Source organism: Rhodococcus sp. 14-2483-1-1, assembly GCF_002259335.1.
In the GTDB taxonomy this organism is placed as follows: Bacteria; Actinomycetota; Actinomycetes; order Mycobacteriales; family Mycobacteriaceae; genus Rhodococcoides.
This window is the reverse complement of the sequence record NZ_NPFX01000014.1, coordinates 461374-517566: the sequence shown is the minus strand read 5'-3', so window position 1 is coordinate 517566 and position 56193 is coordinate 461374. Positions and strand designations below refer to the sequence as shown.

Sequence of the window (56193 nt, the reverse complement as noted above, 5' to 3'; positions counted from 1 at the left end):
AGGCCGATGCGTCGAACAAGGCAGTCGAAGACTCGGTCGCGGCGCTGCAGGAGTCGTTCAAGAACTTCAATCTCGCCAAGGTCATCGCAGCAACCAGGGCCGCAGCTGCCACCGCAGCGAAGTCACTCGCACTGCACGTCGAAGCGCAGACCGCAGCAGCAGTAGCGGCAATGGCCGAGCAGAACGCCAAGAACCTCGAAGCAGCAGCAGAGGCCGCCGCCGGCGAGGACACCGCATCGGAGCAGGCAGCAGCCGAGGCCCGCGACAAGGCCGACGCAGCCAAGACCGATTCCGACGCCAAGGCGGCGGCAGCAGCCGCCGCTCAGGCAGCACTCGACGAAGCGCCGTCCGACGCCGACATCGCAGCCCTGCAGGCCGAGGCCGACAAAGCCGCGCAGGCACTGACGGATGCCAACGCTGCCGCAGCAGCAGCCGATGCCGATCTGCAGACCAAGACCGACGCAGCCGCTGCTGCCAAGGTCAAGGCCACGGACGCCGCAACCGCGCTTACCGCCGCACAGGCCGAGGCGACGACAGCCAAGGCGAACTCCGACGCCAAGGCCAAGGCCGAGGCCGACCTCAAGGCCGAAGCAGCCGAATTGGCCGCCAGCGGACCGAAGTTCAGTTGGACCATCAACCTCGGAAGTGTTGTCCGCGAAGATGTTCCGGTCACCGAGGTCGACGAGAACACCGTCGTCGTCGACAAGACCGGCGTCTCGCTGGTCGGCGTCAAGAACGAGGACGGATCGTTCACCGTCGCGGATTACTTCACCACCGACGAGAACGGTGTCGTCAGCGTTGCCGGCGATCTGCCGCCGGTCGATCTCGCACTCGGCGACTCCTCGAACGAGGCGTCGGGCGGATCGGACAGCTCGTCCAACACCCCGGTGATTCTCGCCGGAGTGGGCGTGGTCGTAGTAGCGGCAGCGGGTGGAGCGTTCTACCTGCGTCGCCGCAACTCTTCCGATGCCACCTCGTAGTACCCGCTGGCTGTGGACGGCGATCCTGACCTTCGTTCTACTCGTATCAGGTTGTGCGAGTGACGAAGTCGGGATCGCCGCACCCGATCGCTCGCCGGTGCAGTCACAGATTTCGGTGGCTGCGCCTGCGGGCGACGTCGCTCCTGCCCAGCCCGAGTACATCGAGCTCCGATCTTCGGACGGCACCACCTATCTGAGCAGCCCCATCCACCCCGATCCGCTCTACCGCGGCGGCGAGAGCGGCCAGGTGCTGAACCCAGTGGACGAACTACCGGCCTGGTGGGCCGAGAGCGGCATGCCGGGTACCTCGACCGAGCAGACGGTAGTGGTTGCCGGACACAACTATTCGAAGCGGGACGCTCCGTTCAAGGCGTTGCGGGTGGTGACCCCTGGCGACACGGTCGTGCTGCGTACGGCAAGCGGCACTCTGGAGTACGCCGTCGAATCGGTCGGTCCCCTGCCGAAGGGATCCCTGTTGGCCGACAACGAACTCAGGCGTTCGGTACCGGGACGATTGATCCTGGCCAACTGCGACGTCCAGGGCGGCGAACCGACCGACGACAACTTTGTGGTCGTCGCGCAATTGGTTCGCTAGCAAGCCGATTCGGGCCGGGGTTACAGGCCGAGGTCTGCCAAGCCGAGCAGGGATCGATATTCGAGCCCCTCTGCAGCAATGACCTCGTCCGCCCCGGTCGCCCGGTCCACCACCGTGGCCACCCCGACGACCGTCGCGCCCGCGTCCCGCAGAGCTTTGACGGCAGTGAGCGGTGAGTTACCGGTCGTTGTCGTATCTTCCACTACCAGAACGCGTTTGCCGACGATGTCCGGTCCCTCGATCTGACGCTGCATGCCGTGCGCCTTCGCAGCCTTGCGTACCACGAACGCGTCGATCGGACGACCCTGGGCATGCATGATCGACATCGCCACCGGATCTGCGCCCATGGTCAGCCCGCCGACCGACACGAAATCCCAATCGGAAACCAAGTCACGCATCAGCGAGCCGATCAACGCGCCCGCCCGATGATGCAGCGTCGCCCGACGCAGATCCACGTAATAATCGGCTTCCTTGCCGGAGGACAACGTGACCTTCCCGTGCACCACGGCAAGCTCTTTCACCAAGTCGGCCAGTTCCTGCCGGTCCGAATTCGCGGCACTCTCGGCCATGTCGGGGTTCCTCTCGTCGCACCACGGATCTTCGAAGGTCGCTACGAACTTACCCACAACAAAGCGGGTCGTTCCTGGCGGCTCGCCACTCCGGCCGCTCCGCCCCTACGCTGCGACCTGGTCCGACAACTGCTCGTCGAGTACGTCCCTCGTCTCCACGAACGGTTCGGGCGCCGTCAGGGAACGAGACTTGGCGACGATGGACGACGGGAAGGTGCCGATCGCCTGCGACAGTCGGTAGGCGGTGTCGTTGTACACCCGCACCGCCCCCGCGATTCGGCGTTCGGTCACGGCCAGCTCCCCGGCCGGTCCTTGAAACGCCCAGTTGCCCAACACGTTCCGGCCCGCGTCCGCCTCGGCGAGAACGGCGTGAAAGGCGGCGGACAACGCATTCTCGGCAGCCGCCTGTGCCGCCGGTCCCAGGTCGCGATCACGCACGGCTCTGGACCACGAGCGAGCACCGCCGAGCTGGCGCACTGCATCGGCGGACAACCCGGAAGCGTCTGCGGCCTCGATGAACGGCACCAATTGCTGGTGCCGCCGCTCGAGCTCCACGTCGACCAGCCGCAGACTCTGCTCGGTCTGCTCGCTGTACCGACCCAGCCGACGCACCGTGCTCGCGACGTAACCGACCAGCAACAGGACTACGACAACCACGATGGCCACAACCACAAAAACCGTCACGAGGTACGAATTTAGCCGCGTCTGCGCTCCCGAGCCCGTAAACACGCCCGAAAGAAATCAGGGCTGATTGCGCCGACGCTCCGAATCGAACGGAATCGGACGCGACGCAGGCGGACGCGGTACCGGGCGCGACGGATTCGCCGAACGTACGGCCTGCGGACCCGCCGCATCGGGCCTGGGTGGACGCGGCCTGCGACCCGGTTCCTGAGGACGCGGCTCGTGGTCGCGGGGTTCCTGAGGACGGGGTTCCTGAGGACGGGGCTCCTGAGGGCGGGATGTCTCGGGACGCGCTACCTGGGGACGAGCCGCCTGGGGAGGTCGAACCCGCGGCTCGGACCTGGTGGGCTCGGCAACTCGCGGCTGCGGCTGGGCTTGCTGGGGGCGAGCTTCCTTGACCAACGGCCGGCCCGGATCGCCTCGATCACGGCCGGGCTCGCCTGGGCGTGCACCGTAGACCGCGCTACCACGCACGGGGGGAAGCACGTGCAGCATGCCGGACAGTCGTGCGACTGCGTCGATGGCCGCATCCCAATCGCGGCCCGAGCTGCCCAGCGGCAGCGATCCGAGCGTCCAGTCCTTCTCGCTCCACAGCAACTGAAGATTTTCGGGAACAGATTCGGTGAAAGCGGCCATTCGCTGATCGCAGACCCGGCGAGCGATATCGACATCGGTGGCGAACACCACGCGCGGACCGATGGACCCGAGCAGTTCCATGTCCTCGTCGCGCGGCGGTGGCGTCGAGCGAGGCCGTAGGTCTATGTCGACATCTGAACCGACCGAGCGCTGCACGGCCACGATGGTGCCCGTTTCCTCGACGTCGAAGAGAACGAACTCCTCACCCCGTCGAACACCGGTCACCACACCGAGAGCGACGTCGAACTCGGGCTTGGACAGGGCCGCACGGGAGAACCGGGTGACCAGTTCTTCATCGTGCGGTCGGTACTCGTATCCCTGCGCCTTGGCCCACATCTGCCGCAGCCGCCCGGATTGATCTCGCTTGGACCTGTCGATGTAGAGCAGGGCCACTGCACCTACCAGTGCAATCGCCGCCAGGCCGAACCACATTGCCGTCATCGCGAACCACCTTAATCGACATCCACACCGTCTCCGCCCACCACCGCCGGGTCCTGTGAACGATCCCTACGACAATGCTGGTTGCTAACCGCCGAGATTCGGGGTCTCGATGATGACGTTCGCGCGAATGGTCCCGTCCTCGACGGCTTCTCCCTGCACCACGACGAAAGCGCCGACCTTCAGCGACGCCACATCGGTGCCGGACAACGAGATTATCTGGGTTTGCGGCGTGGTCTGCACCGTGACCGGCGCACCATCGAGTCCGTCGATCGTCAGACTCGAACCATCGTTGGCGCTGATCGTTCCCACCGACGAACCGAGCTGACCGAGGATCTCCGGAATTCCACCGGGGATCAGCTCCGGCGTGGTCGTCGCACCCGATTCCGTGGGACGCGGCGTGGTCGTGGGCGTACTCGACGGCGAGGGCCGAATGGACGTCGACGGCGCAGCAGCCGTGGTGCTCGAGTCGTCCGATCCACCGCTCAGGAAGGAAATTCCGAAAACTACGACGATCGCGAGGACGACGAGACCGATCAGGGCCAGAACCCAGGGGCGAGGACCCTTGCCACCCGAATCGGCGGCGGGTTCCTCGGCGGGTGGCCCGCCGAACTGCTGGGGTTGGCCGAACTGCTGGGGTTGGCCGAACTGCTGAGTCTCGTAACCCGGGGCCTGGCCGTACTGCGGTTGGCCGTACTGCTGAGTCTGGCCGTACTGCGGTTGGCCGTACTGCGGTTGGCCGTACTGCTGGGTCTGGCCGTAGGCCTGATTTGCTGCTGCCTGTTGATCGGGGTCGTACGGCGGCAGCGCCTGCGTGGGCTGATACCCCGGCGGATACGCCTGTGGGTCTTGGTTCTGCTGGGCCGGGTTCTGCTGGGCCGGGTCCTGATACCCCGGGTTCTGGTACCCCGGACTTCCGTACGCCTGAGTCGGATACGCCTGAGTCGGATACGCCTCGGTGGGATGAGCGTCGTCGGGTCGGTTGCGCTCGGCCGCATCCTGGTCGCGCTCCCGCGGTGACCGTGGGTCGTCCGGATTCGTCATTCCACGAGGGTACCTACCCGGCAGAACGCAGGTGGCGACACAGAACGGGCCCGCACGAGCAGTGCTCGTGCGGGCCCGTCTCGCAGACCTGCTAACCCAGGATGAGGCGTTCGCCGTCCGGGCTTGCATTGACCGACACCACGTCGCCGTCGTGGACGTCCCCGGCGAGCAGCAGCTTCGCCAGTTGATCGCCGATGGCCTGCTGGATCAGTCGCCGCAGCGGCCGAGCGCCGTAGAGCGGGTCGTAGCCTCTGGCCGCGAGCCACATCTTCGCCGGCGAAGACACCTCGAGCGTCAGACGACGAGCGGCAAGACGCTTGGTGAGGAAGCCGAGCTGGATGTCGACGATCGACTCGAGCTGGTCCTCGGACAAGGCGTCGAACACCACGACGTCGTCGAGTCGGTTGACGAACTCGGGCTTGAACGAGCGTCGCACAGCCTCCATGACCTGCTCCTTGGTACCGCCGGCACCGAGGTTCGAGGTGAGGATCAGGATCGTGTTGCGGAAGTCGACGGTCCGGCCCTGGCCGTCGGTGAGGCGGCCTTCGTCCAACACTGCGAGCAGGATGTCGAACACATCGGGGTGCGCTTTTTCGACCTCGTCGAAGAGCACCACGGTGTACGGCCGCCTGCGCACCGCCTCGGTCAGCTGTCCGCCGGCCTCGTAGCCCACGTAGCCCGGAGGTGCCCCGACCAGGCGAGCGACGGCATGCTTCTCGCTGTACTCGCTCATGTCGATCCGCACCATCGCGCGTTCGTCGTCGAAGAGGAACTCCGCCAACGCTTTCGCGAGCTCGGTCTTACCCACGCCGGTGGGACCGAGGAACAGGAACGATCCCGTCGGACGATTGGGGTCGGCCACTCCTGCGCGCGCTCGACGGACGGCATCGGACACCGCCTGCACCGCATCCTTCTGTCCGACGACTCGCTTGCCGAGTTCGTCTTCCATGCGGAGCAGTTTGGCGGTCTCGCCTTCGAGCATCCGGCCAGCCGGGATTCCGGTCCAGGCCGCCACCACGTCGGCGACGTCGTCCGGCCCCACCTCCTCCTTGAGCATCACGTCACCCTGCGCGGGTGACGCCTCGGTCTTGACGGCGAGTTCCTTCTCGAGCGTCGGGATGCGTCCGTATCGAAGCTCGGCTGCCTTGCCGAGATCGCCGTCGCGTTCGGCGCGGTCGGATTCGCCACGCAGATTCTCGAGCTCTTCCTTGAGCACTCGCACCGAGTCGATGGCGTTCTTCTCGTTCTGCCAACGGGTGCTGAGCCCGGCCAGCTTCTCCTGCAGGTCGGCGAGTTCCTGACGCAGCTTGTCCAGGCGAGCCTTCGACGCGTCGTCGGTCTCCTTGGCCAGCGCCATCTCCTCGATCTCGAGGCGACGCACGGCGCGTTCGACCTCGTCGATCTCGACGGGCCGCGAGTCGATCTCCATGCGCAGCCGCGACGCGGCCTCGTCGACGAGGTCGATCGCCTTGTCGGGCAGGAACCTGGCCGTGATGTACCGGTCACTCAGGGTTGCCGCGGCGACCAGGGCAGAGTCCGTGATCCGGACACCGTGGTGCACCTCGTAGCGCTCCTTGAGCCCGCGCAGGATGCCGACGGTGTCCTCGACCGACGGTTCACCGACGTAGACCTGCTGAAAGCGGCGTTCGAGGGCGGCGTCCTTCTCGATGTACTTGCGGTACTCCTCGAGGGTCGTCGCACCGACGAGACGCAGTTCGCCGCGGGCGAGCATCGGCTTGATCATGTTGCCCGCGTCCATGGCGGATTCGCCGGTTGCGCCGGCTCCGACAATGGTGTGCAGCTCATCGATGAACGTGATGACCTGGCCTGCGGAGTTCTTGATGTCGTCGAGCACGGCCTTGAGCCGCTCCTCGAACTCACCGCGGAACTTCGCGCCCGCGACCATCGAACCCAGATCTAGCGAGACGACGGTCTTGCCGCGCAGGCTTTCCGGTACATCGCCGGCGATGACGCGCTGCGCGAGTCCTTCGACGATGGCCGTCTTGCCGACGCCGGGTTCGCCGATGAGCACCGGGTTGTTCTTGGTGCGGCGCGAAAGAACCTGCACGACGCGCCTGATCTCGGTATCGCGACCGATGACGGGATCGAGCTTGCCTTCTCGGGCCAGCGCGGTCAGGTCGGTGCTGTACTTCTCCAGCGCCTGATAGGTGTTCTCCGGATCCGCGCTGGTCACCCGAGCGCTGCCCCGTACGGCCTGGAAGGCGTCGCGCAAATCGTTGGGTCCGGCTCCGTGGCCGGTCAGGAGCTTGGCGACGTCGGAGTCACCAGTCGCGAGCCCGACCATCAGATGCTCGGTGGAGACGAACTCGTCGTCGAGTTCGGTGGCCAGGTGCTGCGCTGCGGTGATCGCGGCGAGGGTTTCACGGCCGAGTTGCGGAGTGGTGGTCGAGCCGGATGCCGAGGGCAGGCGGTCGACGAGGTTCTGCGCTTCTCGACGCACCGTTGCAGGGTCGACGCCGACGGCCTTCAGCAGTGGAGTGGCGATGCCGTCGGTCTGATCGAGCAACGCCACCAACAAATGTGCCGGACGGATATCCGGGTTGCCGGCCGCGGATGCGGCCTGCAGAGCAGCAGAAAGCGCTGCCTGCGACTTCGTGGTGGGAGTGAAACTGTCCACCGGTCACCTTCTTTCTCGGATCGGTTCTTGCGTGTCGCTGGGTACAACCATAGACAAGTTGAGTCTGTTCCGCTCAACCTTGGATTTCTCGAGCGCCCTCTCGCGCGAAAGTCTCGATCGGTCTACTTTGGTGACGGTCGACAGTGGCTGTGTCATCGGCGGCGAACTCGGTGGCGAATCGGTGGGGTGGAGGTTGATCGATGCTCGACGCACGAACGATCTCCCTGGTCCGCACCGGTTTCAAAGCCGTCGTCGCGTCGCCGGACGGCCCTGCCCGACTCTCCAGGTCCTTCTACGCACACCTCTTCGCCGAGTACCCGGACTTCCGATCCCTGTTTCCCGCCTCGATGGATTCACTTCGCGAACACTTCGTACTGGCGCTCGGCTACGTCTTCGAGCATCTCGACGACACCGACCGCGTCGAGCCTTTCCTCGAGCAACTCGGCCGAGACCACCGCAAGCACGGCATCTCAGGCGCGCACTTCCGCGCGGGTAGCTCGGCTCTGATCAGCGCGTTCCGCACGTTCGCCGGCACCGAGATGTGGACCGACGAGGTGGAGACGGCCTGGCACGACGCACTCACCGTGGTCAGCAACGCGATGGCCGCCGCCGCAGACAACGACGAACTGCCGCCGTATTGGAGTGCCACCGTCGTCGAACACCAACGGCTCCTCGACGACCTTGCGGTGGTGCGATTGAAGACCGACGGCGAGATCCCGTACTTCCCCGGGCAGTACGTGAGTGTGCAGATCCCGCAACGCCCCAAGCTGTGGCGATACCTGTCCCCGGCCATTCCGAGCAACCCGTACGGCGAGATCGAGTTCCATGTTCGACGCGTATCCGGCGGCTGGGTATCTCCCGCCATGGTCACCGAGACTCGGGTCGGTGATCGCTGGTCCATCAGTCCACCACTGGGCGGGATGCACGTCGATCGCGCGATCCACGAGGACGTGTTGATGATCGCGGGAGGCACGGGCCTGGCTCCGTTGCGTGCTCAGGTCATGGAGATGGCTCAGCGCAGCAACAATCCGCGGGTGCATCTGTTCGTCAGCGGTACGTATCCGTGCGATCTCTACGATCTGGACACCCTGTGGCAGTTGTCGCTGTCCAATCCATGGCTGACGGTGGTCCCGGTAACCGAGGAGCTGGAAGATCCGTGGTGGTACTCCGGCCCGGCGCGCGAGCTGCCGTGGGGAATGCACCATCGACTGCACGGTGCGGTGGGAAAGGTCGTCACCCGATTCGGCTCGTGGGCCGATCGCCAGATTCAGATCTGCGGGTCGCCGTCGATGGTGCGCACCACGCTGTACGCACTACGCAAGGTCGGTACCCCGATGGAGCACGTTCAGCACGATCCATTCTGATTGTGCCGCAACACTTTTCAGCTGGACAACGATTTCGGCGGCATGTCCTCGACAATCCCGCCGACCACCAGACGTGGAGTCCAGGCCTCGGTGACGAGTCGGCCGTCTCCGGTGATGATGGCATCGGGATCGGGATCGATGAGGATGGGGTATCCGGTATCCGGGGTAACTCCGACGTTCTGCACCAGCAGACCGTTCTCGATGGTGTAGTGCACGTGCACCGGCTGCAGATCACCGTCGAACGCCCACGGACGGCCGATGAAGATCACGGCGATGCCGACCTCGTCCAGTACCGACACCGAGCCATCGTGCTCGAGCCGCAGACTCCACAACGGCGGCATCGACGTCGCGAACTCGAATCTGTGCGGTGCCTGCGGGGCGAGAAGATGGATCATCAGCAGCGCGCCCTCGTGCGGATCTCGCTGCGGCACAATGACTTCGTACGATCCGCACTCGTAGAACCTGGATCCGAACGGCCCGGGAATGCCCGTGCCGAGATCGCCCGCGATGGCAAGTTCGAGCCGAATGCAGCCGGAGCCGTTCTCGGCTCGAAGAGTGATTCCCTCGGAAGGATGCGGCGGGGGCGACTCGTCCCGCGGAGCGTAGGACAGAACCGCGCGCAGCAGTGGTTCGACCACCTCCGCGTCACCGTCGCGTGAATCGAACGTTCGTCGTCGACGATCGGCCATCTCCACCCCCTTCGCCTGGCAATCCAGTGTGCCACCGAGGTGCCGATCGTGCGACGAATTCTGCTCGAAAACCATCTGTTCGATCGAGACGGTCCACTATGGAAGCACGCTGGACCCACCGGCGTGCCCGCAAGATCAGGAAACCGATCAGTACTATCTTCGGCTAAGTTTCTGCAGGTCAGCCATGGTCCAGCGGAACCATGGCACCGGCTACTATCAACCGGTTCGGTCCTCGGCGGATCGATCTGCCCGGTGGGCAGCGGCCGTGTCAGGAAGGCAAACACATCCCCGATGTCCGCTGATTTCGCCGCACGTCTGAACCATCTGTTCTCTACGATCCACCCTGCGGGACGCAAGCCACACACCAACGCGGAGGTGGCCGACGCTCTCGCCCTGCGCGGGCACCAGATCTCCAAGCCGTACATCTCGCAACTGCGGTCGGGCCAACGCGCCAACCCGTCCGCCGACACCGTGACGGCACTGGCTGCCTTCTTCAAGGTCAAGCCCGATTACTTCTTCGACAACATCTACGCAGCCAAGGTCGATCACGACCTCGAATTGCTGGGCCGACTGCAGGGATACGGCCTACGCCGCCTGTCTGCCCGCGCGTTCGACCTGTCCGAGGAATCTCAGAACCTACTCAGCTCGATGGCCGAGAAACTGCGCGTGAGCGAGGGACTGCCGGCGGTGCCACCGGACAGCACCCGTTAGGACGCACGCGCATTCAGGCACCCGCCTTGGCGGCAATCCTCGCCTGCACTTCGGGACGCCGCAGCGGCGGCACCGTGGGAGGTGGCTGACGCCGGTCCGGCAGTGCATCGAGGAGCCGATGCGTCGTTGCTGTCACCTCGGCGACGGCCAGCTCGAAGGCGTCGCGCGTGGCGTCGGACGTCTTCTGTACGCCACTGATCTTGCGGACGTACTGTCGCGCGGCAGCTTCGACTTCCTCGTCGGTTGCGTGTGGTTCCAACCCTCGAAGGGTGGTGATGTTTCGGCACATGTGTCGACGATAACCCCGCAGCTCACACCTCGAGAAGACCCGACAGCGCGCGAAGGCACAGCTCACGAACCTGCTCACGATCGAGGGTTCTGCGCTCCACCCAATCCAGACACACCGCTCGCACGAACGCGATCCAGCCGCGCAGCGCTGTTCGCACCATCTCGTCGTCGGCGAATGCCGGGGGCAGCGCAGCAAGGATCCGCTCCTGCTGAACAGCGAACTCTCGCGTGAGGATGTCGTTGATCCGATGGTCGCCGAGCAACGCGCCCCGGTTGACGGCACGGAGGCCGTGCGCGTGTTCGTCGGAGTAGGCGATGTAGGCGTCGAGACCGGCTGCGACCTGCTCGAGGACGGGCAGCGAGGTGTCCGGCGCGGTGACGTCGAGGTTGCGCTCGGATTCGGTGCGCACGATCTCGACGAAGAACTCCCGCTTGGACGGGAAGTAGTGGTACATCAACCCACGGGACACTCCCGCGAGATCGGCGACCTCCTCGATCCACACATCCTCGTACGGCCGCTCGGCGAACAATGCAGAACCGATCTCGAGTAACTGCGCGCGACGCTGCGCCGGCGTCATGCGCTTACGGGGTGTGGTCATGGGCTTCGGATCTTACTTGACACGAGTTCAACAGTGAGTACGGTCACTATTAAACATCAGTTCAACAGCATGCGGTTCGTCAACGAGGGAGCGGCAATGTCGACACAGTTCGCGGTGCGAAACGGCTCGCTACCGCATCCTCCCTACCGACTCCCCGTACTCGGCGATGTCGTGGGCGTCGATCCCCGCACCCCGATTCAGGACTCCACCGTCTTGGCCGGCCGACTCGGCCCGATGTTCGAGCGCGAAATTCTCGGGCGGCGCTTCGTCTTCGCCTCCGGTGCCGACGTGGTGGGCGAGCTGTGCGACGAAAAACGCTTCGAGAAGTTCCTGCCCCCTGGAGTCGAGAATCTACGGGATATCGGGGCGGACGGATTGTTCACCGCCTATAACCACGAGCCGAATTGGCAACGCGCCCATGACCTTCTGCGTCCGGCCTTCACTGCGGGCGCCATGCGCGGGTACCACGAGATCATGGTCGACGTCGCAGACGACCTGATCGAGCACTGGGAGGGCCGCTCTCGTAGCGGTGCCGAAACCGACGTCTCTTCGGACATGACAAAACTGACACTCGAGACCATCGGACGCACCGGCTTCAGTTACAGCTTCGGCTCGTTCGCGCGCGCCGAGCCGCATCCCTTCGTGGCCGCCATGGTCGGCGCACTGACCTACAACCAGCGGCGGTCGCTGCTGTCGATCCCTGCGTTCGCAAAGCCCTTGTTCGCCAAGTCCGATCGCAGATACGCACACAACAAGCAGTACTTGGCCGACGTCCTCGCCGATGTCGTCAGAACCCGCCGCCGATCGAACGAGGACTTCAGCGACCTGCTGCAGATCATGATGGATGCGGCGAAAGACGCCGACAATCCGAATGCGCTGAGCGAGGCCAACATCGGATACCAGATCCTGACGTTCCTGATCGCCGGCCACGAGACCACCTCGGGTGCACTGTCTTTCGCGCTGTACTACTTGGCGAACCACCCCGAGGTGTTCGAGCGCGCCCGCGCCGAGGTCGACGAGGTCTGGGGCACGGGCAAACCCCAGTTCGGTCAGGTTCCCAAACTGCGGTACGTCCGCCGAGTCCTCGACGAATCGCTACGCCTGTGGCCGACGGTTCCCGCGTTCGGACGCGGCGCGCGGGCAGACACCGTCATCGGCGACGACTACCGCATGGCGGCCGGCGACTGGGCAGTCGTTCTGGTGACGGCCTTGCACCGCGATCCGGTGTGGGGTGACCGTCCGAGCGATTTCGATCCCGACAATTTTCTACCCGATCGCATCAAGGCACGCCCCGCGCACGTGTACAAACCATTCGGTACCGGCGAACGCGCCTGTATCGGAAGACAATTCGCTATCCACGAAGCGGTTCTGGTTCTCGGGACCATCCTGCAGCGCTTCGATCTGCAGGCCGACCCGTCGTACCGTCTGAAGGTCCAGGAGCGACTGACCATGATGCCCGAGGGTTTTCGGGTTCGGCCCACAGTTCGCACGTAGTCAGTCCGGTAGGAGGGGGACCGAAATTCCCGGGTCTCGGCCGAGCAGTACCCCACGCGTCAACGACGTGGAGCCGAACTTCTTGTGCACCCCGTCGAGCGCACGGTCGAGAGCCGATGCCTCCGGGGGCTTGCGCACCTGCGGTGCGTCGAACTGCAGTTCCAGTTGCTCCGCGCCGCCCTTGTCGATGCTCGAGACGGTGACACCGACGAGGGTGATGCCCTTCTCCGTGATCATCGGTGCCGCGTCGTGCAGCAATTCCAGCGCGGCGTCGAGAATATCTCGGGTGTCGGCGGTTGCGCGATCGAGTGTGTGCGATCTGGTAGCGCGGGTGAAGTCGGCAAAACGCAAGCGCAACATGACAGTTCGACCGGTTCGCTCCGCTGCGCGCATACGGTGTGTGACGCGATCGACGAGCCCGATCAACGATGCCTCCACCTCGGCTGCGTCGTGCCTGCCGCGTCCGAGTGCCCGCTGTGCGCCGATGGAACTACGCGACTTGCCGGGCTGGACGCGTCGGGGATCACGGCCCATGGCCAGCGCATACAGATGCGCGCCCGCACCCTTGCCCAGCACCGAGGCCAACGACCGCTCGCCGTAGGCCGCGATGTCGCCGACGGTCCTGATGTCGAGAACGTGCAACTTCTCGGCGGTCACTTTCCCTACGCCCCAGAGTCTTTCGATGTTCAGCGGGTGCAGGAACTCGAGTTCGCCGCCGGGCGGTACGAGCAGCAGACCGTCCGGCTTCGCGAACGCACTGGCGACCTTCGCCAGGAACTTGGTGGTGGCGATCCCGACGGTGATGGGCAGCCCCACCTGCTCGGCCACCTCCTGCCGCAGACGCTGTCCGATCTCCGTTGCACTGCCCGCGATCTTCTGTAACCCACCGACGTCGAGAAAAGCCTCGTCGATGGAGATGCCCTCCACCAGTGGGGTGGTGTCGTGAAAGACGTCGAACACGTCCTTGCTCGCCTGCGAGTACGCCTCCATGCGCGGCGGCACCACGATGGCTTGGGGGCACACGGCCCTGGCCTGACCGCCACTCATTGCGGTGCGCACCCCGAACGCTTTTGCCTCGTAGCTGGCGGCGAGCACCACTCCCCCGCCGACGATGACCGGCTTACCGCGCAGCCGGGGATCGTCACGTTGCTCCACCGAGGCATAGAAGGAGTCCAGGTCGGCGTGCATGATGCTCGCCACGGGTCTGCCGGTGGACTCCACGAATCCATGCTCGCACAGGCCACCGACACAGACGGCCGGGTCAATCGCAGACGTGCTGCTCCGCGGCCTGCACTATCGGCTCGGCCCAGGGCTCGCCGGTCCCTTTCTCGTAGGTGGCCCCCAGAGAATCGGTCACCTCCGCGACGGCCTCCTCCTCGGACAATCCTTGCTGGGCGCGGGTCTCGCAGAACCCGGGTATGTAGATGCCAAGCGCGAACACCTCGTTGACGGTCGTGCCGATGCCCTGCCCGTAGAGGTCGTCGAACAGTTCGCTCATCCCCGGAGTCTCGAGGAATCCGTCCCGGGCCTCCTGCACGTCGCGGGAGATGCCGGTGCCGGTCTCGGCAGAGGTCATCTCGTAACTGCAGCCGGTCACCGAGCTCAGCACCGCCAGGCACACGGCAGCACCGACGGATTTCCATGTCACTCGCCGCTTCACAGGACCATCTCCGCAACAACGTAGGCCAGCGCCGCGACAGCGGCCGCCGCGGGCAGCGTGGTCACCCACGCGGCGAACATGTTGGCCGCCGTCCCCCAGCGCACGGCCGTCGTGCGCTTGGTCGCCCCGACGCCCATGATCGCCGACGAGATGACGTGCGTCGTCGACACCGGCGCGCCCAGCCCGATCGAGGCCACATACAGAACCGCGGACGCGGTCGCCTCCGCCGCGAAGCCCTGCGGTGGGTCGAGTTCGATGATCTTTCGGCCGAGGGTGCGCATGATCCGCATCCCACCGGTTGCCGTTCCGACCGCCAGCACCGTCGCGGTGAGGAAGTAACACCACAGAGGAATCGTGTAGTCGGCCTGATTGCCGGACACGACCAGAGCCAGAACCACGATGCCCATCGTCTTCGCCGCGTCCTGCATTCCGTGCCCGAACGCCATGGCGGCCGCCGAGCAGGTCTGTGCTCGCCGGAAGCCACGGCTGGTGGCGCTGGGAGACGATCGCCTGAACAGCCACAGAATAGCCACCATCGCGGCGCTTCCGAGCACGAATCCGACTGCAGGAGAAACGATCATCGGCACGATCACCTTGGTCGCGACTCCTCCCCACAGTACGGTCATTCCGCCGGCGAGCGCAGCTCCCACCATGCCGCCGACCAAGGCGTGCGAGGACGAGGACGGCAGCCCGTACCACCACGTGATCAGATTCCAGACGATGGCACCGACCAGAGCGCACCCGACCACCAGCAACGCGTCGGATCCGACGTCGAGAGCGATGATCCCCTCCCCCACCGTCGAGGCCACCTTTGCGCCGAAGAAGGAACCGAGCAGATTTCCCACCGCGGCCATGACGAGCGCCGTCCGAAGCGTGAGCGCGCGGGTGGACACCGACGTCGCGATGGCATTGGCCGAATCGTGGAAACCGTTGGTGAAGGTGAACGCCATCGCAAGGGTGATGACCAGAACGAGTGCTACCACCGCGCACTCACGTCTCTTTCAGCACGATGGATTCGATGACGTGTGCGACCTTCTCGAAAGCGTCTGCGGCATCTTCGAGTTCGTCGCCCACGCCCTTGAGCTTCATCACCGTCAATGCGTCGAAGCGTCCGTCGAACAGATCCGCGAGAAACGTTCGATAGGCATGGTCGGCCCGGTTCTCGAGCTCGTTGATCTCGATCCAGTAGCGCTCGAGATCCTTCATCGACGCCAGCCTCGGCATGGCATCCGCGGTGACCTTCGCCGATCGATCGAGGATGTCGATCATCTCGTGCATGTGCGGGGTGAGTTCTTCGATCCGGTAGAGCGAGAGCAGATGTGTCGCAGCTTCCATGTGGTCCATCACGTCGTCGAGGCTCGAACCGAGGACGTAGATGTCGGTGCGATCGAACGGGGTGATGAAACTGGAGTTCAGAGTGCGGAACAGTTCGTGGGTGACGCTGTCGGCGTCGTGCTCGAGATCCACCATGCGAGCCGCGACACGGTCGAATTCGGGTGCCGGTTCGAGCAATTCGGTCAAAGTCTTGGCTCCGGTGGCCAGCAGCTGAGCCGAGGAGTCGAACAGGTCGTAGAACAGAACGGACTTGGGTTTGAAGCGTGCGAACATCTTTCGTCTCCTGGTGGGTGCAGCAGCTACCGACGAACGTCGGCGTAGGGCTCGAGCAGATCCGACGGCACGCGATGATCGGCATCGGCGGGCAGGACGAGTTCGGGTGCACCGGCCCGTGACCGCGGTGCCATTCCGAACGCTTCGACGGACTGGCAGTACTTCGAGACCCGGATGACGGACATGTTCATTCGCGCCGTCATGTCGGTCACCCAGTACGGAACTCGCTCGTTGGCCTTGATCTCCAGGATCGCGAGCTTGGGCGGAATGATGAAGCGGTTCTCGGCACCGGAATCGAACCGGAAATCGCGATCCCGGCCGTGCACCTTGTGATCGATCGTCACCCGCAGACCGAGGTCGGCCTCGCGGCCGACGTAGGCCTCGCGCAGATAGCCTGTAGTGACCATCGGACGCAGGTCGAGATTGGCGATCAACGTGCTGACCTCGTTGACGAACGGGCGTTGGCTCGGATCGCACTCGATCTCCTGCCGGGCATTGAGCCATCGCTGAGAAACGTCGTAGGGCAACGAGATTCGACGCTTCTGGGTGACCCTGTTGACGCGTTGCTTGATCTCGATCTGAACCGGTGTGTCGTCCGTGCATTCGGACGGTGCCCCGTACAGCCGCACCCGCACCTTGCGTCTGAACTTCAGGCCCTCGATCTTCTCCCAGTAGAACCGCAGGTCGGTGGTGTCGTAGTACAGGGACGTGACCGGGTAACCGCCCTTGGGTGAGAACGGATCGGTGTCCATCCGCGCCGTCAGCTCGTCACGGACCTGAGCGACGTCGGCTTCGGCGACGAAGTACTTGATCTCGTAACGATTGAACGAGTGCAGCTTGCTGGCGGTCTGCTGATAGCCGGTGGGCTCGGTCGTCAGATCCTCCGGCGTGCTGCCCTGCTTCTCCAGAGCCGCCTTCGGTCGGAATTTCTCGAACAGATTCATGGAGCGATCCTTCCTTCGGTGGGTGTGCATGCTCGGGCGATGCCGCGTTCAGTTCGGCGCCGCGAACACGATCGGGGGTAGTTCGGTAGCTCCGTCGGCCTCGGACGCGAGCAGAAGTTCACCCGCGTCGGTGAAGGCGACGGCCTCGCCCTGCGGTTGATCGGGGCCCTCGAAAACACCGGTGGGAGCGCCCGAGAATGCCGCGGCCACATCGCCGTCGGCGATATCGAAGACGAACAGATCCTTCTTCGTTCGCAGTGCCCCCACGGTCGCATCGGCATCCACGGCTGCCCCGGTGATCGGTCTGCTCGATCCGTCGGCCGCGGTTGCAGACACCGTTCCGCTGTGGACGAGATCGATGGCGTGCACGCCGGCGGTAACGGATTCGGCGCTGCTGTAGATCGATGCGGCTGTACTGCCGGAGACCTTGGTGATCAACACCGGTTGCCCGGTGGGCGTCAGAGCGAACGCCTCGACGTCGTGTGCGCCGTCCGGGTAACGCAGAGAGACGGAGGTGCGCCGATCGGACCGAACGTCGACGCCGATCAGCGTGACGTTCTCGCGTTCGCTGTTGTTGTCACCGGTGTCGGCGAGCCACACGATCCCCGCACTGTCGACGGCGATGTCTTCGACGTCGACCGTCTCGGCTCCGACGTCGACCCACCTCGTCACCTCGCAGGCACGGCCCAGCACCGCCAACCTGTCGTCGCTGCCGCGGTCTCCGATCGCATAACCGGTATCGCCCGTCCACGCAAGACCCGACAACTCGGACAGTCCCGAGTCGGTGGGGGTGCACCAGGTTTCGAATCCCCCGGACCGGGATTCCGATGCTGTGGGTTCTGATGCTGTCGGTTCTGATGCCGCGCACGACGCGAGCATCGAGGCACCGACCCCGCATGCAGCGACGATCACGCCCACTCGCCGTCGCCGAGTGTTCACCTGACTGTCGCCTGCCCGCCACGCGATCGAGCGTCGGCGGTCACCGCTCGGGAGCAGCATCAGCTCATGAACGGTCGAACTTCTGTTCCCGAGTTGCTGGTCGCCACCGGCACTGCGCGCACACTGTCGCAGGCCGCCTCCTTCGTGATGGAGGGAATGGTCCTGATCAACGGGATGCCGCTGCGCGACCCCCGCCGCGAAGTCTCGGCGGCAGACACCCTGACGCTGCGCTGACCGCCTGATCATCACGACGATCCCGTCACGACAGGATCGTCGGCGAGTGCATCGGTGCGAATCTGCAGCCGTGACGTCAACTCCGCGGCGTCTGTGTCGATCTCCTCCTGGGTGAGCCCGGCCGAAGTGGGAACGGACGCGGCGACCTGGTCGACGATATCGAGAACTCGGCCACTGGCCCACAGCTCGTCGTAGATCGTGCGGTACGCAGTGTCGTACTCGTCGGTGAATTCCGTCGAGTCCAAGAACATGTCCTTGAGCGAATTACCCAGCATCGGGCCACCTTCGGGCATGCCGCCGCCTTCCGGGATCTCCATTCCCTCCGGTGGTGTGAAGCCCTCCGGCATCTGTGGCATGCCGCCCCCACCGGCCCCTCCGCCACCGGGCATCATCGACACTTCGTCGTGCGCCCCGGCGGTGGAATCGGACTTCAGCGCCAGATTGAGATCCCACGACACGACGGAGAACTTCTTCGTGCTCAGGTCGTAGTAGAGGTAGAAGTTCTTTCCCGGGCCGCCCATGTCGTCGCCGTTGCCCAGCAGGTTCTGCAGCGCAAGATAATTCGCCAGCGAGTCGACATCGACATAGTCGGCCAGATGCGCGTCGAACTCGGCCTGATCGGCACCGTCGAGCCACTTCAACAGCGTGATGATCGGTTGCAGATCCGCCGTGCCGAGGGCGTTGATCTGGGTGAATTGCTCGGCGTAGGTGGTCTGATCGTCACCCTGATACGTGAAACTCGCATTCGCGCCGGTCTTGTACAACACCCCGTCGCCGTCGTGTAGGGAATTGGCGTAGTCGTCGTCGGGTGCGACGACCACCAGTCGCGTCGTTTCGGCGGAGTCGTTCACCGAGTACGTGGTGTAGGTGAAGTCCTGGGTCGCCTGGCCTGACGCCTCGGTGATCGCAAGCGAGACCGACTCGTTCAACGCCGGAGTGTACGGCCGCAGAGAGAGCGTGGTGTGCCCCTGATACGCACGGCCCTCGGAGTACTCCGCGAAGTCGATCAGAAACGGAAGATCCTCGGGCGCATCGAAACTGAGCGGTTCACCGAAGATATCCATCCCAGCTCCCCCGGGCATTCCCCCGCCCTCGGGCAAGGCACCACCTTCAGGCACGGCACCACCCTCGGGCATGGCCGCACCATCCGGCATTGTTGCGCCCTCCGGCATGGCCGCACCCTCCGCAGGTGCTGCACCGTCCGCGCCGGCGTTACCGCCACCGCGTCCCGGCATCGTGCCGTCGTCGTTGCTCAGCGTGCTCAGCGTCGAGTTGCCCTTCAACCGAATACCGACGTCCGAGATCAGGGTGCCGTCGATCGTGATGTCTGCGGGTACCGATTCCTTGACGCCCTCGTTCTGGAAGGAGTCTTTCAGGGTCTGGTAGTCGCCGGCGTCGATATCCACTGAAATCGAATGCGACACAGCGGGGTCGAACAGATCGACCGTGCCCTGGACGTTCTCGGTGATCTCGGATGCGATGACGGTGGCATCGCCGGTGATGTAGGGGCGAATCCGGGTCGACCCGAACACGGTCGCCATCACCACGACGAACACCAGCAGTGTGGCAGCAATTTTCCAGTGCTGCCGCACCGTCCGAGGCACTCGGTGGACGAGCCTCCTTCGCAGGGTTGTCGGGGCCGAGGGGAAGTTCGCGTTCGGGTCGGTCACGATCAGATGTCCGTCTGGTCGTATCCGGTGAGTACCGAGACCCGTTGCCCGGTATTGACTTCGCTGAGCGCCGCGATCAACTCACCGGGTTTCTTACCGGATCTGAGTTGGGCCGTGAAGTAGAGCTCGGTCAACGCACCCGAGCGCACCGATTCGGTACTGACCAGCTCGAACTCCTTGCAGTACTTGATCAGTACGTCCTCGACGAGATCGGTGTAGTCGGCGTCGGGCGGAACCTGCACCTTGACGACCTGACGCTGCACATCGAGTTTGAACCAGTTGAACTTGCTCATCACCACCATGACCAGGCAGATGGCAAACGTGGCCGCAATCGCCAACACGTAGAAGCGCGTTCCTGTGGCCATACCGATCGCCATCACGAGGAAGATGAAGCCGACGTCGCGAGTTTCCTTGATGGCGTTACGGAATCGGACGACGGACAGCGCACCGACGAGCGCGAACGCCCGGGCCACGTTCGATCCGACGACCAGCATGATCAGGCTGATGACCATTCCCACCGTGACGAGGGTTTGGACGTAGGACTGGCTGTACGAGACGTTCTTGTGGGTGAGTCGGTATACCCAGCCGATGATGGCCGACAGGACGAACGACAGTGTCAGCGACACCACGATGTCGAACGTCGAGAACGTTCCGCTCAGGTCTTGAATGTTGAAATTCATCGCATTCCGATCGAGTTGAGTCGAATTCCGCACTGGTTACCGGAGAGCGCGTGACCCACGCGCCGACATAAGGACCAGTGCTGTTTACCGTTTGTTCGGATGCCGTTAACCCTAGAGACAATCTGGACGGAAATTCCACCTCAGAAGCTGGCAGTTTCCTGCCAATTCAGCCGTCGATTTCCTGGCAGCGATCAACTTTCGAACGGACGAGATCCGGCGTTCCATTCGAACGTCGGCTGGTTTTTGGTACTCGTATTACGTTGTGGAACAGCTTTTTACGATTACTCGCCGAGCAATCGAATCACTCGGTCGTCGACCGAAGAGACGGAAGAATTACCTCGTCGATTATTCGCGTCCGGTATTCGGAGTCCAAGGGCTTGGCATCGGTCAGCGGACCCGTCATGATCGCACTGAAAACCATGTATTGCAGAAAGTCCGCCGACCGCGGTCTGCTCGACAATTCACCCCGATCCACCGCGCGCATGACGACAGATTCGAGAAACCGAGCTTCGGGCTCGAGAAATGTCCTCCGCACGGCGGCGGCCAGTTGTTCGTCCACCATCACCGCATGATGGATGGCTGCGGCGAATCGCGTGTCGTGATCCGCTCCCTCGGACACCCGGCGCATCAGTTCCACCAGATCGCTCCGAAGATCGCCCGTGTCGATGTCGACGAACGGCGGCGGTCCAACCGACTCGATCGCCGCTACGACCATGTCCGCTTTGCTCGACCATCGTCGATACAGGGTCGCTTTACTGCACTGCGCCTTCTCGGCAACGAGGTCCATCGACAACGAGTCGTAGCCGACGTCCCCGAGACAGAGGAGCACTGCGGCGAGGAACTCACCCTCACGCTCGGCACTGATCCTCGACCGACGCTGGGAGTCGACGTTCAACTGCACCACTCCCCCCTGTCGAATCGAAACAGTTTCGTACCGTTAGCGATACTAGGGACGAAACGGACATTTGCCAAGCGCCGCCGATCTCAGGTGACCCAGATCACGCTGGTGTGACATTGTTGATGTCGTCGGATCGGCGTGAACGGCTGGAGAGAATCGTGACGGCCTGGTGGCGGTGGTACGCAGCCCTCGGCGTACTCGGCTGCGTCGCCTACTTCGCAGTTCCCAGCATCGCCGCGGCACAGTCGATCTTCGTGCTCGTCGGTGCGTCCGCTGTTGCGGCCACCGTGATCGGCACCAGGATGCACCGGCCGACCAATCGCACTGCGTGGTTGACCATCGCGCTGGGCACCGGGCTCTGGGTCGTCGGCGACATCGTGTTCGAGTGGATCGACGTCACGAGGGGCAGCGTTCCCGAACCCTCGCTCGCCGACGCGTTCTATCTGGTGGCCTACCCGATCTACGGGTTCGGCCTGTTTCTACTCGTCCGACACAAATGGCGAGCGAGCGAGCGCGGTCACGTCGCCAACAGCGCCATCGTCATGGTCGCGTTCGGATTGCTCACCTGGGTGTTCGCTGTGCAGCCGACGCTCGGCAACGACGGCATTTCGGGGACAGCCGGCCTGGTCGACGTGGCGTACCCCGCCATGGACATCTTTCTACTCGGGTTGCTGGCCCACTTCGTCGGCTCACGGCAATGGCGCACTCTGTCCTACCGGTTGCTGACGGCGGCAGTATTGCTGCTGGTCGTCACCGATATCATCAACAATTTCTCGATCGTTTCGGAGCCGTCGTCGGAGCGCTCACTGATCGACGTCGGGTGGACCATGTCGTACGTCCTCATCGGCGTCGCGGCCCTGCATCCGTCCATGCGGCGAATAACGAGCCCGAACATCGAACCCGAAGCACACCTGATGGCGTCGTTCACCACCCCTACGGTCGTCGTCTTGACCGCTGCCACCCTGACGGCTCCGACGGTCATGTTCATCGAGGTGATTCGCGACGAGCCGATCGCGCAATGGGGCTGGGCAGTTCTGCTCTGTGCATCGGCGTTGGTGATTCTGGTGATATACCGCATCACCGATCTGCTGCGCTTGCTCCACACGCAAACCGTGCGGCTCCGCGCCGCCGCCGACACCGACCACCTCACCGGTCTCGCCAACCTCCGCGCCCTGGAACACAGAATTTGGCAGAACGCGGGCGACACAACCTTGCTGACTGTCGACATCGACCGATTCAAAGAAATCAACGACACGTTCGGACGCGGCCTGGGCGATCAGGTTCTCGTGGCGGTCGCCGACAGACTGCGGGGTGTCGTCGACGATTCGATCATGTTGGCGCGCTTGGCAGGTGACGAGTTCGCACTGTGCGGGACGGCGGATTCGATGAACCCGACCGCGCTGGCTCACGAGATTCAGCGCCGGTTCGCCGCACCGTTCGATGTGGGCACCATGACGCTGCTGATCGAGGCGAGTGTGGGGGTGGCGTTCAGCCTTCCCATCGCCGAGGGCGAGGACGAGGCCACCCCGGATCGCCTGGTGCAGCGTGCCGATCTCGCCGTGCAGGCCGCGAAGGCGACGCAGTCGCGCGTCGCGTTCTACGACCGGTCCATGGACCGCGACACGAGCGCGCAACTGATCATGCTCGGCGAGTTGACCACCGCACTCGAATCCGACCAGCTGGAACTGCTGTATCAACCCCAGGTCGATCTCGAGTCGATGACTGTCGTCGGCGTGGAGGCATTGCTGCGGTGGCATCATCCGAACGGGATGCTGCTTGCACCCAGCGCATTTCTACCCACCGCCGAACGGACCGGGCTGATCCGGCCGCTGACGAGCTACGTGCTCACCCGTGCGCTCGCCCAACGCAGCCTCTGGGCAATGGACGGACTGGATCTACAGATGGCCGTCAACATCTCGACCCGCAACCTGTTCGACGACACCCTGATCGCGCAGGTACGCACCGCGTTGAGGGAATTCCACTGCCCTGCAGAACGATTGACACTGGAAGTGACAGAGACCTCGGCCATGACCGATCCTGTGGGTGCAACCGAGATGCTGTCGATTCTGCATGCGATGGGCGTACAGGTCGCCATCGACGACTACGGCACGGGCTACAGTTCGCTCGCCTACATCGAACGGTTACCTGTGCAGGAGCTCAAGATGGATCGAGCCTTCGTCGGCGGGATGGCCCACGATCCCGCGCACGCCGCGATCGTACGATCGACCGTCGAGCTCGCCCGTACGCTGGGGTTGTCGGTGACTGCAGAGGGCGTGGAGGACGAGATGACGATGACCGCGCTACGCGAACTGCGATGCGGGCGTGCCCAGGGGTACCACCTCGGCAGACCCACCTCATCGGATCTACTGCCCGCCCTCGTCGCCGAACTGAACACTCGCTTGAAAACTGTTACAGGAGAACGGATACCATGACCGAGGCAGCCCTGTCGGTGTACGCTGCGATTCGATCTCGACGCGATGTCCGTGCCGAGTTCGACGGAACCGTCGTCGACGACGACACGCTGCGCCGCATCCTCGGTGCCGCGCATCAGGCCCCGAGCGTCGGCAACACCCAGCCCTGGGACTTCGTCGTGGTCCGCAAGCCCGACACTTTGAGCGCATTCGCCGCCCACGTCGCGGGCTGCCGACAGGACTTCGCCGACAAGCTCGATGCCGAACGCCGAAAGACGTTCGACCCCATTCGGATCGAGGGGATCGAAACAAGCGGGACCGGAGTGGTGGTCACCTACGATCCGAACCGTGGAGGACGGCACGTCCTGGGCCGCGACACCGTCGACGACACCGGATTGTTCTCTGCTGTGCTCGCGATCGAGAACCTCTGGCTGGCAGCGATTGCCGAGAACGTCGGCGTCGGCTGGGTCTCGTTCTACGACGAGGCGTACCTCACCGAGTTGCTCGATATCCCCGCTCCGGTCCGTCCCATCGCTTGGCTGTGCGTCGGCCCGGTCGAGTCGTTCCAGGAGGTGCCGGATCTGGAGCGTTTCGGTTGGCGCTCTCGGCGTCCCCTCGACGACGCCCTGCACTTCGAGCAGTACCGCCGATGAGGGCGCGCCTGGTTGCGGTGGCAACAGTCTGTGTGCTGGTGGCCGGATGCTCCGCCGCCGAATCCCCTACCGAACCGTCCACTCCGGCAACGACTCCGGCGGCCGAGCCCGCACAGGCTCCGGATTCGGCCGACCCGATCGGCACCGTCGTCGCGCTACCGGGCGCTCCCGAAGGTGTTGTGGTCGGGACATCCGGGATCGCTGCCGCAGCGGTCCGAGAGCCCGACGGTGTGGTGTTGTTCGACGCGGCGACAGGTGTCGTGCGGCAAATGGTCCAGACGACCGGAGCACCACGGCATCTCTCGCTCGCCGGCCCCGACGGCCCGGTGCTGGCACCACTCGAAGGCAGCGACGAGCTGGTCGAGGTCTCACTCGACGACGGTACGATCCTGTCGACCGCCACCGGTGTGGGCCGTCAGCCGCACGATGCCGTCTCGACCTCCGACGGCACGATCGTGGCCACCAACGAAATGGGTGGCGGAGTGATCTTCCTGCGCGACGGCTCGGTGCTGTCGGAGCTACCGCCGGGCCCCGTCCAACCCGGTGGAGTCGCAGCTCTCGGGCCGTACGCAGCCGTAGCGGACGTTCAGGGCAACGGCGTGTGGGTCTACGAAGGCGCGGCACAACGCGAGGTGGCGCAGGCCCCGATCGGCGTCAAGCTCACGCACGCTGTGACGGTGAACGAGACGACGGCCGGATTCGCCGACACCGACGGCGGAGCAGTCCTGCTCACATCGGTCGACGCCGCCGGGGCCATTCGTCAGATCGCGTCGATCGACGCACCCGGCAACCCGTACGGGCTCGCTGTGGACCCCGACCGTCAGCTGCTGTTCGTGACGTTGACCGCGTCGAACCTCCTGCGGGTGGTCGACGTGTCGGATCCCACTGCTCCGCGAATTCTGGGTGACGTCCCGACGGTGATACAGGCCAATTCCGTCGCGGTCGATCCGCGCACCGGGAACGTGCTGGTGACCGGCAGCGACCCCGGTGCGGCGAGTTCGATTCAGATCATCGCCCGCGCCGAATTGCCCGCGGAGTGAGTAGTCACCAGCCGTAGGAGCCCGGAATTCCCTTGAACGGGCCGACGACGTCGTCGGTGATCCAGCCCTCGTAGAAACCGCCTTCCTGGGGCCGGACCGCTTCTCCATCGATTTCGCACTGGAGACGGCTCGGCGAGAACGCCAGGTAGCCCGCGATCGCGGCGAACCGCGGCGTGGGGTTCTCGTAACTCCATCCGGCTGCCTCTGCGACGGCATCTCCGCCGTGGACGTCCCAGTACGTTGCCGCGCCCTTCCACTCGCAGTGCGTCGAGCGTGCCGACGACGGGGTCAACGCGCCCGGAACGACGTCAGCCGGCGAGATGTACCAGGTGGGCGGATGGCTCGTCTCGAGTACGCGGTAGGCGGCGGTGGTGCGGGCGACCACCTCTCCTCCGAGTCGAACGACGAGTGAACGGTTCGAGGACTCGAGGCTCGGCGGACGGGGGTAATCCCAGACGGATTCCTGGCCGGGCTTCGGCTTCTCCGGAACTACGGATTTCGGCAATTGTGGACTCATCCTTCGATGGTGCCACCGGGTGTCACGGGGCGTCGACGGGATAGAGATCGTCCACCCGTTCTTCGTCGAGAATCCAGCGATCGACTTCGTCGAGAGGTTCGACCGTGCGCACCGATGCCATCGCTGATTCAGGCACGGGCTGCTCGATGCGGACCGGCTTCTCGGCGCGCTCTGTCGGCCCGGGTGCCGGTATCTCGGGTGTGGGGAGTTCGGACGCAGGTGTCACGGGTTCGGCTCGCGGGACGAAAGCCCACTCGTCGGTTGCAGGTTTTTCGTCGTCGGCGATGTCCACGGTCTTCGGCAGTTCCGCCGGTACCCGAACGAGGATGCCGAGTCCGTGGGTTGCAGCCAACAGACTCACCGGGGCGACGGTCGCGATGGCCGCCGACAGAGCGGGATGCAGTGTGCCAGCGTCGGAGATGAAGGCGTGCATGGCATTTGCGCCGATACTGACCAGGGCCGCGGTGATCAACACACCCCAGAAGAAGCGTCGGCCACTGCGTTGATCCTCGAACTGGGCGAGCGCGATCACGGAGATGGTCGCTTGGAGAATGGTGCCGTCGACGATCACCGGCCACAGCCATGACAGCGAGCGCGGGACGCCTGCCATCGTGGCGAGATCCCACAGTGCGGCGAAACTCAGCACGAACGACGCAATTCCGATGACGGTGGTGATGACGACCGCACTGACGAGCGTCGCACGCAGGACCTTGTTCATGGGTCGTCATGAAACACGAGACCACCGACAAGTTTCGGTACAGCAGAATCAAGCGGTTCGGACGGCTCCGCGGTAGAAGTCGGCGCGATCGTGTGCAGACATTCCGCCCCACACGCCGTAGGGCTCGTTCGCCTCGAGGGCGTGCTGACGGCATTGTTCGAGGACCGGGCAGCGACCGCAGACCTGCTTGGCGGCCTTTTCTCGCGAGGAGCGGGCGCGGCCCCGTTCACCCTCGGGGTGGAAGAACACGGACGAGTCCAGTCCACGACACAGGCCGTCGAGTTGCCAGTCCCACACATCTGCGTTGGGGACGGGAAGTTGGACCGGCCTGGCGGGTGCGCCTCGCACCATGAGCTGTCTCCTCACTGAAAAGTGAACAAGCTCACCTTCCCTCATTCGTCGTACTTTTACAAGCTCCTTCGTTCATTCGTAGTACTTAAAAGCAAGCACGCTTGCTTGAAACCCGACCATCAATGACTCTCCGACATCCCTGCCCGCTTTTCGAGCTCGACGAGGACCTGTTCGGCGATCTTCGTCGGAGGCGGGCCGATGTCGACGACGATGGCGTTCTCGTCCTCACCGAGCGGCTCGAGTGTCGAGATCTGGGTGTCGAGCAACGAGGACGGCATGAAGTGGTCCATCCGGGCATTGAGGCGCCCGCTGATCCGATCCTTGGTTCCGGCCAGATGAACGAAGATCACCTCCGCACCCTCCCTCGACGCGGCACTGAGCACGTCCCGATACGACCGCTTGAGCGCCGAGCACGTCACGATCCCGGATCGGCCCGTAGTGGTGTGGTCGGTGATCCACTCCGCGATCACGTCGAGCCACGGCCACCTGTCCTCGTCGGTCAACGGCTGCCCCGACGCCATCTTCGCCACGTTGGCGTCCGGGTGCAGGTCGTCGCCCTCCTGTAGGTCCCATTTCAACGCCCCGGCGAGGATGCCCGCCACCGTGGACTTGCCCGATCCGGACACTCCCATCACCACGAGAACCGGATGATGCGCTCTGCCTGTCGTCTGCGATGCCATCCCTCGATACTGCTGCATCGAGCTCGTTCGGATCGGACAGACGCGAGAAACCGGGCCACCCGTGGGACGATCGATCGGACATGACCGAGACCAGCGATTTCCGCCAACTGCACGATTCGGTGCTCGACGAGCTCGGTCGCGACATCGTCAGCGGCGCGATCCCGGGCGGAACCCGAATCTCGGCCGACGACGTCGCCGTGCGGTTCACCGTCTCGCGGACGGTCGTACGGGAAGTGGTCCGGGTTCTCGAGTCGCTGGGGTTGCTCACCGTGCGGCGGCGCGTCGGGATCACCGTGCAGGGTTCCGAGAATTGGAACTCGCTGGATCCGGTGGTGATCCGCTGGCAGCTGGCCGGGCCCGCTCGCGCCGAACAACTACTACTGCTCAGCGAATTGCGTTCGGGCATAGAGCCTTTGGCAGCCAAACTGGCAGCTCACCGAGCGACGCCCGAGCAGTGCGGCGCATTGACAGCCGCCGTCATCGGGATGTCGTCGACGTCCCGCGCAGCCGACTCCGAGGCGTATCTCGAACACGATTGCAGCTTTCATCGGACGCTGCTCGCCGCGTCGGGCAATCCGATGTTGCGGTCGATGTCCGACATCGTGGTCGAGGTGCTCGCCGGACGCACCCGGCACGCCCTGATGTCGAGGCAGGCAGACCCGGAGGCGATCCGCCTGCACGGGGTGGTCGCCTCGTCGATCCAGTCCGGCGACGCCGACGCCGCACAGCGAGCCATGTTGGCCATCGTCACCAAGTCCGCCGCATCGATGTCGGCAGCCTCGGGTGTGACGCCGTCGCCCGGTCTGGTGCCCGACCAGCAGTGATACACCGAGCGCACAAAGCCAGGTACGCCGAGGCGGGGTTCATCGCCTAGATTCGACGGGTGACTGCTCTCGAATTGCCGCTCGAACTACGCCGCGCACTCGTTGGAGTAGCTCGGACTCCGCGTCTGCTCGTCGCGTCCGATTACGACGGCACCATGGCACCGATCGTCTCCGACCCCCAGAAGGCGTTCCCACATCCCGAGTCGGTGAGCGCCATGCGCGGGCTCGCCTCACTGGCCGGCACCAATGCCGCCGTCATCTCCGGGCGCGCCCTCCGCGATCTCGCGATCCTCTCTCGGCTGCCGTCCGAGGTGCAGCTGGTGGGCAGTCACGGCAGCGAGTTCGACGCCGGGTTCGTCAACGCCATCGACGACGACGCCAAGAAGCTCCTCACCGTCATCACCGGCGAACTGCAGGCCATCGCCGACGCCCATCCCGGCGTCAGTATCGAAACCAAGCCGGCCAGCGTCGCGCTGCACGTGCGCAACGCAGAGACCGCCGCCGGTGACGAGGCGCTCGCGGCCGTGCGTTCCGGCGCGGCAGCACGCGACGGCGTCCAGGTCACCGAGGGCAAGTCCGTCATCGAGTTGGCCGTCATCGTCACCGACAAGGGCGTCGCGCTCGACATCCTTCGCCATCAGGAAGCAGCCACTGCTGCAGTCTTTTTCGGCGACGACGTCACCGACGAGAAGGCCTTCAGCCACCTGCACGGCCCCGATATCGGGGTCAAGATCGGGCCGGGCGACAGCCTCGCGGAGTTCCGTATCGACAGCACCGAACAGGTCGCGCTCGCCCTGGCGTTCCTGTTGGAAGAGCGTCGGCAGTGGCTCTCGGGTGCAGACGCCCCGCGCATCGAGCGCCTGACGATGCTGGCCAGCCCCAATGCCGTTGCGCTGCTGACCCCCGACGCCGATGTCACCTGGCTGTGTCACCCCGAGCCCGATTCGGCAGCGGTGTTCGCACATCTGCTCGGCGGCGATCAGGCCGGTCACTTCAGTGTCGGACCCACCCGTGCATCGTTGCCGCTGAGCCAGCAGTACGTGGACGGCACCATGACGGTGCAGACCAAGTGGGCCAGCCTGCAGGTCACCGACTACCTGCCACACGACATCGGCCAGGGCCAGACCGCGTTGACCCGCGTCATCACCGGCAAAGCCACCGCCGTGGTGACGTTCGCGCCGCGTCCGGAATTCGGAAAAGCGTGGGCATCACTGGAACCCGACGCCGACGGCCTGCGCATTCTGGGCACGGCCGACCCGATGGTGCTGCGTAGCCCCGGCGTCACCTGGAACATCGTCTCCGACGGGTCTCAGCAGACAGCGCATGCAGAGGTCGATCCCTCGAACGGGCCGATCGTTCTCGAATTGCGGCTCGGCACAGACGATCTGAGCGAGCACCCCTGGGCCGAGGTCGAGCGTCGTCGCGCATCGGAGGCCTACTGGAAGGACTGGGCCGACGGCCTGGACCTGCCGCCGCTCAAGCGCGATCTGATGAAGCGATCGGCACTGACTCTGCGCGGCCTGGTGCACGCCGAGTCCGGTTCGATCATGGCGGCCGCCACCACTTCACTGCCCGAAGATATCGGCGGAGTGCGTAACTGGGACTACCGCTACTGCTGGTTGCGTGACGCTGCACTCACCGCGACCGCACTGGTGGACGTGGGATCGGTGGCCGAGGCCGAGAACTACCTGTCCTGGATCCACGGAGTACTGGAATCGGTGTCCGGCCCCGAGCGTCTACACCCGCTGTACACGATCTGGGGCCTGGGACTTCCACCCGAGGCCGTCATCGACGAGCTCCCCGGCTACGCCGGTTCACGTCCGGTGCGCGTGGGAAATGCTGCCAACCAACAGGTTCAGCTGGACGTCTTCGGCCCCATCGTCGAATTGGTGTCCGCCCTCGCACACGCACGTAAGGCCGCAGGTTCGGAGAACGGCCTCTCCGACGACGACTGGGAACTCGTCTGCGCCATGGTCGAAGCCGTCGAGCGACGTTGGTTCGAGCCCGATCACGGCATCTGGGAGATCCGCGACAATCCCCGCCACCACGTCTACTCGAAGGTGATGGGGTGGATCACCGTCGATCGCGCCATCGGTCTGGCCGAAACCTTCGGTCGCACAGCCGAATCGAGCTGGGCACCACTGCGCGAGACCATCCGCGAGGAAGTGCTCGCCAATGGCTGGAACGACGAGGTGCAGTCCTTCACCGCCGCCTACGACGGCACCGACCTCGACGCCGCAACGTTGTACATCGGCCTGTCCGGGCTGATCGATCCGGCCGACCCCCGCTTCGCCGCCACCGTCACCGCCACCGAGGCCGAACTGCGAAGTGGATCGACCGTCTACCGCTACCGCCACGACGACGGACTCCCCGGCGGCGAGGGCGGATTCCACCTCTGCGCCGCCTGGCTCGTCGAGGCATACCTGTTGGTGGGACAGCGCGCCGAAGCCGAGGCCTTGTTCGCCCAACTGGTCAGTGCCGCAGGCCCCACCGGACTGCTCAGTGAGGAATACGACCCCATCGCCGAACGATCGCTCGGCAACCATCCTCAGGCCTACAGTCACCTGGGTCTGCTGCGTTGCGCGCGATTGCTCAGCGCTCAGCCTGCCTGACCCCCGCCCCCGCTCCGCGTCAATGGACCACTGCATACGTCTAACCCGTGCAATGGTTCATTCACCCACTGGGGTCCGCTGCGTCAATGGCGCGTTGCACACGTCTGAGCCGTGCAGTGGTCCATTGACGCGAACTGGGAGGGCAGGTGGGGGCGGGCGAGAAGGCAAGCGGGCGAGGGCAGAGGTCAGGCGATAGCGGGCGGTTGCTCCGGCGGAGGTCCCGCGGTTCGTCCGCGGAAGAGTTCGGTCGGCAGGGTTTCGGCGGCGACGATGCCCGAGTGCGAGGACGAGAGCACCAATTTCCCGGCTCGACGGCCTTTTTCCTCGGCGTCCTGGCGCACGGTGGTGAGGTTCTCGCGGATGGCGTCGGAGATGCCGTCGAATCCGGTCACCGAGAGTTGGCCCGGCACATCGATTCCGGAGACCCTCGCGAAGTTGAGTGCACCGAGCGCGATGACGTCGGTGGTGCAGAGCAACGCCGTGGTTTCGCGATTGGCTTGCAGTGCTTGGGCCGCGGCGGAGTGGCCGGAGCGAACGGTGTGGTCGAAGCGCTCTACGACGGTGAGGGTGTCGGGATCGAGTCCGGCATCGATCATCGCGGCCTGCACTCCGGCGATGCGTTCGCGTTGGACGTGGAAGTGACTGTCCGCCAGCCGCCCCGGGGGTACGACGCCATCGCGGCGGTCGCGTCCGAGCCGCATGCACAGCACGGCGAGATGCTCGTGCCCGAGCGAGATGAGATGTGCGGCAAGCATTTTCATGGCGACACGGTCGTCGATGGCGACCAGGGCGGCCTCGGGGATGTTGCGGGGCTGGTCGCAGACGACGATCGGCAGGTGACGTTCGCGCACGGCAGCGAGGTAGGGGTCGTCGTCGGCGACGGAGTACACGACGAATCCGTCGACTCCCGCCTGCTGCACCACGGCAGCGGCCTGGACGTCGTCGCGTTCGGCACCGGCGGGAATCAGCAGTAGGCCTTGCCCTGCGGCCTCGCAGGATTCGGCGAGTCCTGCGAGGAAGCTCATGGCGGCCGGGTCACGGAAGGAGTAGCTCAGGGCCTCGGTGAGGAGCAGCCCGATGGCACCGGCCTTGCGGGTGCGCAGCGATCGGGCAACCGGGTCGGGGCCGGCGTAGCCGCGGCGTTTGGCCGCCTGCAGTACGCGTTCGCGCAGTTCGGGAGAGAGCTGATCCGGTCGGTTGTAGGCGTTCGAGACAGTGGTGCGCGATACCTTCAGCTCGGCAGCAATCGACGCCAACGTCGCTTGACGTCGCGGTTCGCTCGACCTGACCATTACCGGGACGTTAGTCCCACAACGCACTCCGGAGAAATTCGAGGTCGCCTTCGTCCGATTCGATCGAGAGCCCCGACGAGCGCTAGAGTACAACGGTAACGGTTTCCATTAGCGTCAAGCATTGCCCATCAGGAGTACATCGATGTCGTCCATCCATCGCGCGTCCGGGACCAAGCTCATGGCCGCACTGGGCCTGAGCTGCGCCGCAGCCCTCACTTTGAGCGCATGCAGCTCCAGCGATCCCGCGAGCACCGAGTCCGCCCCCGCTACACCCGTCGACGGGCCGATCACGATCGTCGCGTCCACCAACGTCTGGGGAAGCGTCGCCGAGGCGGTTGCCGGTGACCTCGCGACAGTGACGTCGATCATCTCCGATCCCTCCGCGGACCCGCATTCCTACGAGGCGAGCCCGGCCGACGCGGCTGCCGTCTCCGAGTCGTCGCTCGTGGTCTACAACGGCGGTGGCTACGACCAGTTCATCGAGGACATCCTCGGCTCCGAGGGCAAGGATGTGCCGTCGGTCGACGCTTTCACCCTGCTCGACGACAGCCACGATCACGACTCCGAGCCCACCTCCGATGCAACTGCCGAACCGACGACGGACGACGGTCATTCACACGGCGAGGTCAACGAACACGTTTGGTACAACGCCGAGGTGGCAGCGCACACCGCCGAGGAGATCGCCGACAAGCTCGGTCAGCTCGATCCCGACAACGCCGCGCAGTACACCGCCAACGCCGAGGCGTTCCACGAGCAGGTGCACGCCATCACCGACGTGACCGCGCAGATTGCCGCCGATTTCCCGAATGCGCCGGTGGCACAGACCGAACCGATCGCGCACTACCTGATCGAGGAGTCGGGACTCGACGATCGCACCCCCGAGGACTTCAAGGACTCCATCGAGGAAGGCAACGATCCGTCGCCCGCCTCCATCGCCGCGACGCGAGATCTGTTCACGTCCAAGTCCGTTCGCGCGTTGGTCTACAACATTCAGACCGAGGATGCCGTCACCCAGGATATTCGCTCCACCAGCGAGGCCGCAGGCATCCCCGTCGTCGAGGTCACCGAAACACTGCCCGCAGGCATGACGTACATCGAGTGGCAGACCAAGGCTGCGACGGATCTTCGGGCCGCCCTCACCACCGCCTCCTGAGTCGAACCGGCGTGATGGAAAGCTGTAGTACATGCCTGCTGTAGAACTGCGCGATGCCGGACTGGCGTTCGGCGAGCGCACGCTGTGGCAGAACCTGGACCTGACGGTCGAGAAGGGCGAATTCGTCGCCGTTCTGGGCCCCAATGGGTCGGGTAAGACGTCGCTGCTCAAGGTGTTGCTCGGCCAGAATCAGCTCACGTCCGGCACGGCCGCAATCGACGGCAATCCCGTCCATCGCGGCCAGTCGGGAGTCGGCTACGTCCCCCAGCAACGCAACATCGACGACGATCTGCCGCTACGCGGACGCGATCTCGTCGGCCTGGGTTGGGACGGCCACAAATGGGGCATGGGATTGCGCGGCATGCGACAGCGCAAGGAAACGGTGCAGCGAGCGATCGATCAGGTCGACGCCAACTCCTTCGCGGGTGCACCGGTCGGCTCGATGTCGGGCGGGGAGCAGCAGCGACTGCGCATTGCCCAGGCACTCGTCGGGGACCCCTCGGTCCTGTTGTGCGACGAGCCCCTGCTCAGCCTGGACCTCGCCAACCAGTCACTGGTCTCGAGCCTCATCGATCGTCGACGGCGTGGGCACGAGACAGCCGTCCTGTTCGTCACTCACGAGATCAACCCGATCCTCCCGCTCGTCGACCGCATCGTCTACATCGTCGACGGCCGGTTCCGCATCGGAACTCCCGAGGAGGTCATGACCACCGAGGTGTTGTCCGAGCTCTACGGCACCGAGGTCGAGGTGCTGAAAGTCCGCGGCCGACTCGTGGTCGTCGGGACCGGCGACTCGATCGATGCGCTCGGCTCGGCGGGTGCCCACCATCCACCCGTGCCGCACGACAGAGAAGACAAGGCATGAACGAGAAGGTTCTCGAGGCATTCTCGAAGATGCTCGACTTCGACACCACCGCCAACCTGCTGACCTACGACTTCGTGCAGCAGGCGCTGATCGCGGCCGCAATTCTCGGGCTGCTCGCGGGCGCTCTCGGGCCGTTGATCGTCAGCCGGCAGTGGGCTTTTGCGGTGCACGGATCCAGCGAACTCTCGCTCACCGGAGCATCCGCAGCCCTGCTCGTCGGCATCACCGTCGGTCTCGGTGCCATAGTCGGTTCGGTCGTCGCGGCGGTGATGTTCGCACTGCTCGGCAACAAAGCCCGCGACCGCGACTCGGTCATCGGCGTCATCATGTCCTTCGGGCTCGGCCTGTCGGTGCTGTTCATCTGGCTCTACCCGGGCCGAACCGGCACCAGCTTCTCACTGCTCATCGGCCAGATCGTCGGCGTGGGGCAGAGCGGAATCCAGCTGCTGCTGGTGTGCGCGGTGTTGGTGTTGATCGTGCTCGCGGTGGTCTACCGGCCGCTGCTGTTCGCCAGTACCGATCCCGAGGTGGCGCTGGCCCGCGGCGTCCCCGTCCGCGCGCTCTCGGTCGTGTTCGCCGTTCTCGTCGGCGTGGCGTGTGCGCTGGGCGTCCAGATAGTCGGAGCCCTGCTGGTGCTCTCGCTGCTCATCACGCCCGCCGCGGCTGCTGCGCGGGTCACCGCCAGTCCGCTCAAGGCGACGCTGCTGTCCATCCTGTTCGCCGAGATCGCCGCTGTCGGTGGCATCCTGCTCTCCCTCGCTCCCGGACTTCCCGTCTCGACGTTCGTGACGACCATCTCGTTCGTCATCTACCTCCTCTGCCGCGCTGTGGGTGCGACGCGCAAGGCCAATTCGGGACGGCTCGTCGCCGCCTAGGATGTGCAGCGTGACGGCCATCGATCTCAACGCCGATCTCGGCGAAAGCTACGGCGCGTGGACTCTCGGCGACGACGACGCCATGCTCGCCGTCGTGTCGAGTGCCAACGTTGCGTGCGGCTTTCACGCCGGTGATCCCACCACTCTGTTGCGGACGTGCCGTTCGGCAGCTCGAGCAGCTGTGCGGATCGGAGCGCAGGTCGGCTACCACGACCTCGCCGGGTTCGGCCGACGCTTTCTCGACGTCTCCCCCGCCGACCTCACCGCCGACGTGATCTACCAGATGGGCGCACTCGATGCGCTCGCCCAGGTAGCCGGCTCTGCCATTGCCTACGTCAAACCGCATGGGGCGCTGTACAACGCGATCGTGCATCACCGTGAGCAGGCACGGGCAGTGGTCGACGCCGTCACCTCGTACGACGCGACCCTGCCGGTCCTCGGGCTCCCCGGTTCGGTTTTCCTGGAGGAGGCCGAGCGGGCCGGACTGCGCACTGTCGCAGAGGCTTTCGCAGACCGCGCCTACACACCGCAGGGCACGCTCGTCTCGCGCTCGGAGCCCAGCGCGGTGCTCTCGGATCCCGATGCCGTGGCCCAGAGAGTGTTGACCATGATCACCGACGGCACCGTCCGAGCGGTGGACGGCTCGCGCATCGACGTTCGGGCCGACTCGATCTGCTTGCACGGCGACTCCCCAGGCGCAGTCGCAATGGCCGGCGCTGTCTCGGAGCTGCTGCGCGCCAACCACATCGATATCACTGCCTTCGTCTGATGCGTATCCACTCGGCCGGCAGGAGTGCAACACTCGTCGAATTCGACGGGCTGGACGAGACGATGGCGTACTACCGGGCGCTGGCGGCCGATCCGCCGCCTCCAGTCGTGGATCTGGTTCCGGCCGCCCGCACCGTGTTGGTGACGTTCGACGGACCGCCGGGGCCCGTGCTGCAGTGGATCTCGTCGGTACAGCCAACCGTCGAGGGGACGGAAGCAGGATCCGACACCGTCACGATCCCGGTGGTCTACGACGGCGAAGATCTCGACGAGGTGGCCCGCCTGACCGACTTGTCCACCACCGAAGTCGTTGCTGCACATCTCGATCAGACATGGACAGTCGCGTTCGGCGGTTTCGCCCCCGGGTTCGGCTACCTCGTCGGCACCGACACCCGACTGCACGTCCAGCGGCGCACGTCGCCGCGTACCAGCGTTCCGGTTGGTTCGGTGGGGCTGGCGGGCGAGTTCTCGGGCATCTACCCACGCTCCTCCCCCGGCGGCTGGCAGCTCATCGGGCGCACGGACGCACAATTGTGGAACCTCGACCGCGATCCACCCGCACTGCTGCGCCCCGGCACCACCGTCCGATTCGAGCAAGCATGAGGGCCTTGACCGTGCTGCGGACGGGGCCGCAGTGCACCGTGCAGGATCGTGGCCGCCCGGGGCACGCGTCGATCGGCGTCGGCCGCTCCGGTGCCGCGGACGTGCTCTCGCACGATGCCGCAAACCGCCTGGTGGGCAACACTTCCGATGCCGCAACACTGGAAGTGACCTTCGGCGGACTGACGCTACGGGCCGAGTTCGACGCTCTCGTCGCAGTCACCGGTGCGCACGTGACCTGCCGCGTCGACGGCACGGAGCAGGGTCTGTATTCGACACTGGTGATACGAGCGGGGCAGGAACTGGAACTGTCCGCGCCGACCTGGGGTCTGCGCAGCTACCTCGCCGTACGGGGCGGGATCGACGTGCCCGTTGTCCTGGGCAGTCGCTCGACAGACACGATGTCGGGCATCGGCCCGGCCGTCCTGACCCCCGGCACCGCGCTGCCTGTCGGCACCGACAAGGCGTCCTGGCCCGCTGCAGATTTCGCACCACCACGCGCCCAACCCGACGCACTGGGTGTCAGCTTCGGGCCGCGCGAGAACTGGTTCACCGAGCGCGCTCGATCGCTACTGCTCGAGCAGCCGTGGACCGTGACGCAGGATTCGGATCGCGTCGGGATCAGGCTGGACGGTGCCGAACCCTTGACCCGCGCGATCGACGACGAATTGTCCAGCGAAGGAATGGTTCTCGGTTCGCTACAGGTTCCGCCGTCCGGTCAGCCGGTACTGTTTCTGGCCGACCATCCCGTCACCGGCGGCTATCCGGTGATCGCCGTTGTCACCGCGGGCGATGTGTCCGCCGCCGCGCAGCTGACCCCCGGCAGTCGGGTGCACTTTCGCGCTATCGGTTGATTCCGGCCGAAGCTGGGCAGATCTCCCGAATGCTGCGCCGCAGGGCATCGGACATGCGTTCGGGTAGTCCGAGCGGGCGAACCATGGCGTCGGCCTGGTGGAACAGGTGCGTCCAGCCATCGATCAGATCGATTCCGCGGTCCGCGGTATAGGCCTCGGCGGCATTGCGCGTGTCGGCGTACACGAAGTCGTACACCGTAGCCGTCGGTGCCAGTTCGCCTGTTCCCCAAGCGAGTTGGTCCTCGGAGCCGTCACGGCCGATCGGCGTCGCGTTGATCACCAGGTCGTAGGAGTCCAGATCCACTGCCCGATCCGACCAGTCGACAACCGAGGCCGACCCGTTGTACCCGTCGAGCCCGGCCGCCGAGCTCCGGTCGACGTCCGAGATCACCAGCCTGTCGATGCGGCCCTGTAGCGCGAAGGCGGCGGCGTGCGCGGCGCCACCGGCTCCGAGCAGCAGCGCGGAGCCGAAGGTACGTCCCGAGGTTGCCGCTCGTACTGCCGCGATGTCGGTGTTCATGGCGAACAGCGCACCCGAACGCAGGAACAGTAGATTCGCCACTCCGGAGACCGTCACATCCGGATGCGCCTCGTCGGCAACCGTTGCAGCCCAATGCTTCCAGGGCATCGTCACGTTCGCAGCATCGGTACGCCCGCCGCGGAGGGCACTCTCGACGTCGGGTAGGTCGGCAACATCGGCGACCTCCCAGGCGTCGTAGCTGGACGACACCTCGGCGATCTCGAACGCACGCGTCCACAGCGCAGGTGACATCGCGGTGGCCGCGTGCGAACCGACCAGAGTCAGTGAGCTCATACCGACTTCGAGACACGCTCTGCAACAACGGCTTCTGCTGCAGGGGCGACCTGATCGGAGATGGAGGTGACATCCGAGGAGCCCATGTTCTTCATCAGTGCTGCGACCACGGCCGAGATGACGCATCCCAGAGCCAGGTACGCCGCGACGTAGTGCCACGAGCCGTCGTTCCAGCTGACCAGTGCCGCTGCGATGAACGGGGTGAAGCCACCGGCGATCGCGCTGGCGACCTGATAGCCCACACCGGCTCCGCTGTAGCGAAGTTCGGGGCCGAACATCTCGGTGAACAGGGGCTGCTGCACCGAGACCACCATGTCGTGCGAGACGTTGACCAGGATGACGGCGAGGATCACGATGGCGACCACCGAGGCGGCCTGCAGGGACAGGAAGAAGGGGACGGCTGCCAGTGCGCCGACGACGGCACCGGTGACGAAGATCGGCTTGCGGCCGAAGCGGTCGGCGATCGCCGCGTAGGTCGGGATGCTCAGGATGCCGATGCCGCCGACGAGCAGCGCGACGTTGAGCATGAATTGACGCTCGTAGCCGAGTTCGTTGACGGTGTAGCTCAGCGCGAACGTGGTGACGATGTACATGGTGAACAGCTCTGCCATACGCAGCGCGATGATCTTGAGGAACGAGCCGGGGTGCTCGGTGATCGCCTGGATGACCGGCAGCTTCTTCTTCTCGCCGCTCTCCTCGACCGCCTGCTCGAACACGGGCGATTCCTCCACACCGGATCGGATCCACAGGCCGAACAGTACGAGGACGGCGCTGGCCAGGAAGGGTACGCGCCAGCCCCAGCTGGTGAATGCGTCGTCGCTGAGCAGGTTGCTCATGATGGTGACCGCGCCGGTGGCGAGGATGAGACCGACGGAGTAGCCGACCTGAACGCCACTGCTGTAGAACGCCTTCTTCTTCGCCGGCGCGCTCTCGACAGCCATCAGGGATGCACCACCCCATTCACCGCCGACTGCGAAGCCCTGGATGGCGCGCAACAGCACCAGCAGCAGCGGTGCGAACCAACCGATCGACTCGAAGTTGGGAACCAGGCCGATCAACGCGGTTGCGACGCCCATCAGCAGCATCGTCCAGATCAGCATGCGCTTGCGTCCGAGGCGGTCGCCGAAGTGGCCGAAAAAGATGCCGCCGAGGGGCCGGAAGAGGAAGCCGACACCGAAGGTGGCGAACGCCGCCATCACGCCGACCGCGGGCGAGACGCTCGGGAAGAACTGGGAGTTGAACACCAACGCGGCGATGATGCCGTACAGCAGGAAGTCGTACCACTCGACCACGGCACCGACGAAGCTGCCGATGGCAGCTTTCCGTGCTCTGGATCCGTCCGCGACTGCGACGTCAACGTTCACTTGTCGGCCCTTCGGTTTTGTGCGCATCGCGCACAGTTGTTTGTTATTCGCACAACTGTAACCAGAGGCAGGCTTTGTGGTCAACACCACAAGCACGGAGCGGTGTGATGCAGCGCGAACAGGGCGATGAGGCAGACTCGAACCATGACGGCCGAGATCGCCCCCGACGACCAACGCCCCGCCTGGTTCGTGCAGTCACTCGAACGCGGCCTGAGCGTGCTGCAGTGCTTCGACGACGCGCATCCGGCCCGCACGCTCACCGAGGTCGCCGAGGCCGTCGGAGTCACCCGAGCAACGGCTCGCCGACTGCTACTGACGCTCGCGGAATTGGGATTCGTCCGCCAGGACGGCCGTCAGTTCACTCTCACCCCGCGAGTGATGAATCTGGGCTTCTCGTTCCTGTCGGGAATGGACCTTCCCCGCCTGGCCGAACCCCACATCGAGGCGCTCGCAAGACAATTGGGCGAGACTACTTCGGTGGCCATCCTCGACGGATTCGACATCGTCTACGTCGCGCGCGTTCCGTCGTCGCGCATGTTGCGGGTCGTCATCACGTTGGGCACTCGATTCCCGGCGCACGCAACGTCTTCGGGTCGAGTGCTGCTCGCAGCCCTCCCCGAGAACGAGCTCGAACGATACTTCGCCGACGCCCCCATCGAAGCCCTGACCCCGCGCACGCTCGTCGATCGAGACGCACTGCGCGCCGAGATCACTCGGGTACGCAGCGCCGGATGGTCGGAGGTCGTCGACGAACTGGACGTCGGAATGCGCGCTGCGGCAGTACCTTTGCGCAACAGCAACGGCACCGTCGTGGCAGCACTGAACACGTCACTGCACGCGAGGAACTACACCCCGACGGACATGATCGACACCGTCGTCCCGGCGATGCACGACACCGCCGCCCGCATCAGAACCTAGGTCTACCCGCGGCGTTGCCGGGCGATGTCGGCCAATACGACGCCTGCCGCGACGGAGGCGTTGAGCGATTCCACCGGCCCCGCCATCGGGATCGACAGGATGTGATCGCAGGTCTCGCTGACCAGACGCGAGAGGCCCTTGCCCTCGGATCCGACGACGATGACGACCGGACCCTTGCCGTCGAAGGTGTCGAGTTCGGTGTCGCCGCCGGCATCGAGGCCGACGACCGTGACGCCCTTGGACTGCCAATCCTTCAGGGTGCGAGTCAGATTGACCGCGCGCGCGATGGGCAGCCGAGCAGCAGCGCCGGCACTGGTTCGCCATGCCACTGCGGACACACTCGCGCTACGCCGCTGCGGGATCACGACGCCGTGGCCACCGAACGCCGCCACCGAACGCACCACTGCGCCCAGGTTGCGTGGATCGGTGATGTTGTCGAGCGCAACGAGCAGCGCAGGTTCCTGGTGCGTGCGCGCGTTCGAGATCAAGTCGTCGGGATGCGCATAACGGTACGGCGGTACCTGCAGCGCAAGGCCCTGGTGCAGTCCGTTGGCGCTGAGCTTGTCCAGATCGGAGCGTGGCACCTCGAGGATGGAGATGCGCGCGTCGCCCGCTCGCTGGACGGCTTCCTTGAGCCGGTCGTCGCTGTCGGTCCCGACAGCAACCCACAGGGCCGTCGCGGGCACACCTGCGCGCAGGCACTCGACGACGGGGTTGCGACCGAGTACCACCTCGGGGCCGTCTTCGGCCTTACGTCCGGCCGGCCTGCTGCCTGCGCGGCCACCGGTGGTGCCGCCGCGGTTCTGCGCGGACTTCTCGGCGAGCTTGGCCCGGCGCGCCGCGGGATGCTTGGTGCGCTCGGAGGCGGGAGGCGTCGCACCTCGTCCTTCGAGGCCCTTACGACGCTTGCCTCCGGAACCGGCGACCTGCCCCTTCTTGGTGCCGTCCTTGCGGATTGCGCCGCGCCTACTCGAATTGCCTGCCATCACAAACCTGCTTCGTCGGTCTTGCTCGTACCCAACGACCATTCGGGCCCGTTGGGTGTATCTGTCACGTCGACTCCGGCCTCGGCCAGTCGATCGCGTATCTCGTCTGCGGCGGCCCAGTCCTTGGTCGCCTTCGCCGTTGCTCGACGCTCCAGCTCGGCCTCGACCAATACGCCGAGCGCACCGAGAGCGGCTGCATCGGAACCACTGTCGCTGCCCCAGTGCGGATCGAGCGGGTCGACGCCCAGGATGTCCAGCATCGCCCGCACACTGCCTGCGTGCTCCACCGCGGCCGGTAGGTCACCGGATTCGAGCGCGGTGTTACCCAACGTGACGGTGGCGTGAATCTCGGCCAACGCCTTGGGAACTCCGAGGTCGTCGTCGAGGGCCGCGGCAAATCCTGTGGTCCACTTGCCCATCGGTACCTCACCGGCACGTTCGACGGCTCGCCGGACGAACCCCTCGATGCCCCGATACGTCACGGCCGCGGTCTCGAGCGCGGTGTCGGAGTACTCGAGCATCGACCGGTAGTGTGCGCCACCGAGGTAGAACCGAAGCTCTTGCGGCCGAACCTTTTTGAGCACATTGGGTACCGAGAGAACGTTACCGAGGGACTTCGACATCTTCTCGCCGCCCATCGTCACCCACCCGTTGTGCAGCCAGTACCGCGAGAAACCGTCTCCGGCCGCCATCGACTGCGCGCGCTCGTTCTCGTGATGCGGGAACACCAGATCGAGCCCGCCGCAGTGGATGTCGAAATCCGCGCCGAGGTATGTCTCCGCCATTGCCGAGCATTCGAGGTGCCAACCCGGGCGGCCAGGGCCCCACGGCGTCGGCCATGACGGCTCGCCGGGCTTGGCACCCTTCCACAGCGTGAAATCGCGGGGATCACGCTTGCCCTCGGCGACGCTCTCGCCCTGGTGCACGTCGTCGAGCTTGTGGCCGGACAGCGCGCCGTAACTCGGGAAGCTCTGCACGTCGAAGTAGACGTCGCCGCACTCGTCGGCGTAAGCGTGGCCGCGTTCGATCAGGCGCTCGATCATCTGGACCATCTGGGTGATGTGCCCGGTGGCGCGCGGCTCGGCCGACGGCGGAAGTACCCCGAGTCGGTCGTACGCCCAGGTGAAGGACCGCTCGTAGGTCGCGGCCCACTCCCACCACGGACGGCCTGCATCGCGTGCCTTGTTGAGGATCTTGTCGTCGATATCGGTGACGTTGCGGACGAAGGCGACGTCGTAATCGTGCGCCAGCAACCACCGCCGCAACACGTCGAATGCGACGCCACTGCGCACATGACCGATGTGGGGTTCACCCTGCACCGTCGCCCCACACAGGTACACCGATGCATGGCCAGGGACCAAGGGGGTGAATTCCCGCAAGGCCCTCGTCTCGGTGTCGTGTAGGTGAAGGGTCACGACCAGCAATGCTACCGGTGGTTTTACCCCGTCATGACAAGTGCGGTCGCGATGGCGGCAATTCCTTCACCGCGACCGGTCAGGCCGAGCCCGTCGGTGGTGGTCGCAGACACCGATACCGGTGCACCGAGCACGCGCGAAAGAACCTCCTGCGCCTCGACGCGACGCGGTCCGATCTTGGGCCTGTTGCCGATGATCTGTACCGCAGCGTTGCCGATCGCGAATCCGTCCGCGTCGAGCAGCCGCTTGACCTCGGTCAACATGGCAGCTCCGCTGACCCCGTCCCATTCCGGACGGCCGGTGCCGAAGACCGAGCCGAGGTCACCGAGACCTGCTGCGGACAGCAACGCGTCGCACAGAGCGTGGGAGGCGACGTCACCATCGGAATGTCCCTCGAGTCCGTCCGCGTCCTCGAACAGCAACCCGGCCAGCCAGCAGGGTCGGCCGGGAGCGATCGGATGCACGTCGGTGCCGATGCCGACTCTCATAGCGCGCCTCTCACAGCAGGGCCTGTGCCAGTAACAGATCGTGTGGTGTGGTGATCTTGAATGCGAGGGCGTCGCCGACGATGGTGTGCACCGTTTCGCCGATGCGCTCGACCAAACCCGCGTCGTCGGTGGAGACGTCGGTCGCCGCGTCGTACGCACGACGCAGGACGTCGGCGTCGAAGCCCTGTGGTGTCTGTACCGCTCGCAGACTCGCGCGATCGGGTGTGCCGACCACCGCGCCCATGAGATCGACCGACTTGATGGTGTCGACGACCGGAAGAACCGGAATCACGGCGGGGCGACCGGCGCGCACCTCGGCCACGACGCGGGCGATCAGCGTCGGTGGAGTGAGGGCACGCGCGGCGTCGTGGACCAACACGATGGACGCGTCACCGACGGCAGCGAGACCGGCTCGCACGGAATCGGTGCGCTCGACGCCACCCGCTACGACGAGGACATCGGCACCCACATGGCTGCGAGCCACGTCGAGAAGATCCGCGGGGACTACGACGACGATGCGATCGACGGCACCCGAGGCCCGAAGTCCGTCGACGGACCGCGCCAGAAGAGAGTCGGTACCCAGACAGACGAATGCCTTCGGCTCGTCGTGTCCGAGCCGAAGGCCTTTGCCTGCAGCGGGTACCAGCGCGACTACGTCGCCGGCAGCACCGTTCACTCTACGAAGCTGTTCACACTACGAAGCTGTGGCGAGAACTTCGTCGAGCATGGTGTCGGCCTTGGCCTGGTCGGTTCCTTCGGCCAGTGCCAACTCGCCGACCAGAATCTGACGCGCCTTGGCGAGCATGCGCTTCTCGCCTGCCGACAGTCCACGATCCTGTTCGCGTCGCCAGAGATCGCGGACGACCTCGGCTACCTTGTTCACGTCACCGGAGGCCAGCTTCTCCAGGTTCGCCTTGTAGCGGCGAGACCAGTTGGTGGGCTCTTCGGTGTGCGGTGCGCGCAGCACCTGGAAGACTTTGTCGAGACCTTCTTGCCCGACGACGTCGCGAACGCCTACGTACTCCGCATTGTCCGCGGGGACTCGAACGGTGAGGTCGCCTTGCGCGACCTTGAGAACCAGATACTCTCTCGGTTCACCCTTGATGGTGCGTGTCTCTATCGCTTCGATCAGCGCCGCTCCGTGATGGGGGTAAACGACGGTGTCTCCGACCTTGAAAATCATGTGACAAGTGCCCCTTTCGATTTACCCAGAATACCACGTCCGATATCAACGGTGCAGGTCAGGGGCATAGCGATGCCGAATCAGGGGTTGACACAGACGGATCGACGTGTATCCGGGGCCACATTTTCACGCGGGCCGTTCTGCATGTTCTTCTCCTGACAGGCACCCCCACCTGGCATCATCGGGCCGCTGGCAGACCCCACGAGCGGTCGGTGGACGAGAACTACTACTCTGCCTAGTGGACGAGATGGACCGAGCCGGCCCGGCACCACATGGAGGACGACCGAAGTGACTGCAATCGACGCTGCGACACCGCTTGGCCGCCATCGCAAAGTGGCCGCCACTCTCGCTCTTCTCGCCGGTGGCGCACTCGCCCTCACGGCGTGCGGCGCAGGCCAGATTTCCCAGACTGCCACCCAGGTCGCCGCTGTCAACGGCAACTCCGCCGACGTCGGGGCAATTCAGCTGCGCAACGTCCACGTGGTGTACCCCGATTCGCAGGAGTACAGCATCGAGCCCGGCGGCACCGTCGAGCTCGGCTTCACTGCCATCAACTCCAACCCCGCCGAGGCCGACGAACTGACCGGCATCTCGTCCCCCGAGGCGCAGATCACCATCGTCGACGAGGCGGAATCGGGAAGCAACGAGATCGCTCCACTCACCGCGCTCGGTGCAGGTTCGCCCGCCGACGTTCAGCTCGACGATCCCCTTCTGCCGATCCAGTTGATCAAGGTCGAGATGGCCGACATCAGCGAGAACGTACGTCCGGGCCTGACCCTTCCGGTCACGTTCGAGTTCGCGAACGCAGGCGAGGTCGTCGTCAACGTTCCGGTCGATGCAGGCCACGAGCTCGAGCGCTCCGAAGAGGCAGTGTCCGAGCACAGCGAAGGCGAGTAACCACCACCTCGACCCTGTCGGTGCCGATCGTTAGGCTCCGTGCGTGGTCAAACTGAAATCGAGTTACAGGTGCTCCGCATGCCATCACTCGGTCTCGAAATGGGTCGGGCGCTGTCCCGAATGCGGCAACTGGGGATCGATGGACGAGGTCCAGGCCACCGCCGCTCCCCTGACCTCCCGCGCAGGCGCATCGGCACTGCGTTCCGGCGGCGGGGCGATGATCCCGACCACGCCCGCAGCTGCTCTGACGACCATCAGCAGTGCCACGTCTCAGGCCAACACCACCGGGATCGACGAGTTCGACCGCGTACTGGGCGGCGGTTTGGTGCCCGGTTCGGTCGTTCTGCTCGCGGGTGAGCCCGGAGTCGGAAAATCGACCCTGCTGCTCGAGGTCGTGCATCGGTGGGCCCGCTCGGCACCGGATCGCCGCGCGCTGTACGTCACGGGCGAGGAATCAGCCGGCCAGGTTCGGTTGCGCGCGGACCGCACCGGCGCGGTACACGAGCGAGTCTTCCTCGCCGCGGAATCCGATCTGGCCACGGTGTTCGGCCATGTGGAACAGGTCAAGCCCAGCCTGTTGATCGTCGATTCGGTACAGACGATGCTCGCCGCCGACGTCGACGGCGTCATCGGCGGAGTCACGCAGGTTCGCGCCATCACCAGTGCCCTGACCACCCTGGCCAAGACCACCGGGGTGGCGGTGCTGCTCGTCGGACATGTCACCAAGGACGGCGCGGTGGCAGGTCCGCGGTCGCTGGAGCATCTGGTCGACGTGGTGCTCAACTTCGAGGGTGACAAGCACTCAACGCTGCGGATGATCCGGGGCGTCAAGAATCGGTTCGGGGCCTCCGACGAGGTGGGGTGCTTCGAGTTGCGAGAGACCGGCATCGTCGGCATCAGCGATCCGTCCGGGTTGTTTCTGCATCATCGAAGCGACGCCGTGCCCGGTACGGCCGTCACGGTCACCATGGACGGCAAGCGGCCGCTGCTGGCGGAGTTGCAGGCACTGATAGTCGACACCGCGATGCCGTCGCCCCGGCGTGCGGTCAGCGGACTCGATCATGCTCGAGTGGCGATGATCCTGGCCGTCCTCGAACGCCGGTGCGGGGTCAAGGTCTCCAAGGCCGAGGTCTACGCGGCCACCGTCGGCGGCATGCGCACCAGCGAACCGTCCGCTGACCTCGCTCTCGCGGCGGCCGTCGCCTCGGCCGTGCGCGATCAACCTCTCCCTGCGGGAATGGTGATTCTGGGCGAAGTGGGCCTGGCCGGCGAGGTGCGACGCGTGGCCGGGTTGGGCCGCCGACTCGCCGAAGCTGCACGACTGGGCTTCAATTACGCGATCGTCCCCGAGGACGCAGGCCCCATTCCCGACGGCATCAAGGTCAAGACGGTGACCAACGTCGGCGAGGCGTTGACCTATACGCGTATGCGCCCCGTATGACACCGGGCAGTATTCTTTGTCGGGCTGCCCGCACGTAGCAGCGCAGTACTCTGTGTTCGCACGAGTAGATCCGCAGCACGACGCCGATACGAACACGAGGGGGTTGGCCATGGAGGGCACCACGCCGTCCCCAGCGTTGCGCGAGACCATTGCTCGGCTCGCACCGGGGACCGCCCTGCGTGACGGCCTGGAGCGAATTCTGCGCGGCCGCACCGGCGGGTTGATCGTCCTCGGCTACGACGAAGAAGTCGAAGCGATCTGCGACGGAGGCTTCGAGCTCGATGTCGAGTTCGCACCGACCAGGCTTCGTGAGTTGTCGAAAATGGATGGCGCAGTGGTGCTTTCGACCGACGGCAAACGCATCGTTCGGTCCAATGTCCAGCTGGTACCCGACCACAAGATTCCCACGGTCGAATCCGGTACTCGACACCGTGCCGCCGAGCGCACCGCCATGCAGACCGGCTATCCCGTTGTCTCCGTGAGCCAGTCGATGAGCATCGTCAGCGTGTACATCGGCGGCATCAGACACGTCGTCGAGGGCTCGGCCACCATCCTCTCTCGCGCCAATCAGGCCGTCGCGACCCTCGAGCGATACAAGGCCCGGCTCGACGAGAACACTCGCCAGCTCTCGGTCGTCGAGATCGAGGACTTCGTGACTCTGCGCGACGCCCTGACCGTCGCGCAGCGGCTCGAGATGGTGCGGCGAGTGTCGGTGGAGATCGAACAGAACGTTCTCGAACTCGGCACCGACGGCCGCCAGCTCGCCCTGCAGCTCGAAGAGTTATTGGGCGACAACGACGTCGATCGTCAACTGGTGGTGCGCGACTACCTGGCCGGCAACGAGCCGTCGAGCACCACCGGGGTGGAGAAGGCACTCGCCGCCCTCGACAAGCTGACCGACGTCGATCTGCTGGATCTGACAACTCTTGCCCGCGCCTTCGGCTACCCCGCGACCATCGAAGCCCTCGACACCCCGATGAGTCCTCGCGGGTATCGGGTACTGACGCGCGTTCCGCGGTTGCAGTTCAGCCAGATTCATCGACTCGTCGGTGCCTTCGGCACGCTGCAGGGGCTGCTCGCCGCCACTGCTGCCGATCTGCAATCGGTCGACGGAATCGGTGGACTGTGGGCTCGACACATCAGGGAAGGCCTCTCCAGGCTGGCGGAGGCCTCGATCTCGGGTCCGTACGACTAGGACGCCTTCTTCTTCGTCCCCGGCAGGAAACCGGCGTCGATCACGGCCTTCACATACGGCCGTGCGCTCGTGATCAACTGCTCCGCGTCCGGGACGTTGTTCCACACCGCCGACGCCATCGCGTCGGTGCGGTCTTCGATGTGCTGATCGAGAGCGGTGCCGTTGTCGGTCAAAGTCTCGCCGTCGGCAGAGGTGGTGAGCAATCCGCGGGTGGCGAGTCGTTCTGCGGCCGAGTCCCATTCGCTTTCGGACCACTGCCTCGTCAGCTGCGTGATGCGCTTGCCGAGTGCTCGGCGGCCGGGCTGCGGGGTCGGGCGGACGGCCTCGTGGAACACGGCCGCTTCCGTCGGGTCGAGTTCTGCGTCGATCAAGGCGGCGAGGTGGCCGTCGCCTCGCCATTCACGCAGAACGGTGATCGAATGCCAGAGGGCAAGATGCGGCACGTCGGGTCGTTCGGTGGAATGCCACGCTGCCGAGAGCGGCCGACCGGCGAACGAGGCGGTGTCACCGATATCGCCCAGACGGCCCGCCAACGTGGCGAGCGCCGGGTCGTCGGCCAAGGAGCCGAGAGCGGTGCCGAGAACGGAATCGAGCAGTGCCCACCGACGGTCGGACACCGCATCCAGACCGACGGCCACAGCGGCAGGCCACGCGCGCTCGATCAGCACCGGGTTGAAGTTGTAGAACGCAGCCGCAACGACACTCGGCGCGCACGGACCCATCGGCGCGGCCCGTGCACCGACGTACCAGGCATGACCGTCGAGTCCGGTGTCCTCGTAGGCCGTCCCCAACTCGGGATTGAAGTAGGCGGTGACGTGAAAGGGTTCGAGAGTCTTGTAGGCGGCACGGGCGAGGGCTGTCGAAGTGGTCATGAGATTCGACCGTACTCAGCCGGTGATGTTGAACGGCTCCGGCACACTCTTGAGCTCGCCGAGCTGCGCGATCGCCTGGTATGCACCGACACCCACCGGGATGCGCTCTTCACCGCAACCGGGGACGGAGTTGGTACCCGACCACTTGACCGTGAATCCGGCTTGCTCGCCGGGCTTGAAGGTACGCAGATCGGACGCGGCGTTGGGGAAGCAGTCGACGTTGGACCAGATGCGCTGATTGTCGAGGGTGTAGACCAGCGCCTGCTGCAGACCGGCACCGACGTCACGCTGACATTCGGCGGAGCCGATGTTGGTGATGACCACGGTGAACACGGGCTCTTCACCCAGACGGTAGGTGGCCTTCTCCGGCGTCACCTTGATTGCGAGTGACTGGTCCGGGCACTGATTGGCGATCACCGGAGCCGGTGCACCGCTGGTTGTCACTGCTGCTCCACCACCGGCTGCAGAGTCGGTGCTTCCACCTGATCCGCCCGATCCACCGGAACCGCCGCCGGAGCCACCCGAGCCGCCGGAATCACCTTCGGTGGCGGACGAACTGGGTGATGGCAGAGCCGAGGTCGATGCCGGTGCCGACACGACACCGGCCGGTGCGGCCTCGGTGTCGTCGGAACCGCCGCTGAGCGAAGCGATGAACCACACGATCAATCCGAGGACGACAACGGCCGCACCGATGGCGAGCGCGCGGCGTCGCCAATAGATTTCGGGAGGCAAAGGCCCGCTCGGTTCCAACACGAATCAACCGTATGCGGCCGGAGGCAACCTTTCCCTGAGCCCACGCGGCGTGTCGCGCGAACGACTCGCTCCCACGTGCTCGGGCAGGAGTCAGGCTGGCTGTTCGCCGATCTCCCCGATGACCTCGCGGAGCTGCGCGTGTCCCTTCGACAGCTGGTAGGTGAGGCCGACGATCGCGAGTTCCCCGGCCTCTACCTTCTCGGCCACGATGCGCGAGCGCTGCATCAGCAGATTGCCGGTCTCCTGGACGTGTCGTGCCTCGAACTCGTCGACCGCCTCGTGACCGTCACGTCGCGCCGAGAGCACCGACGGGGTGACGCGTTCGACGACGTCGCGGATGTAGCCACCGGGGACGTCTCCGCTTTCGAGGGCATCGACGGTCGCCTGCACTGCACCGCAGTGGTCGTGACCGAGCACCACGATCAGCGGCGCGTTCAGCACCGCGACGCCGTACTCGATGGAACCGAGGACGGCGGAGTCGACCACGTGACCGGCGGTGCGAACGACGAACATGTCACCGAGGCCCTGATCGAAGATGATCTCGGCCGCAACGCGCGAGTCGGCGCAGCCGAACAGGATGGCACCGGGATGCTGAGCGCTCTCGAGACGAGCACGGTCCTCGATGCCCTGCGACGGGTGCAGGACCTCTCCGGAGACGAACCGTTGGTTGCCTTCCTTGAGTGACTTCCAGGCAGCGATCGGATTCGAAGCAGGCATGGGTTTCATTGTGCACGCGGAGCGGGCGCGGGGCGAGTCGGGTTCACTACTGTTGATCTCGATCACAGACACGAGAAGAAGGGCGCACAGTTGCCGATCGATGCCGAGGCTCTGCTCGGGTGGTTCGACACCGACGGACGCGACCTGCCGTGGCGTCGTCCGGGCGTCAGCGCCTGGCAGATCCTGATGAGCGAGATCATGCTGCAGCAGACTCCGGTGGTGCGGGTGGCACCCATCTGGGAGCAGTGGGTGCAGCGGTGGCCGGTGCCCTCGGCGATGGCCGCGTCCTCACAGGCCGAGGTACTGCGTGCGTGGGGCAAGTTGGGCTACCCGCGTCGAGCGCTGCGGTTGCACGAGTGCTCGCGAGTGCTCGCCGAGGAGTACGGCGACGAGGTGCCGAGCGACGTGGAGACACTGCTGAGCCTGCCGGGCATCGGTGCCTACACAGCAAGAGCGGTCGCGACTTTCGCTTACGGTCAGCGAGTTCCGGTGGTGGACACCAATGTTCGACGCGTTGTCGCACGTGCACAGCACGGCAACGCCGAGCCCGGAAATCCCTCCACATCGAGGGATCTGGCCGATGTGGAACAGCTGCTTCCGGTGAGCGTCCCACGGGCCGCCCGATACTCGGCGGCATTGATGGAGCTCGGCGCGTTGATCTGCACCGCCAAGAATCCGGCGTGCCTGCTGTGCCCGCTGCCGGAGTGCGCCTGGATCGAGGCGGGCAGACCGGCACACACCGGGCCCGCGAAGAAGGTCCAGAAGTTCGCGGGCACCGACCGACAGGTTCGCGGCAAACTCATGTCGGTGCTGCGCGAGAGCACCGGCCCCGTCGAGCGAGCTCAGCTCGACATCGTCTGGCCCACCGACCCGACCCAGCGCGACCGAGCTCTCGATTCGCTGCTGACCGACGGATTGATCGAACAAACCGAATCGGGATTGTTCGCCCTCGCGGGCGAGGGTTCGGACGGCTGAGAGCAGCTACCGAGCCGCTACCCAGATGCCGGACCGTCAGCGAAATCAGGCCACCGCATCGAAGACGGGTGGCAGGGAGGTGACTCCGTCGCCGGCGAGAAAGTGGCCCGCACCGGGGACGATCTGCACCGACGCGTCGAGCAGTCGAGCCAGCCGATCGGTGTGCGCAGGCGGAACGATCGGGTCGTCGTCCGATCGCAGGATCGAGATCGACTCGATGTGGTCCTGCATCGTCGACAGCATCACACCGCCGGCAACGAAGCCGTCGAGAACGGGTAGCGCAGGTAGCCTGTCGACGAACCCCGAGACCAAGACGAGCGTTCCCAACTGCCATGGCCCCGTGAGGGTGGCGAGGTGCCGCAGTACGGCGAGGCATCCAAGGCTGTGCGCCACCACGATCGTGTCGGGCCCCGGCGTCCCGAGCGTCGCTGCTATCTCTGCCTCCCAGCAATCCCGATTCGGCGACGCGGGATCCGGCAACGGAGGGATGTGCGCGGAGATTCCAACGCTGTCCAATTGCTCGGCGAGCCAACCGAACCAGTGATCGTCGGGCGTTGCCCGGTATCCGTGGAAGATCACCGCTCGTCTGCTGGTTGTGAATGCCATACTGCCGGACGATAAGGGTTGACACCGGCGAGAAGGTCAAGTGCGAGAGGGGCAGAGATGTTGATCAGCGAGCTCGCTGCACGAACCGGGGTGTCGGCGCGTGCCCTGCGCCACTACGAAAGTCGCGAGGTGCTCGTCCCCCACCGCGATGCCAACGGCTACCGCGTGTACGCCGAGTCCGACGTGCTGCGCGTGCTGCAGATCAAGTCGATGATCGCCGCGGGGCTCACGACGGCCACGATCGCTCGGTACCTCGAATGCGCACAAAACGGCGACCACGGCATCACCTTGGACATGTGTCCCCGACTTCGTGCGGAGGTGGACGCACTGTCGGACCGATTGGATCGACAACAAGCCGCCCTCGAGGAGACTCGCGAGCGCCTGGGCGCACTCACCTCGTAGACCGAGGTGTCCTCCGACGCAGGATAGTTCGCTACCGCGAGAGAAACTTCACGAGCGCGGCGTTGACCGCATCGGGGCGTTCGAGGTAGCCGAAGTGACCGGTGTCGGCGATTTCGACGTACTGCGCACCGGGTATCGCGGCGGCAACGTCGCGGCACTGCTGTACCGGAATCATGCGGTCATCAGCGAATCCGATCACCAGAGATTTCGCCCTGATTGCGCGGTACGCCGCCAATCGGTCTGTTCCGGAACGCATTTCAAGTCCGATCTGCGCCCGCATTCCCGCCGTCTTCCTGCCGCCCGAATATTCGAGAACTGCCAGCCAATCACCGATCGCACTGTCGTCGGCCAGTGTCTTCGGTGAAAAGTTCTGCATCGCAGTCATTGCCGCGCGGTACGACGCGGGAAGTTCGATTCCGGCGTCGTGGAGATCTTTCTCGCCCTTCGACATCTGCGCACGAAAGGTGGTGGTCCTGCCGAAGGTGGCCATCATCACTGCATGCGACACCAGATCCGGCCGGGCCAAAGCCAATTCCTGGGTGACGCGAGCCCCCATCGAGGTGCCCACGACGCGCGCGGGGCCACCACCGAGGTGCTCGACGAGGGCGGCGGTGTCGGCCACCAGGTCGTCGAGCGTCATCCCGCCCGCGCACTCGGAAGACGGTGCGATGCCGCGATTGTCGAATGTGACGACCCGGTATCCCTGCTTCACCAGGGTCGGAACCTGATGGGTTCGCCACACTCGTCCCGGACTACCGGTGCCCATCACCAACACCACCAGTGGGCCGTCGCCGGTCACGTCGTAGTTGAGGTCGATTCCGTTGAGCTTCGCGAGCGGCATCGGATCATCTTAGTGTGCGCAGGAACCCCTCGACGGCCGTGCGATATCGCTCGGGGCACTCGTCGTGAATCAGGTGCGCTGCGTTGTCGATCCGCACATACGTCGATTCGGCATTGCGTACGTGCATCTGTCTCATCTGCCCGGCCGGTGTGATGGTGTGTTCGCCCTCGATCAGCAACACCGGAGCATCGACGGCATCCCATTCGTCCCAGAAATGACGCGTACCCCATTCCTGCGAGATCGCCTCGAAAGTGTCGATGTCGCCGTGCAGTCGCCAGCCGTCGTCATCGCGCTCGAAGGAGTCCAGAAAGTATTGTCCTGCAACGTCTCCGAAAAACGCACGCACCGCATCCGCGTCGGGAAAGGGTTGCGGCCATGCCCTCATCATGGTGGCCCAATCGTCGGCGGTGCGGCCGCGGAAGTCCGGCGCGATGTCTTCGACGACGAGGGCGGTCACCAGGTCGGGTCGCCGCGCTGCCGCACACCATGCGTGCAGCGCCCCCATCGAATGGCCGATCAACACACTCGGGCCGAGCGACTCCAGATTCTGCAGAAGGTCCGCTACGAACGACTCGGTCGTGAGCTCGGCCGGTGGCGGCCGCCGGTGCCCGGGTGCGTCGTAGGTGTGCACGTGCCCGAATTCTCGAAGCCACGGAACCTGTCGACGCCAGGTGGCCGCACTGCCCATCAACCCGTGCAGCAGCAGTATCGAACGGCCGGATCCACCCTCGTCGTAGAGCATCACCGCCGAGCATAACGGCGGAGTAATCTCGCGAGCATGGCCATTGTGAAGATCAACGCGATCGACGTACCGGAGGGCGCAGGCCCCGAACTCGAGAAGCGCTTCGCCGCGCGTGCCGGAACCGTCGACGGCTCCCCCGGATTCCTCGGGTTCCAGTTGCTCCGGCCGGTCAAGGGTGAATCGCGCTACTTCGTCGTCACCCAATGGGAAGACGAGGAGTCGTTCCAGGCCTGGTCCGGTGGACCGTCTCGCCAGGCACACGCCGGTTCCGGTGAGGGCAAACCGGTGTCGTCGGGAGCGTCACTGCTCGAATTCGAGGTAGTGCTGGACGTGCCTGCCACATCGTGAGCAACGCCGCTCAGATGCGTTCGCGAGCGAGTTCCCACTCGAGTTTCGTCGGCGTCTCCGAATCAAGTTTCGTCACGGCGTCGGCCAGGAACTCTGCGGGCATCGGTCTACCCAGGAAGTAGCCCTGGGCACCGTCGCACCCGAGCAGTCGGAGCGCATCGAGCGTGCCCGCGTCCTCGACCCCCTCTGCCATCACTCGTACCCCGAGGCTTCGAGCCAGGTCGATGGTCGAGCGCACGATCGACGCATCGGTGTCGTCGGTGTTCATCTTCGACACGAACGAGCGGTCGATCTTGAGCGTCTGCACCGGCAGACTCTGCAGATACGCCAACGAGCTGTACCCGGTGCCGTAATCGTCGATAGCAATGGTCACCCCCAAACTGCGCAGTGACGCCAGCGCGTTCACCGAACGCACCGGGTCGGTCATCGCGGTTGTTTCGGTGACCTCGAATTCCAGGGTGTGCGCGGGCATCGCGTACTTGGCCAGCGCAGCCGACACCTGTTCGGTGAGTGTCTCGTCGAGCAAATTTCGGACCGAAAGATTAACCGAGACAGACAGATTGATGCCGCCTCGCCGTAGCGCGCTGCACTGCGCCAACGCCTCGTCGAGCACCAACGCGGTGATGGCGGGCAGCATGCCGGTGCGCTCGGCGTCGGGCAGAAAGATCGACGGCCCGATCAAGCCCTCACGTGGATGCTGCCACCGCAGCAGAGCTTCGACGCGATCGACGCTGCCCGATTCCAGATCCAGGCACGGCTGGAAGAACACCCGAAGCTGATGATCCCGAATCGCAGTGTCGAGCTCGCCCAGCAACCGCATCTGATCGTGGCGGTCACGATCCATGTCGGGTTCGTATCGACCGACTCGGGTCTGCCCTGCCTTGGCCGCGGTCAGCGCCACATGAGCCTGCTGCATCATCGCCTCACCGTCGATCGGCGTCGCCGACGCGCCCTCCGGCCGGTGTGCACGTGCCGCCGACTCTTCGATCGCCGCTATTCCGACCGTCGCGTCGAGGGCGACGTTGATGTCGTGGACGAACATCTTGCGACTGACGGCGAACTGCAGCTGTGCGGCGGTCTCGCACACATCGATCCGATCGGGACTTCTGCGCATCGCCACGACGAATTGATCACCACCGAGGCGTCCGACCAGATCGTCGGATCGAACCGATGCGACGAGTCGATGGCCGATCTCACGGAGCACGCTGTCGCCCACGCTGTAACCGAACGTCTCGTTGATCTGCGCGAAGCGGTCGATGTCGACCACCAGCGTGAAGACGTCCGAATCACCTCGAGTGGCGAGCATCGTGTCCAACCGCTCCCGCAGTAGACGCCGACTGGCGAGTCCGGTCACCGCGTCCGTACGTGCAACGTCCGCGAGGATGGCGGCCTGCAGTCGCAGAGTCCGCACGAAGCGCGCCATTCGGAATCCGACCAGCAGGATGACCAGCGCCGAGGATCCCACGATGACCCAACCCCATTGCTCGACGGGGACGCCGCGGACCAGCTGCACAGTCATCACCGTCGGTGTCACGGCGACCGCAACCGAGAGTCCGAAAAACCGTCCCCTACCGAATTTGAACGGACCGGGCCGGGCGGCCCGCCTGGCCGACTTCTGCACATCGTGCAGGGCGACCACTCCGAAGCAGACGTACGAGGCCAAC

60 protein-coding genes (2 of these 60 cut by a window edge) are annotated in these 56193 nt (G+C 65.1%); 24 read left to right on the top strand and 36 right to left on the bottom strand.

The features are described 5' to 3' along the window. Positions 1 to 980, top strand: partial view of a hypothetical protein gene (locus CH294_RS13735; protein ID WP_094738244.1) — the 3' portion only. It extends 865 nt beyond the left edge of the window; only the last 980 of its 1845 coding nucleotides appear in the window; its start codon lies off the left edge, out of view; the stop codon is at positions 978 to 980. After that, positions 967 to 1575 (top strand): class F sortase, encoded by a 609-nt coding sequence (locus CH294_RS13730; RefSeq protein WP_037148961.1) that lies wholly within the window; start codon positions 967 to 969, stop codon positions 1573 to 1575. Before CH294_RS13735 ends, CH294_RS13730 begins: the two co-directional genes overlap by 14 nt. A gap of 20 nt (positions 1576 to 1595) precedes the next feature. Here CH294_RS13730 and pyrE read toward each other — a convergent pair whose 3' ends face one another. From pyrE to clpB, 5 genes are all read right to left on the bottom strand, one after another. Next, positions 1596 to 2144, bottom strand: coding sequence for an orotate phosphoribosyltransferase (gene pyrE / locus CH294_RS13725; protein WP_032401526.1), 549 nt, complete (start codon positions 2142 to 2144; stop codon positions 1596 to 1598). Positions 2145 to 2249: 105 nt separating this feature from the next. Beyond that, positions 2250 to 2828, bottom strand: a complete 579-nt coding sequence (locus CH294_RS13720) for a LemA family protein (protein WP_094738243.1) — start codon at positions 2826 to 2828, stop codon at positions 2250 to 2252. A gap of 57 nt (positions 2829 to 2885) precedes the next feature. Continuing rightward, positions 2886 to 3902: a hypothetical protein gene (locus CH294_RS13715; protein WP_094738242.1), complete on the bottom strand. Its 1017-nt coding sequence runs from the start codon at positions 3900 to 3902 to the stop codon at positions 2886 to 2888. Positions 3903 to 3986: 84 nt separating this feature from the next. Then, complete coding sequence (locus CH294_RS13710; protein WP_094738241.1) at positions 3987 to 4943, bottom strand: DUF5666 domain-containing protein; 957 nt, start codon at positions 4941 to 4943, stop codon at positions 3987 to 3989. A gap of 91 nt (positions 4944 to 5034) precedes the next feature. Next, positions 5035 to 7581: an ATP-dependent chaperone ClpB gene (gene clpB, locus CH294_RS13705; RefSeq protein WP_094738240.1), complete on the bottom strand. Its 2547-nt coding sequence runs from the start codon at positions 7579 to 7581 to the stop codon at positions 5035 to 5037. A 200-nt stretch (positions 7582 to 7781) separates the two neighbouring features. On the opposite strand from clpB, the gene CH294_RS13700 reads away from it, so the two are divergent. After that, entirely contained in the window at positions 7782 to 8945 is a 1164-nt protein-coding gene (locus tag CH294_RS13700) for a globin domain-containing protein (protein WP_094703883.1), read from the top strand. Positions 8946 to 8962: 17 nt separating this feature from the next. Here the strand turns inward: CH294_RS13700 and CH294_RS13695 are convergent, their stop codons facing one another. Then, the gene (locus CH294_RS13695; RefSeq protein WP_141216508.1) at positions 8963 to 9634 is read right to left on the bottom strand and encodes a hypothetical protein; all 672 of its coding nucleotides are present in this window, start codon (positions 9632 to 9634) and stop codon (positions 8963 to 8965) included. A gap of 291 nt (positions 9635 to 9925) precedes the next feature. Here CH294_RS13695 and CH294_RS13690 point away from each other — a divergent pair, with 291 nt between their 5' ends. Beyond that, complete coding sequence (locus CH294_RS13690) at positions 9926 to 10345, top strand: helix-turn-helix domain-containing protein (RefSeq protein WP_032380730.1); 420 nt, start codon at positions 9926 to 9928, stop codon at positions 10343 to 10345. A gap of 13 nt (positions 10346 to 10358) precedes the next feature. On the opposite strand, the gene CH294_RS13685 is transcribed toward CH294_RS13690, so the two are convergent. Together CH294_RS13685 and CH294_RS13680 are read right to left on the bottom strand one after the other, a co-directional pair. Further along, a complete protein-coding gene (locus tag CH294_RS13685; protein WP_032380171.1) occupies positions 10359 to 10634 on the bottom strand; it encodes a DUF2277 domain-containing protein in 276 nt (91 codons plus the stop codon). A gap of 22 nt (positions 10635 to 10656) precedes the next feature. Beyond that, entirely contained in the window at positions 10657 to 11232 is a 576-nt protein-coding gene (locus tag CH294_RS13680) for a TetR/AcrR family transcriptional regulator (RefSeq protein ID WP_032401518.1), read from the bottom strand. A 96-nt stretch (positions 11233 to 11328) separates the two neighbouring features. On the opposite strand from CH294_RS13680, the gene CH294_RS13675 reads away from it, so the two are divergent. Continuing rightward, entirely contained in the window at positions 11329 to 12726 is a 1398-nt protein-coding gene (locus CH294_RS13675) for a cytochrome P450 (protein WP_094738412.1), read from the top strand. On the opposite strand, the gene dinB is transcribed toward CH294_RS13675, so the two are convergent. From dinB to CH294_RS13645, 6 genes are all read right to left on the bottom strand, one after another. After that, positions 12727 to 13914, bottom strand: a complete 1188-nt coding sequence (dinB, locus tag CH294_RS13670; protein WP_032402001.1) for a DNA polymerase IV — start codon at positions 13912 to 13914, stop codon at positions 12727 to 12729. 73 nt (positions 13915 to 13987) lie between these two features. After that, the gene (locus tag CH294_RS13665) at positions 13988 to 14374 is read right to left on the bottom strand and encodes a hypothetical protein (RefSeq protein ID WP_141216507.1); all 387 of its coding nucleotides are present in this window, start codon (positions 14372 to 14374) and stop codon (positions 13988 to 13990) included. A gap of 8 nt (positions 14375 to 14382) precedes the next feature. Further along, positions 14383 to 15369 (bottom strand): inorganic phosphate transporter, encoded by a 987-nt coding sequence (locus CH294_RS13660; protein ID WP_094738237.1) that lies wholly within the window; start codon positions 15367 to 15369, stop codon positions 14383 to 14385. 7 nt (positions 15370 to 15376) lie between these two features. After that, positions 15377 to 15994, bottom strand: coding sequence for a DUF47 family protein (locus tag CH294_RS13655; protein ID WP_094738236.1), 618 nt, complete (start codon positions 15992 to 15994; stop codon positions 15377 to 15379). A 26-nt stretch (positions 15995 to 16020) separates the two neighbouring features. Next, entirely contained in the window at positions 16021 to 16938 is a 918-nt protein-coding gene (locus CH294_RS13650; protein ID WP_094738235.1) for a polyphosphate polymerase domain-containing protein, read from the bottom strand. A gap of 48 nt (positions 16939 to 16986) precedes the next feature. Further along, on the bottom strand, positions 16987 to 17937 hold the full coding sequence (locus CH294_RS13645) for a hypothetical protein (RefSeq protein WP_094738234.1): 951 nt from the start codon (positions 17935 to 17937) through the stop codon (positions 16987 to 16989). Between the two features lie 6 nt (positions 17938 to 17943). On the opposite strand from CH294_RS13645, the gene CH294_RS27475 reads away from it, so the two are divergent. Further along, a complete protein-coding gene (locus tag CH294_RS27475; RefSeq protein ID WP_170944713.1) occupies positions 17944 to 18111 on the top strand; it encodes a S4 domain-containing protein in 168 nt (55 codons plus the stop codon). An 11-nt stretch (positions 18112 to 18122) separates the two neighbouring features. Here the strand turns inward: CH294_RS27475 and CH294_RS13640 are convergent, their stop codons facing one another. The 3 genes from CH294_RS13640 to CH294_RS13630 all read right to left on the bottom strand — a co-directional run bounded on the left by CH294_RS13640 (position 18123) and on the right by CH294_RS13630 (position 21356). Beyond that, positions 18123 to 19739: a CotH kinase family protein gene (locus CH294_RS13640; protein ID WP_094738411.1), complete on the bottom strand. Its 1617-nt coding sequence runs from the start codon at positions 19737 to 19739 to the stop codon at positions 18123 to 18125. Positions 19740 to 19783: 44 nt separating this feature from the next. Then, a complete protein-coding gene (locus CH294_RS13635) occupies positions 19784 to 20461 on the bottom strand; it encodes a DUF4956 domain-containing protein (protein ID WP_037190487.1) in 678 nt (225 codons plus the stop codon). Positions 20462 to 20762: 301 nt separating this feature from the next. After that, on the bottom strand, positions 20763 to 21356 hold the full coding sequence (locus CH294_RS13630; RefSeq protein WP_141216506.1) for a TetR/AcrR family transcriptional regulator: 594 nt from the start codon (positions 21354 to 21356) through the stop codon (positions 20763 to 20765). 161 nt (positions 21357 to 21517) lie between these two features. Between CH294_RS13630 and CH294_RS13625 the strand changes: the two genes are divergently transcribed. Genes CH294_RS13625 through CH294_RS13615 form a run of 3 tightly spaced genes read left to right on the top strand, consistent with a single transcriptional unit; the run spans position 21518 to position 25463 of the window. Further along, a complete protein-coding gene (locus tag CH294_RS13625) occupies positions 21518 to 23791 on the top strand; it encodes a bifunctional diguanylate cyclase/phosphodiesterase (protein ID WP_249305269.1) in 2274 nt (757 codons plus the stop codon). 11 nt (positions 23792 to 23802) lie between these two features. Further along, complete coding sequence (bluB, locus tag CH294_RS13620; RefSeq protein WP_170944735.1) at positions 23803 to 24423, top strand: 5,6-dimethylbenzimidazole synthase; 621 nt, start codon at positions 23803 to 23805, stop codon at positions 24421 to 24423. Further along, positions 24420 to 25463 (top strand): hypothetical protein, encoded by a 1044-nt coding sequence (locus tag CH294_RS13615; protein WP_094738232.1) that lies wholly within the window; start codon positions 24420 to 24422, stop codon positions 25461 to 25463. Before bluB ends, CH294_RS13615 begins: the two co-directional genes overlap by 4 nt. A 4-nt stretch (positions 25464 to 25467) precedes the next feature. Here the strand turns inward: CH294_RS13615 and CH294_RS13610 are convergent, their stop codons facing one another. The 4 genes from CH294_RS13610 to CH294_RS13595 all read right to left on the bottom strand — a co-directional run bounded on the left by CH294_RS13610 (position 25468) and on the right by CH294_RS13595 (position 27729). Next, complete coding sequence (locus CH294_RS13610; protein ID WP_094738231.1) at positions 25468 to 25980, bottom strand: DUF427 domain-containing protein; 513 nt, start codon at positions 25978 to 25980, stop codon at positions 25468 to 25470. Positions 25981 to 26002: 22 nt separating this feature from the next. Beyond that, on the bottom strand, positions 26003 to 26698 hold the full coding sequence (locus CH294_RS13605; protein WP_094738230.1) for a DUF2637 domain-containing protein: 696 nt from the start codon (positions 26696 to 26698) through the stop codon (positions 26003 to 26005). 48 nt (positions 26699 to 26746) lie between these two features. Then, positions 26747 to 27049: a WhiB family transcriptional regulator gene (locus tag CH294_RS13600; protein WP_094738229.1), complete on the bottom strand. Its 303-nt coding sequence runs from the start codon at positions 27047 to 27049 to the stop codon at positions 26747 to 26749. A gap of 119 nt (positions 27050 to 27168) precedes the next feature. Beyond that, positions 27169 to 27729, bottom strand: a complete 561-nt coding sequence (locus CH294_RS13595; RefSeq protein ID WP_032401511.1) for a gluconokinase — start codon at positions 27727 to 27729, stop codon at positions 27169 to 27171. An 80-nt stretch (positions 27730 to 27809) separates the two neighbouring features. Between CH294_RS13595 and CH294_RS13590 the strand changes: the two genes are divergently transcribed. After that, positions 27810 to 28553: an FCD domain-containing protein gene (locus CH294_RS13590; protein WP_032401510.1), complete on the top strand. Its 744-nt coding sequence runs from the start codon at positions 27810 to 27812 to the stop codon at positions 28551 to 28553. A 59-nt stretch (positions 28554 to 28612) separates the two neighbouring features. Beyond that, entirely contained in the window at positions 28613 to 31165 is a 2553-nt protein-coding gene (otsB, locus tag CH294_RS13585; RefSeq protein WP_032401509.1) for a trehalose-phosphatase, read from the top strand. Between the two features lie 185 nt (positions 31166 to 31350). Here the strand turns inward: otsB and CH294_RS13580 are convergent, their stop codons facing one another. Then, positions 31351 to 32457, bottom strand: coding sequence for a LacI family DNA-binding transcriptional regulator (locus CH294_RS13580; RefSeq protein ID WP_094738228.1), 1107 nt, complete (start codon positions 32455 to 32457; stop codon positions 31351 to 31353). A gap of 142 nt (positions 32458 to 32599) precedes the next feature. Here CH294_RS13580 and CH294_RS13575 point away from each other — a divergent pair, with 142 nt between their 5' ends. The 6 genes from CH294_RS13575 to CH294_RS13550 are packed head-to-tail and all read left to right on the top strand — an operon-like array spanning position 32600 to position 37572. Continuing rightward, a complete protein-coding gene (locus tag CH294_RS13575; RefSeq protein WP_170944712.1) occupies positions 32600 to 33610 on the top strand; it encodes a zinc ABC transporter substrate-binding protein in 1011 nt (336 codons plus the stop codon). 31 nt (positions 33611 to 33641) lie between these two features. Next, the gene (locus tag CH294_RS13570) at positions 33642 to 34475 is read left to right on the top strand and encodes a metal ABC transporter ATP-binding protein (RefSeq protein ID WP_094738226.1); all 834 of its coding nucleotides are present in this window, start codon (positions 33642 to 33644) and stop codon (positions 34473 to 34475) included. Next, on the top strand, positions 34472 to 35350 hold the full coding sequence (locus CH294_RS13565; RefSeq protein WP_032401506.1) for a metal ABC transporter permease: 879 nt from the start codon (positions 34472 to 34474) through the stop codon (positions 35348 to 35350). The genes CH294_RS13570 and CH294_RS13565 overlap by 4 nt, the downstream gene beginning before the upstream one ends. Before the next feature lie 10 nt (positions 35351 to 35360). Beyond that, positions 35361 to 36119, top strand: a complete 759-nt coding sequence (locus CH294_RS13560; RefSeq protein WP_094738409.1) for a 5-oxoprolinase subunit PxpA — start codon at positions 35361 to 35363, stop codon at positions 36117 to 36119. Further along, on the top strand, positions 36119 to 36721 hold the full coding sequence (gene pxpB, locus CH294_RS13555) for a 5-oxoprolinase subunit PxpB (protein WP_094738225.1): 603 nt from the start codon (positions 36119 to 36121) through the stop codon (positions 36719 to 36721). Before CH294_RS13560 ends, pxpB begins: the two co-directional genes overlap by 1 nt. Continuing rightward, positions 36718 to 37572, top strand: a complete 855-nt coding sequence (locus CH294_RS13550; RefSeq protein ID WP_094738224.1) for a biotin-dependent carboxyltransferase family protein — start codon at positions 36718 to 36720, stop codon at positions 37570 to 37572. The genes pxpB and CH294_RS13550 overlap by 4 nt, the downstream gene beginning before the upstream one ends. On the opposite strand, the gene CH294_RS13545 is transcribed toward CH294_RS13550, so the two are convergent. Further along, positions 37562 to 38386, bottom strand: a complete 825-nt coding sequence (locus tag CH294_RS13545; protein WP_170944711.1) for a shikimate dehydrogenase — start codon at positions 38384 to 38386, stop codon at positions 37562 to 37564. The two genes, CH294_RS13550 and CH294_RS13545, sit on opposite strands and share 11 nt — an antisense overlap. Next, positions 38383 to 39750 carry a shikimate transporter gene (gene shiA, locus CH294_RS13540; protein WP_249305267.1) on the bottom strand — a complete coding sequence of 456 codons (1368 nt, stop codon included), beginning with the start codon at positions 39748 to 39750 and terminating at the stop codon, positions 38383 to 38385. The genes CH294_RS13545 and shiA overlap by 4 nt, the downstream gene beginning before the upstream one ends. Before the next feature lie 144 nt (positions 39751 to 39894). Here shiA and CH294_RS13535 point away from each other — a divergent pair, with 144 nt between their 5' ends. Continuing rightward, positions 39895 to 40668 carry an IclR family transcriptional regulator C-terminal domain-containing protein gene (locus tag CH294_RS13535; protein WP_094738222.1) on the top strand — a complete coding sequence of 258 codons (774 nt, stop codon included), beginning with the start codon at positions 39895 to 39897 and terminating at the stop codon, positions 40666 to 40668. Positions 40669 to 40670: 2 nt separating this feature from the next. Here CH294_RS13535 and rlmB read toward each other — a convergent pair whose 3' ends face one another. From rlmB to CH294_RS13510, 5 genes are read right to left on the bottom strand one after another with little or no spacing between them, the layout of a single operon-like run. Beyond that, positions 40671 to 41654: a 23S rRNA (guanosine(2251)-2'-O)-methyltransferase RlmB gene (gene rlmB, locus CH294_RS13530; protein ID WP_032380147.1), complete on the bottom strand. Its 984-nt coding sequence runs from the start codon at positions 41652 to 41654 to the stop codon at positions 40671 to 40673. Further along, positions 41654 to 43069, bottom strand: a complete 1416-nt coding sequence (cysS, locus tag CH294_RS13525) for a cysteine--tRNA ligase (RefSeq protein WP_094738407.1) — start codon at positions 43067 to 43069, stop codon at positions 41654 to 41656. Before cysS ends, rlmB begins: the two co-directional genes overlap by 1 nt. A gap of 23 nt (positions 43070 to 43092) precedes the next feature. Then, a complete protein-coding gene (gene ispF / locus CH294_RS13520) occupies positions 43093 to 43557 on the bottom strand; it encodes a 2-C-methyl-D-erythritol 2,4-cyclodiphosphate synthase (RefSeq protein ID WP_032380146.1) in 465 nt (154 codons plus the stop codon). A gap of 10 nt (positions 43558 to 43567) precedes the next feature. Then, positions 43568 to 44233, bottom strand: coding sequence for a 2-C-methyl-D-erythritol 4-phosphate cytidylyltransferase (ispD, locus tag CH294_RS13515; protein WP_094738221.1), 666 nt, complete (start codon positions 44231 to 44233; stop codon positions 43568 to 43570). Between the two features lie 18 nt (positions 44234 to 44251). Beyond that, on the bottom strand, positions 44252 to 44740 hold the full coding sequence (locus tag CH294_RS13510; protein WP_027494344.1) for a CarD family transcriptional regulator: 489 nt from the start codon (positions 44738 to 44740) through the stop codon (positions 44252 to 44254). Positions 44741 to 45028: 288 nt separating this feature from the next. Between CH294_RS13510 and CH294_RS13505 the strand changes: the two genes are divergently transcribed. The 3 genes from CH294_RS13505 (at position 45029) to disA (ending at position 48273) form a co-directional block, all read left to right on the top strand. After that, positions 45029 to 45637, top strand: a complete 609-nt coding sequence (locus CH294_RS13505) for a hypothetical protein (protein WP_032401499.1) — start codon at positions 45029 to 45031, stop codon at positions 45635 to 45637. Positions 45638 to 45680: 43 nt separating this feature from the next. Continuing rightward, positions 45681 to 47078, top strand: a complete 1398-nt coding sequence (radA, locus tag CH294_RS13500) for a DNA repair protein RadA (protein WP_032401498.1) — start codon at positions 45681 to 45683, stop codon at positions 47076 to 47078. Between the two features lie 109 nt (positions 47079 to 47187). Beyond that, a complete protein-coding gene (gene disA, locus CH294_RS13495) occupies positions 47188 to 48273 on the top strand; it encodes a DNA integrity scanning diadenylate cyclase DisA (protein ID WP_032380142.1) in 1086 nt (361 codons plus the stop codon). On the opposite strand, the gene CH294_RS13490 is transcribed toward disA, so the two are convergent. The 3 genes from CH294_RS13490 to CH294_RS13480 form a co-directional block, all read right to left on the bottom strand. Further along, positions 48270 to 49145 carry a hypothetical protein gene (locus CH294_RS13490; RefSeq protein ID WP_032401497.1) on the bottom strand — a complete coding sequence of 292 codons (876 nt, stop codon included), beginning with the start codon at positions 49143 to 49145 and terminating at the stop codon, positions 48270 to 48272. The two genes, disA and CH294_RS13490, sit on opposite strands and share 4 nt — an antisense overlap. Positions 49146 to 49160: 15 nt before the next feature. After that, positions 49161 to 49898, bottom strand: a complete 738-nt coding sequence (locus CH294_RS13485) for a hypothetical protein (protein ID WP_094738220.1) — start codon at positions 49896 to 49898, stop codon at positions 49161 to 49163. Positions 49899 to 49988: 90 nt separating this feature from the next. Next, entirely contained in the window at positions 49989 to 50615 is a 627-nt protein-coding gene (locus tag CH294_RS13480) for a carbonic anhydrase (protein WP_032401495.1), read from the bottom strand. 90 nt (positions 50616 to 50705) lie between these two features. On the opposite strand from CH294_RS13480, the gene CH294_RS13475 reads away from it, so the two are divergent. Continuing rightward, positions 50706 to 51590, top strand: coding sequence for an A/G-specific adenine glycosylase (locus CH294_RS13475; protein WP_032380139.1), 885 nt, complete (start codon positions 50706 to 50708; stop codon positions 51588 to 51590). A 45-nt stretch (positions 51591 to 51635) separates the two neighbouring features. Here CH294_RS13475 and CH294_RS13470 read toward each other — a convergent pair whose 3' ends face one another. After that, positions 51636 to 52196, bottom strand: a complete 561-nt coding sequence (locus CH294_RS13470) for an alpha/beta hydrolase (RefSeq protein WP_037148992.1) — start codon at positions 52194 to 52196, stop codon at positions 51636 to 51638. A gap of 57 nt (positions 52197 to 52253) precedes the next feature. Between CH294_RS13470 and CH294_RS13465 the strand changes: the two genes are divergently transcribed. Next, positions 52254 to 52598, top strand: coding sequence for a MerR family transcriptional regulator (locus CH294_RS13465; RefSeq protein WP_037149002.1), 345 nt, complete (start codon positions 52254 to 52256; stop codon positions 52596 to 52598). A gap of 31 nt (positions 52599 to 52629) precedes the next feature. Here CH294_RS13465 and CH294_RS13460 read toward each other — a convergent pair whose 3' ends face one another. After that, positions 52630 to 53439 (bottom strand): alpha/beta hydrolase, encoded by an 810-nt coding sequence (locus CH294_RS13460; protein ID WP_094738219.1) that lies wholly within the window; start codon positions 53437 to 53439, stop codon positions 52630 to 52632. Positions 53440 to 53443: 4 nt separating this feature from the next. After that, a complete protein-coding gene (locus tag CH294_RS13455; protein WP_094738218.1) occupies positions 53444 to 54181 on the bottom strand; it encodes an alpha/beta hydrolase in 738 nt (245 codons plus the stop codon). A gap of 36 nt (positions 54182 to 54217) precedes the next feature. Between CH294_RS13455 and CH294_RS13450 the strand changes: the two genes are divergently transcribed. Continuing rightward, a complete protein-coding gene (locus CH294_RS13450) occupies positions 54218 to 54529 on the top strand; it encodes an antibiotic biosynthesis monooxygenase (RefSeq protein ID WP_032380136.1) in 312 nt (103 codons plus the stop codon). A gap of 10 nt (positions 54530 to 54539) precedes the next feature. On the opposite strand, the gene CH294_RS13445 is transcribed toward CH294_RS13450, so the two are convergent. Continuing rightward, positions 54540 to 56193, bottom strand: partial view of a bifunctional diguanylate cyclase/phosphodiesterase gene (locus tag CH294_RS13445; RefSeq protein ID WP_052058239.1) — the 3' portion only. Its footprint extends 659 nt past the window's final position; the window shows 1654 of its 2313 coding nt (coding positions 660-2313); its start codon lies beyond the right edge, outside the window — the gene reads right to left on this strand; its stop codon occupies positions 54540 to 54542.

What these genes read in the sequence shown, in the direction of transcription:
- CH294_RS13470 (WP_037148992.1), bottom strand. Translation starts at nt 52,196, where the DNA reads ATGGCATTCACAACCAGCAGACGAGCGGTGATCTTCCACGGATACCGG.
- rlmB (WP_032380147.1), bottom strand. Translation starts at nt 41,654, where the DNA reads ATGGCAGGCAATTCGAGTAGGCGCGGCGCAATCCGCAAGGACGGCACC.
- CH294_RS13680 (WP_032401518.1), bottom strand. Translation starts at nt 11,232, where the DNA reads ATGACCACACCCCGTAAGCGCATGACGCCGGCGCAGCGTCGCGCGCAG.
- dinB (WP_032402001.1), bottom strand. Translation starts at nt 13,914, where the DNA reads ATGCACGCCGACCTGGACTCCTTCTATGCCTCGGTGGAGCAACGTGAC.
- CH294_RS13535 (WP_094738222.1), top strand. Translation starts at nt 39,895, where the DNA reads ATGACGGCCGAGATCGCCCCCGACGACCAACGCCCCGCCTGGTTCGTG.
- CH294_RS13455 (WP_094738218.1), bottom strand. Translation starts at nt 54,181, where the DNA reads ATGCTCTACGACGAGGGTGGATCCGGCCGTTCGATACTGCTGCTGCAC.
- CH294_RS13570 (WP_094738226.1), top strand. Translation starts at nt 33,642, where the DNA reads ATGCCTGCTGTAGAACTGCGCGATGCCGGACTGGCGTTCGGCGAGCGC.
- CH294_RS13645 (WP_094738234.1), bottom strand. Translation starts at nt 17,937, where the DNA reads ATGCTGCTCCCGAGCGGTGACCGCCGACGCTCGATCGCGTGGCGGGCA.
- CH294_RS13575 (WP_170944712.1), top strand. Translation starts at nt 32,600, where the DNA reads ATGTCGTCCATCCATCGCGCGTCCGGGACCAAGCTCATGGCCGCACTG.
- CH294_RS13700 (WP_094703883.1), top strand. Translation starts at nt 7,782, where the DNA reads ATGCTCGACGCACGAACGATCTCCCTGGTCCGCACCGGTTTCAAAGCC.
- CH294_RS13590 (WP_032401510.1), top strand. Translation starts at nt 27,810, where the DNA reads ATGACCGAGACCAGCGATTTCCGCCAACTGCACGATTCGGTGCTCGAC.
- CH294_RS13565 (WP_032401506.1), top strand. Translation starts at nt 34,472, where the DNA reads ATGAACGAGAAGGTTCTCGAGGCATTCTCGAAGATGCTCGACTTCGAC.
- CH294_RS13600 (WP_094738229.1), bottom strand. Translation starts at nt 27,049, where the DNA reads ATGGTGCGAGGCGCACCCGCCAGGCCGGTCCAACTTCCCGTCCCCAAC.
- CH294_RS13655 (WP_094738236.1), bottom strand. Translation starts at nt 15,994, where the DNA reads ATGTTCGCACGCTTCAAACCCAAGTCCGTTCTGTTCTACGACCTGTTC.
- CH294_RS13465 (WP_037149002.1), top strand. Translation starts at nt 52,254, where the DNA reads ATGTTGATCAGCGAGCTCGCTGCACGAACCGGGGTGTCGGCGCGTGCC.
- CH294_RS13695 (WP_141216508.1), bottom strand. Translation starts at nt 9,634, where the DNA reads ATGGCCGATCGTCGACGACGAACGTTCGATTCACGCGACGGTGACGCG.
- pyrE (WP_032401526.1), bottom strand. Translation starts at nt 2,144, where the DNA reads ATGGCCGAGAGTGCCGCGAATTCGGACCGGCAGGAACTGGCCGACTTG.
- CH294_RS13450 (WP_032380136.1), top strand. Translation starts at nt 54,218, where the DNA reads ATGGCCATTGTGAAGATCAACGCGATCGACGTACCGGAGGGCGCAGGC.
- ispF (WP_032380146.1), bottom strand. Translation starts at nt 43,557, where the DNA reads ATGAGAGTCGGCATCGGCACCGACGTGCATCCGATCGCTCCCGGCCGA.
- CH294_RS13595 (WP_032401511.1), bottom strand. Translation starts at nt 27,729, where the DNA reads ATGGCATCGCAGACGACAGGCAGAGCGCATCATCCGGTTCTCGTGGTG.
- CH294_RS13675 (WP_094738412.1), top strand. Translation starts at nt 11,329, where the DNA reads ATGTCGACACAGTTCGCGGTGCGAAACGGCTCGCTACCGCATCCTCCC.
- CH294_RS13685 (WP_032380171.1), bottom strand. Translation starts at nt 10,634, where the DNA reads ATGTGCCGAAACATCACCACCCTTCGAGGGTTGGAACCACACGCAACC.
- CH294_RS13715 (WP_094738242.1), bottom strand. Translation starts at nt 3,902, where the DNA reads ATGACGGCAATGTGGTTCGGCCTGGCGGCGATTGCACTGGTAGGTGCA.
- CH294_RS27475 (WP_170944713.1), top strand. Translation starts at nt 17,944, where the DNA reads ATGAACGGTCGAACTTCTGTTCCCGAGTTGCTGGTCGCCACCGGCACT.
- disA (WP_032380142.1), top strand. Translation starts at nt 47,188, where the DNA reads ATGGAGGGCACCACGCCGTCCCCAGCGTTGCGCGAGACCATTGCTCGG.
- CH294_RS13460 (WP_094738219.1), bottom strand. Translation starts at nt 53,439, where the DNA reads ATGCCGCTCGCGAAGCTCAACGGAATCGACCTCAACTACGACGTGACC.
- CH294_RS13615 (WP_094738232.1), top strand. Translation starts at nt 24,420, where the DNA reads ATGAGGGCGCGCCTGGTTGCGGTGGCAACAGTCTGTGTGCTGGTGGCC.
- CH294_RS13480 (WP_032401495.1), bottom strand. Translation starts at nt 50,615, where the DNA reads ATGCCTGCTTCGAATCCGATCGCTGCCTGGAAGTCACTCAAGGAAGGC.
- CH294_RS13650 (WP_094738235.1), bottom strand. Translation starts at nt 16,938, where the DNA reads ATGAATCTGTTCGAGAAATTCCGACCGAAGGCGGCTCTGGAGAAGCAG.
- CH294_RS13610 (WP_094738231.1), bottom strand. Translation starts at nt 25,980, where the DNA reads ATGAGTCCACAATTGCCGAAATCCGTAGTTCCGGAGAAGCCGAAGCCC.
- CH294_RS13580 (WP_094738228.1), bottom strand. Translation starts at nt 32,457, where the DNA reads ATGGTCAGGTCGAGCGAACCGCGACGTCAAGCGACGTTGGCGTCGATT.
- CH294_RS13550 (WP_094738224.1), top strand. Translation starts at nt 36,718, where the DNA reads ATGAGGGCCTTGACCGTGCTGCGGACGGGGCCGCAGTGCACCGTGCAG.
- CH294_RS13730 (WP_037148961.1), top strand. Translation starts at nt 967, where the DNA reads ATGCCACCTCGTAGTACCCGCTGGCTGTGGACGGCGATCCTGACCTTC.
- CH294_RS13605 (WP_094738230.1), bottom strand. Translation starts at nt 26,698, where the DNA reads ATGAACAAGGTCCTGCGTGCGACGCTCGTCAGTGCGGTCGTCATCACC.
- CH294_RS13510 (WP_027494344.1), bottom strand. Translation starts at nt 44,740, where the DNA reads ATGATTTTCAAGGTCGGAGACACCGTCGTTTACCCCCATCACGGAGCG.
- CH294_RS13545 (WP_170944711.1), bottom strand. Translation starts at nt 38,386, where the DNA reads ATGAGCTCACTGACTCTGGTCGGTTCGCACGCGGCCACCGCGATGTCA.
- CH294_RS13710 (WP_094738241.1), bottom strand. Translation starts at nt 4,943, where the DNA reads ATGACGAATCCGGACGACCCACGGTCACCGCGGGAGCGCGACCAGGAT.
- pxpB (WP_094738225.1), top strand. Translation starts at nt 36,119, where the DNA reads ATGCGTATCCACTCGGCCGGCAGGAGTGCAACACTCGTCGAATTCGAC.
- CH294_RS13490 (WP_032401497.1), bottom strand. Translation starts at nt 49,145, where the DNA reads ATGACCACTTCGACAGCCCTCGCCCGTGCCGCCTACAAGACTCTCGAA.
- CH294_RS13635 (WP_037190487.1), bottom strand. Translation starts at nt 20,461, where the DNA reads ATGAATTTCAACATTCAAGACCTGAGCGGAACGTTCTCGACGTTCGAC.
- CH294_RS13690 (WP_032380730.1), top strand. Translation starts at nt 9,926, where the DNA reads ATGTCCGCTGATTTCGCCGCACGTCTGAACCATCTGTTCTCTACGATC.